General features: G+C 62.8%; 49 protein-coding genes, 11 tRNA genes and 2 riboswitches (1 of these 62 only partly in view). Of the genes, 32 read left to right on the forward strand and 28 right to left on the reverse strand.

The genetic code is table 11. From position 1 onward, the window contains the following. Nucleotides 1–382 precede the first annotated feature (382 nt). From F0Q04_RS15925 to F0Q04_RS15935, 3 genes are all read left to right on the forward strand, one after another. A complete protein-coding gene (locus tag F0Q04_RS15925) occupies nt 383–940 on the forward strand; it encodes a phasin family protein (protein WP_116924472.1) in 558 nt (185 codons plus the stop codon). A gap of 356 nt (nt 941–1,296) precedes the next feature. Further along, nucleotides 1,297–2,340 carry an extracellular solute-binding protein gene (locus F0Q04_RS15930; RefSeq protein WP_116924124.1) on the forward strand — a complete coding sequence of 348 codons (1,044 nt, stop codon included), beginning with the start codon at nt 1,297–1,299 and terminating at the stop codon, nt 2,338–2,340. Between the two features lie 106 nt (nt 2,341–2,446). Further along, a complete protein-coding gene (locus tag F0Q04_RS15935; protein WP_116924125.1) occupies nt 2,447–3,205 on the forward strand; it encodes a 3-hydroxyacyl-CoA dehydrogenase in 759 nt (252 codons plus the stop codon). Nucleotides 3,206–3,345: 140 nt separating this feature from the next. On the opposite strand, the gene F0Q04_RS15940 is transcribed toward F0Q04_RS15935, so the two are convergent. From F0Q04_RS15940 to folC, 17 genes are all read right to left on the reverse strand, one after another. Continuing rightward, nucleotides 3,346–3,422, reverse strand: a tRNA-Asp gene (locus tag F0Q04_RS15940). 48 nt (nt 3,423–3,470) lie between these two features. Beyond that, nucleotides 3,471–3,546 (reverse strand) — tRNA-Glu (locus tag F0Q04_RS15945). Between the two features lie 57 nt (nt 3,547–3,603). After that, a tRNA-Ala gene (locus F0Q04_RS15950) sits at nt 3,604–3,679 on the reverse strand. Between the two features lie 108 nt (nt 3,680–3,787). After that, nucleotides 3,788–3,864 (reverse strand) — tRNA-Asp (locus F0Q04_RS15955). 48 nt (nt 3,865–3,912) lie between these two features. Next, nucleotides 3,913–3,988, reverse strand: a tRNA-Glu gene (locus tag F0Q04_RS15960). 57 nt (nt 3,989–4,045) lie between these two features. Beyond that, nucleotides 4,046–4,121: transfer RNA gene (locus F0Q04_RS15965), tRNA-Ala, on the reverse strand. Nucleotides 4,122–4,229: 108 nt separating this feature from the next. Further along, a tRNA-Asp gene (locus F0Q04_RS15970) sits at nt 4,230–4,306 on the reverse strand. Between the two features lie 48 nt (nt 4,307–4,354). Next, nucleotides 4,355–4,430 (reverse strand) — tRNA-Glu (locus F0Q04_RS15975). 83 nt (nt 4,431–4,513) lie between these two features. Then, nucleotides 4,514–4,590, reverse strand: a tRNA-Asp gene (locus F0Q04_RS15980). A gap of 48 nt (nt 4,591–4,638) precedes the next feature. Further along, nucleotides 4,639–4,714, reverse strand: a tRNA-Glu gene (locus F0Q04_RS15985). Between the two features lie 37 nt (nt 4,715–4,751). After that, nucleotides 4,752–4,827, reverse strand: a tRNA-Ala gene (locus F0Q04_RS15990). A 64-nt stretch (nt 4,828–4,891) separates the two neighbouring features. After that, nucleotides 4,892–6,292 carry a glutamate--tRNA ligase gene (gene gltX / locus F0Q04_RS15995; RefSeq protein WP_116924126.1) on the reverse strand — a complete coding sequence of 467 codons (1,401 nt, stop codon included), beginning with the start codon at nt 6,290–6,292 and terminating at the stop codon, nt 4,892–4,894. Continuing rightward, nucleotides 6,289–7,503, reverse strand: coding sequence for an O-succinylhomoserine sulfhydrylase (locus F0Q04_RS16000; protein WP_182342082.1), 1,215 nt, complete (start codon nt 7,501–7,503; stop codon nt 6,289–6,291). Before F0Q04_RS16000 ends, gltX begins: the two co-directional genes overlap by 4 nt. Nucleotides 7,504–7,533: 30 nt before the next feature. Beyond that, a complete protein-coding gene (gene purF, locus F0Q04_RS16005; protein WP_116924128.1) occupies nt 7,534–9,045 on the reverse strand; it encodes an amidophosphoribosyltransferase in 1,512 nt (503 codons plus the stop codon). Nucleotides 9,046–9,064: 19 nt separating this feature from the next. Beyond that, nucleotides 9,065–9,604 carry a CvpA family protein gene (locus F0Q04_RS16010; RefSeq protein WP_116924129.1) on the reverse strand — a complete coding sequence of 180 codons (540 nt, stop codon included), beginning with the start codon at nt 9,602–9,604 and terminating at the stop codon, nt 9,065–9,067. Nucleotides 9,605–9,731: 127 nt separating this feature from the next. Beyond that, a complete protein-coding gene (locus F0Q04_RS16015; protein ID WP_182342085.1) occupies nt 9,732–10,688 on the reverse strand; it encodes an SPOR domain-containing protein in 957 nt (318 codons plus the stop codon). A 62-nt stretch (nt 10,689–10,750) separates the two neighbouring features. Further along, nucleotides 10,751–12,070 carry a bifunctional tetrahydrofolate synthase/dihydrofolate synthase gene (gene folC, locus F0Q04_RS16020; RefSeq protein WP_182342088.1) on the reverse strand — a complete coding sequence of 440 codons (1,320 nt, stop codon included), beginning with the start codon at nt 12,068–12,070 and terminating at the stop codon, nt 10,751–10,753. Nucleotides 12,071–12,116: 46 nt separating this feature from the next. On the opposite strand from folC, the gene F0Q04_RS16025 reads away from it, so the two are divergent. The 4 genes from F0Q04_RS16025 (at nt 12,117) to argG (ending at nt 15,433) form a co-directional block, all read left to right on the forward strand. Continuing rightward, nucleotides 12,117–12,479 (forward strand): ArsC family reductase, encoded by a 363-nt coding sequence (locus F0Q04_RS16025; protein WP_116924132.1) that lies wholly within the window; start codon nt 12,117–12,119, stop codon nt 12,477–12,479. A 211-nt stretch (nt 12,480–12,690) separates the two neighbouring features. Further along, nucleotides 12,691–13,479 (forward strand): glycine zipper 2TM domain-containing protein, encoded by a 789-nt coding sequence (locus tag F0Q04_RS16030; RefSeq protein ID WP_116924133.1) that lies wholly within the window; start codon nt 12,691–12,693, stop codon nt 13,477–13,479. Between the two features lie 177 nt (nt 13,480–13,656). Then, complete coding sequence (locus F0Q04_RS16035; protein ID WP_021028618.1) at nt 13,657–13,974, forward strand: pyrimidine/purine nucleoside phosphorylase; 318 nt, start codon at nt 13,657–13,659, stop codon at nt 13,972–13,974. Between the two features lie 121 nt (nt 13,975–14,095). Continuing rightward, nucleotides 14,096–15,433, forward strand: coding sequence for an argininosuccinate synthase (gene argG / locus F0Q04_RS16040; RefSeq protein ID WP_021028617.1), 1,338 nt, complete (start codon nt 14,096–14,098; stop codon nt 15,431–15,433). Between the two features lie 410 nt (nt 15,434–15,843). On the opposite strand, the gene F0Q04_RS16045 is transcribed toward argG, so the two are convergent. From F0Q04_RS16045 to F0Q04_RS16055, 3 genes are all read right to left on the reverse strand, one after another. Continuing rightward, complete coding sequence (locus F0Q04_RS16045; protein WP_182342091.1) at nt 15,844–16,248, reverse strand: cupin domain-containing protein; 405 nt, start codon at nt 16,246–16,248, stop codon at nt 15,844–15,846. Nucleotides 16,249–16,424: 176 nt separating this feature from the next. Next, nucleotides 16,425–17,756, reverse strand: a complete 1,332-nt coding sequence (gene aceA / locus F0Q04_RS16050) for an isocitrate lyase (RefSeq protein ID WP_116924135.1) — start codon at nt 17,754–17,756, stop codon at nt 16,425–16,427. Nucleotides 17,757–17,914: 158 nt separating this feature from the next. Beyond that, nucleotides 17,915–18,172: a hypothetical protein gene (locus F0Q04_RS16055; RefSeq protein WP_182342094.1), complete on the reverse strand. Its 258-nt coding sequence runs from the start codon at nt 18,170–18,172 to the stop codon at nt 17,915–17,917. Here F0Q04_RS16055 and F0Q04_RS16060 point away from each other — a divergent pair. The 8 genes from F0Q04_RS16060 (at nt 18,171) to hemP (ending at nt 24,186) form a co-directional block, all read left to right on the forward strand. Further along, complete coding sequence (locus F0Q04_RS16060) at nt 18,171–19,139, forward strand: DMT family transporter (RefSeq protein WP_182342096.1); 969 nt, start codon at nt 18,171–18,173, stop codon at nt 19,137–19,139. The genes F0Q04_RS16055 and F0Q04_RS16060 overlap by 2 nt on opposite strands. Before the next feature lie 250 nt (nt 19,140–19,389). Further along, on the forward strand, nt 19,390–19,677 hold the full coding sequence (locus F0Q04_RS16065) for an SWIB/MDM2 domain-containing protein (RefSeq protein WP_021028612.1): 288 nt from the start codon (nt 19,390–19,392) through the stop codon (nt 19,675–19,677). Nucleotides 19,678–20,187: 510 nt separating this feature from the next. Then, nucleotides 20,188–20,460: a (2Fe-2S)-binding protein gene (locus F0Q04_RS16070; RefSeq protein ID WP_021028611.1), complete on the forward strand. Its 273-nt coding sequence runs from the start codon at nt 20,188–20,190 to the stop codon at nt 20,458–20,460. A 102-nt stretch (nt 20,461–20,562) separates the two neighbouring features. Further along, on the forward strand, nt 20,563–21,291 hold the full coding sequence (locus tag F0Q04_RS16075; protein WP_116924137.1) for an energy transducer TonB: 729 nt from the start codon (nt 20,563–20,565) through the stop codon (nt 21,289–21,291). 23 nt (nt 21,292–21,314) lie between these two features. Continuing rightward, on the forward strand, nt 21,315–22,040 hold the full coding sequence (locus tag F0Q04_RS16080) for a MotA/TolQ/ExbB proton channel family protein (RefSeq protein WP_021028610.1): 726 nt from the start codon (nt 21,315–21,317) through the stop codon (nt 22,038–22,040). 2 nt (nt 22,041–22,042) lie between these two features. Continuing rightward, nucleotides 22,043–22,456 carry an ExbD/TolR family protein gene (locus F0Q04_RS16085; RefSeq protein WP_116924138.1) on the forward strand — a complete coding sequence of 138 codons (414 nt, stop codon included), beginning with the start codon at nt 22,043–22,045 and terminating at the stop codon, nt 22,454–22,456. Between the two features lie 235 nt (nt 22,457–22,691). Continuing rightward, nucleotides 22,692–23,741, forward strand: coding sequence for a Bug family tripartite tricarboxylate transporter substrate binding protein (locus F0Q04_RS16090; RefSeq protein WP_182345738.1), 1,050 nt, complete (start codon nt 22,692–22,694; stop codon nt 23,739–23,741). Between the two features lie 244 nt (nt 23,742–23,985). Continuing rightward, a complete protein-coding gene (gene hemP, locus F0Q04_RS16095; protein WP_021028607.1) occupies nt 23,986–24,186 on the forward strand; it encodes a hemin uptake protein HemP in 201 nt (66 codons plus the stop codon). Between the two features lie 139 nt (nt 24,187–24,325). Here hemP and F0Q04_RS16100 read toward each other — a convergent pair whose 3' ends face one another. Beyond that, a complete protein-coding gene (locus F0Q04_RS16100; protein WP_116924140.1) occupies nt 24,326–24,787 on the reverse strand; it encodes an Lrp/AsnC family transcriptional regulator in 462 nt (153 codons plus the stop codon). Nucleotides 24,788–25,213: 426 nt separating this feature from the next. Here F0Q04_RS16100 and F0Q04_RS16105 point away from each other — a divergent pair, with 426 nt between their 5' ends. The 11 genes from F0Q04_RS16105 to F0Q04_RS16155 all read left to right on the forward strand — a co-directional run bounded on the left by F0Q04_RS16105 (nt 25,214) and on the right by F0Q04_RS16155 (nt 39,661). Beyond that, on the forward strand, nt 25,214–26,161 hold the full coding sequence (locus tag F0Q04_RS16105; protein ID WP_182342099.1) for an IS481 family transposase: 948 nt from the start codon (nt 25,214–25,216) through the stop codon (nt 26,159–26,161). A 222-nt stretch (nt 26,162–26,383) separates the two neighbouring features. Continuing rightward, complete coding sequence (locus tag F0Q04_RS16110) at nt 26,384–27,508, forward strand: sterol desaturase family protein (protein ID WP_116924141.1); 1,125 nt, start codon at nt 26,384–26,386, stop codon at nt 27,506–27,508. A 48-nt stretch (nt 27,509–27,556) separates the two neighbouring features. After that, nucleotides 27,557–28,312, forward strand: coding sequence for a nucleotidyltransferase family protein (locus F0Q04_RS16115; protein WP_182342102.1), 756 nt, complete (start codon nt 27,557–27,559; stop codon nt 28,310–28,312). A 311-nt stretch (nt 28,313–28,623) separates the two neighbouring features. Further along, nucleotides 28,624–29,601: a TRAP transporter substrate-binding protein gene (locus F0Q04_RS16120; protein ID WP_116924143.1), complete on the forward strand. Its 978-nt coding sequence runs from the start codon at nt 28,624–28,626 to the stop codon at nt 29,599–29,601. Between the two features lie 159 nt (nt 29,602–29,760). Next, on the forward strand, nt 29,761–30,255 hold the full coding sequence (locus F0Q04_RS16125) for a TRAP transporter small permease (protein WP_116924473.1): 495 nt from the start codon (nt 29,761–29,763) through the stop codon (nt 30,253–30,255). After that, a complete protein-coding gene (locus tag F0Q04_RS16130; protein WP_116924144.1) occupies nt 30,252–31,526 on the forward strand; it encodes a TRAP transporter large permease in 1,275 nt (424 codons plus the stop codon). Before F0Q04_RS16125 ends, F0Q04_RS16130 begins: the two co-directional genes overlap by 4 nt. 97 nt (nt 31,527–31,623) lie before the next feature. Then, a riboswitch (glycine riboswitch) is annotated at nt 31,624–31,743 on the forward strand. Nucleotides 31,744–31,761: 18 nt separating this feature from the next. Beyond that, nucleotides 31,762–31,873, forward strand: a riboswitch (glycine riboswitch). 51 nt (nt 31,874–31,924) lie between these two features. After that, nucleotides 31,925–33,058, forward strand: a complete 1,134-nt coding sequence (gene gcvT / locus F0Q04_RS16135) for a glycine cleavage system aminomethyltransferase GcvT (RefSeq protein ID WP_182342105.1) — start codon at nt 31,925–31,927, stop codon at nt 33,056–33,058. Nucleotides 33,059–33,128: 70 nt separating this feature from the next. Continuing rightward, nucleotides 33,129–33,503, forward strand: a complete 375-nt coding sequence (gene gcvH, locus F0Q04_RS16140; RefSeq protein ID WP_021028599.1) for a glycine cleavage system protein GcvH — start codon at nt 33,129–33,131, stop codon at nt 33,501–33,503. A 147-nt stretch (nt 33,504–33,650) separates the two neighbouring features. Further along, a complete protein-coding gene (gcvP, locus tag F0Q04_RS16145; RefSeq protein ID WP_182342109.1) occupies nt 33,651–36,551 on the forward strand; it encodes an aminomethyl-transferring glycine dehydrogenase in 2,901 nt (966 codons plus the stop codon). A gap of 118 nt (nt 36,552–36,669) precedes the next feature. Continuing rightward, nucleotides 36,670–37,422: a sulfite exporter TauE/SafE family protein gene (locus F0Q04_RS16150; RefSeq protein ID WP_182342112.1), complete on the forward strand. Its 753-nt coding sequence runs from the start codon at nt 36,670–36,672 to the stop codon at nt 37,420–37,422. Nucleotides 37,423–37,684: 262 nt separating this feature from the next. Further along, on the forward strand, nt 37,685–39,661 hold the full coding sequence (locus F0Q04_RS16155; protein ID WP_182342115.1) for a diguanylate cyclase domain-containing protein: 1,977 nt from the start codon (nt 37,685–37,687) through the stop codon (nt 39,659–39,661). A gap of 89 nt (nt 39,662–39,750) precedes the next feature. Here F0Q04_RS16155 and mltG read toward each other — a convergent pair whose 3' ends face one another. Then, nucleotides 39,751–40,776, reverse strand: coding sequence for an endolytic transglycosylase MltG (gene mltG, locus F0Q04_RS16160; RefSeq protein ID WP_165841091.1), 1,026 nt, complete (start codon nt 40,774–40,776; stop codon nt 39,751–39,753). Between the two features lie 10 nt (nt 40,777–40,786). On the opposite strand from mltG, the gene F0Q04_RS16165 reads away from it, so the two are divergent. Further along, entirely contained in the window at nt 40,787–41,707 is a 921-nt protein-coding gene (locus F0Q04_RS16165) for a YgfZ/GcvT domain-containing protein (protein ID WP_116924149.1), read from the forward strand. 313 nt (nt 41,708–42,020) lie between these two features. Here the strand turns inward: F0Q04_RS16165 and F0Q04_RS16170 are convergent, their stop codons facing one another. From F0Q04_RS16170 to F0Q04_RS16180, 3 genes are all read right to left on the reverse strand, one after another. Further along, nucleotides 42,021–42,932: a YbgC/FadM family acyl-CoA thioesterase gene (locus F0Q04_RS16170; RefSeq protein ID WP_182342118.1), complete on the reverse strand. Its 912-nt coding sequence runs from the start codon at nt 42,930–42,932 to the stop codon at nt 42,021–42,023. Between the two features lie 59 nt (nt 42,933–42,991). Next, nucleotides 42,992–43,942, reverse strand: a complete 951-nt coding sequence (locus tag F0Q04_RS16175; RefSeq protein ID WP_232539368.1) for an alpha/beta hydrolase — start codon at nt 43,940–43,942, stop codon at nt 42,992–42,994. A 374-nt stretch (nt 43,943–44,316) separates the two neighbouring features. Then, complete coding sequence (locus F0Q04_RS16180; RefSeq protein ID WP_232539369.1) at nt 44,317–45,204, reverse strand: 2-keto-4-pentenoate hydratase; 888 nt, start codon at nt 45,202–45,204, stop codon at nt 44,317–44,319. A gap of 317 nt (nt 45,205–45,521) precedes the next feature. On the opposite strand from F0Q04_RS16180, the gene F0Q04_RS16185 reads away from it, so the two are divergent. Together F0Q04_RS16185 and F0Q04_RS16190 are read left to right on the forward strand one after the other, a co-directional pair. After that, nucleotides 45,522–46,079, forward strand: coding sequence for a DUF2007 domain-containing protein (locus F0Q04_RS16185; RefSeq protein WP_182342121.1), 558 nt, complete (start codon nt 45,522–45,524; stop codon nt 46,077–46,079). Nucleotides 46,080–46,325: 246 nt separating this feature from the next. Then, complete coding sequence (locus F0Q04_RS16190; protein ID WP_182342125.1) at nt 46,326–48,182, forward strand: AMP-dependent synthetase/ligase; 1,857 nt, start codon at nt 46,326–46,328, stop codon at nt 48,180–48,182. Between the two features lie 113 nt (nt 48,183–48,295). Here the strand turns inward: F0Q04_RS16190 and F0Q04_RS16195 are convergent, their stop codons facing one another. Both F0Q04_RS16195 and F0Q04_RS16200 read right to left on the reverse strand, forming a co-directional pair. After that, nucleotides 48,296–49,333, reverse strand: a complete 1,038-nt coding sequence (locus tag F0Q04_RS16195) for a TRAP transporter substrate-binding protein (protein WP_116924153.1) — start codon at nt 49,331–49,333, stop codon at nt 48,296–48,298. Nucleotides 49,334–49,841: 508 nt separating this feature from the next. After that, nucleotides 49,842–51,005 (reverse strand): saccharopine dehydrogenase family protein, encoded by a 1,164-nt coding sequence (locus F0Q04_RS16200; RefSeq protein ID WP_116924154.1) that lies wholly within the window; start codon nt 51,003–51,005, stop codon nt 49,842–49,844. A gap of 250 nt (nt 51,006–51,255) precedes the next feature. Between F0Q04_RS16200 and F0Q04_RS16205 the strand changes: the two genes are divergently transcribed. Together F0Q04_RS16205 and F0Q04_RS16210 are read left to right on the forward strand one after the other, a co-directional pair. After that, entirely contained in the window at nt 51,256–51,615 is a 360-nt protein-coding gene (locus F0Q04_RS16205) for a hypothetical protein (protein ID WP_116924155.1), read from the forward strand. A 272-nt stretch (nt 51,616–51,887) separates the two neighbouring features. Continuing rightward, nucleotides 51,888–54,329, forward strand: a complete 2,442-nt coding sequence (locus F0Q04_RS16210; protein ID WP_116924156.1) for a membrane-bound PQQ-dependent dehydrogenase, glucose/quinate/shikimate family — start codon at nt 51,888–51,890, stop codon at nt 54,327–54,329. A gap of 205 nt (nt 54,330–54,534) precedes the next feature. Here the strand turns inward: F0Q04_RS16210 and F0Q04_RS16215 are convergent, their stop codons facing one another. Further along, complete coding sequence (locus tag F0Q04_RS16215; protein WP_116924157.1) at nt 54,535–54,957, reverse strand: acyl-CoA thioesterase; 423 nt, start codon at nt 54,955–54,957, stop codon at nt 54,535–54,537. Between the two features lie 244 nt (nt 54,958–55,201). Between F0Q04_RS16215 and F0Q04_RS16220 the strand changes: the two genes are divergently transcribed. Further along, on the forward strand, nt 55,202–55,735 hold the 5' portion of the coding sequence (locus F0Q04_RS16220) for an electron transfer flavoprotein-ubiquinone oxidoreductase (RefSeq protein WP_116924158.1). Its footprint extends 1,173 nt past the window's final position; only the first 534 of its 1,707 coding nucleotides appear in the window; the start codon lies at nt 55,202–55,204; the stop codon falls past the right edge of the window.

Consider the following 55,735-nt stretch of genomic DNA (forward strand, 5'->3'; position numbering starts at 1 on the left):
GTCACAAAGTTCGCAGGCATTGTAGAAGTGCTGGTGCCGGGCGTCGCTGCACGTCGGAGACAGGCGATGGCAGGCCATCAAAGGCATTGCCATCGTGCTGACACATGGGGCAATTACAACGTCAGAGCAAGCCGATTTCAGCTGATTGCCAAACGATTAATTCGTTACCCTATCAACCAATTAAACAAATGGTAAATGATTGAAATCAAACCAAAAGATTTTTTTGCTGCACTGCACAAAAAAGGCTTGCAAAAGGCGCGCAGATGCCCAACAATAGAGTCATTGTGCAGTGCAGCAAATTCACAGCAATGCACAAACCCCCGGCGCACAGCACGTGCCCGAATTTGTACCTTCAACACTTCTAACGAGACGGAGTATGAACATGGCATTGACCCCTGACCAAATCCTGGCTGCACACAAAGCGAATCTGGAAACCCTGATGGGCCTGACCAACAAGGCCTTCGAAGGCGTGGAAAAGCTGGTGGAACTGAATGTGGCCGCGACCCGCGCTGCATTGTCCGACGTGTCGGCCAACACCTCGGCTGTACTGGATGCCAAGAACGCCCAAGACCTGCTGAGCGTTCAAAGCGGCCTGCTGCAACCCATGGCCGAAAAGACCGCTGCCTACAGCCGTCACCTGTACGAAATCGCTGCTGCTACCAGCCTGGAATTCAGCAAGGCCTTCGAGAACAAGGCCGTCGAAGCCCAGTCCAAGTTCAACGAATTTGTCGACACCGCTGCCAAGAACGCACCGGCTGGCTCCGAAAGCGCTGTGGCCGTGATGAAGACCGCTGTTGCTGCTGCCAACAATGCGTATGACTCCGTGCAAAAGGCGGTCAAGCAAGCCGGTGAAGTGGCTGAAACCAACTTCAACACCATCACCAACAATGCCGTCAAGGCTGCTGGCACCGTCAGCGCCGCCACGGCCCGCAAGCGCTAACTAGCGAGCCTCTTTAGCGCACTGCCGTTGCCCAAGACCTACAGTTTGGTCAAATATTCGCCAGCGCGCTGGACAGACTCAAGGGTAAACCCTATAATTTACCCATGGTGTTGAAAATTTCAACACACCCAGTTGTCTCCTTGGATCTTTTCGAAACCTGGTTTCTGGGATCCTTTTAAAGCCCGGCCTTGCTGGGCTTTTTTTTGTCCGCCCGCTTTGTGCCTGAGCTGGCGCGCCATCCACAGGGCCGCACTTAAGACGATCTGAATAAGCACAAGCAACGCAATGGTTTAAATAGAAACAATTCTTGTTTCAATTAAGATCGCTGCTCCAACTTTACAGAGACGTTTTGCCCTATGCATTCTTTCAAACTCCTTGCACTGGCTTGCGCCATCACGGCAGGTGCCGCAGCACATGCCCAGGAAGTGGTCAACCTGTACTCTGCCCGCCACTACGCCACTGATGAGGCGCTCTATAACAACTTCACAAAAGCGACCGGCATCAAGATCAACCGTGTGGACTCGGACGACGCAGGCATTGTGGCCCGCCTCAAGGCAGAAGGCGCCGCCTCCCCTGCCGATGTGGTGCTGATGGTGGACGCCGCGCGCCTGTACCGCGGCGAGAAGGACAACCTGTTCCTGCCGATCCGCTCGGCCAAACTGGAGGAAGTGATCCCCGCCAACCTGCGCGCCCAGCCCGAAGCGGACGGCGGCATCACCTGGTTCGGCCTCTCGACCCGTGCCCGCGTGATCGCCTACAACAAGGACAAGGTCAAGCTGGAAGATGTCGACAGCTACGAAAAGCTGGCCGATCCCAAGAACAAGGGCAAGATCTGCATCCGCTCGGGCTCGCACCCCTACAACCTGAGCTTGTTTGGCGCGGTGACCGAGCACATCGGCGAGGCCAAGGCCCAGCAATGGTTGCAGGGCGTCAAGGACAACCTGGCACGCCCACCCAAGGGTGGCGACACCGACCAGATCAAGGCCGTGGCCGCCGGTGAATGCGATATCGCCATCACCAACAGCTACTACTTTGCCCGCCTGATGCGTTCGAGCAACCCTGACGATGTCGCGATCACCAACAAGGTGAGCGTGGTGTTTCCCAACCAGAGCAGCTGGGGCACGCACCTGAACATCGCCGGTGGTGCCGTCGCCAAGTACAGCAAGAACAAGGACAATGCCGTCAAGTTCCTGGAGTACCTGGCCAGCCCGGAAGCGCAGACCTACTTTGCCAACGGCAACAACGAGTGGCCTGCTGCCAAGAATGTGCAGACCGACAACCCCGCACTCAAGACGATGACCCAGAACAAGCCGTTCAAGAGCGAGACCATCCCGATCAGCGCCGTGGGCAGCAACATGCCAAAGGTGCAGCAGATGCTGGACCGCGCCGGCTTCCAGTAAGCCCCGCACACTGTCACGAAAAGCCCGTTCGCGGGCTTTTTTTGTGACCGCTCGCCGCCCCGCTCTGGGCTAAGATGCAGCGATCCAACAACCAGGAGACATAGCGATGCACATCGCCAACAAGGTATTTATCGTCACAGGCGGCGCTTCGGGCCTGGGCGAAGGCACGGCCCGCATGCTGACCCGCGAGGGTGCCACGGTCGTCATCGCCGACATGCAGGCAGAAAAAGGCCAGTCCCTGGCCCAGGAGCTGGGCGGCGCCTTTGTGCAATGCGATGTGTCCAATGCAGAGCAAGCCCAGGCGGTGGTTGCCAAGGCGGTATCGCTGGGCAAGCTGTTTGGCCTGGTCAACTGCGCAGGCATTGCACCGGCCGAAAAGACCGTGGGCAAAAAAGGTGCCCATTCGCTCGAGCTGTTCAGCAAGACCATCACGGTCAACCTGATTGGCAGCTTCAACATGATTCGCCTCTGTGCCGAAGCCATGGCCCAGAATGAGCCGGAACTCACGGGCGAGCGCGGCGTGTTGATCTCGACGGCCAGCGTGGCCGCCTATGACGGCCAGATTGGCCAGGCCGCCTATGCCGCCTCCAAAGGCGGTGTCGTCGGCATGACCTTGCCCATCGCCCGCGATCTGGCGCGCAGCGGCATCCGCAACATGACGATTGCGCCCGGCATTTTCGGCACCCCCATGCTGTTTGGCATGCCCCAGGAGGTGCAGGATGCGTTGGCCGCCGGCGTGCCCTTCCCCAGCCGCCTGGGCACCCCTGAGGACTATGCCAAGCTGGTCAAGCACATTGTCGAAAACGACATGCTCAATGGCGAAGTGATTCGCCTCGATGGCGCCATTCGCCTGGCACCCAAGTAATCCCACCGGCCTGCGGGCCTTGGCATGCAAAAAGCCGATCTGCGACGCAACCCGCTGATCGGCTTTTTCTTGGGCGCTGCGCACAGGCCGCCGCCATGAAAAAAGCCTTCTTGCCGCATGACAAGAAGGCTTTTGGAATCTGGCGGAGTGGACGGGACTCGAACCCGCGACCCCCGGCGTGACAGGCCGGTATTCTAACCAACTGAACTACCACTCCTGGCAGGAAGCTTTGCTAGCTATTATATAGCATCAAGCGCTTCAAACTTGGCGACCCTACGGGGATTCGAACCCCGGTACTCACCGTGAAAGGGTGATGTCCTAGGCCTCTAGACGATAGGGTCAATCCTAGAACGTTGCCTGCGCTGCATTGCTGGTGCAATGCCTCAGACAAGTTTAATTGGTGGAGGTAAACGGGATCGAACCGATGACCTCTTGCATGCCATGCAAGCGCTCTCCCAGCTGAGCTATACCCCCCAATTTGCTGATATCGCTCCATGACTTTGTCGCCATCACTCGCTGTACCTGAGTACAGCTTCGCGATGCCTTCGCGTCCTGAAACGATCTCAACAAATTTTAAAACTGTGGCGGAGTGGACGGGACTCGAACCCGCGACCCCCGGCGTGACAGGCCGGTATTCTAACCAACTGAACTACCACTCCTGGCAGGAAGCTTTGCTAGCTATTGTATAGCATCAAGCGCTTCAAACTTGGCGACCCTACGGGGATTCGAACCCCGGTACTCACCGTGAAAGGGTGATGTCCTAGGCCTCTAGACGATAGGGTCAATCCTAGAACGTTGCCTGCGCTGCATTGCTGGTGCAATGCCTCAGACAAGTTTAATTGGTGGAGGTAAACGGGATCGAACCGATGACCTCTTGCATGCCATGCAAGCGCTCTCCCAGCTGAGCTATACCCCCCAATTTGCTGATATCGCTCCATGACTTTGTCGCCATCACTCGCTGTACCTGAGTACAGCTTCGCGATGCCTTCGCGTCCTGAAACGATCTCAACAAATTTTAAAACTGTGGCGGAGTGGACGGGACTCGAACCCGCGACCCCCGGCGTGACAGGCCGGTATTCTAACCAACTGAACTACCACTCCTGGCAGGAAGCTTTGCTAGCTATTGTATAGCATCAAGCGCTTCAAACTTGGCGACCCTACGGGGATTCGAACCCCGGTACTCACCGTGAAAGGGTGATGTCCTAGGCCTCTAGACGATAGGGTCAAAACCTGGACCTGCCTTGCGGCCATCGATTAAAAAAGCGCCCTCTTAATCAAAGGCGCTTCTCATCGAGCGACTGACCAAACTGGCGGAGTGGACGGGACTCGAACCCGCGACCCCCGGCGTGACAGGCCGGTATTCTAACCAACTGAACTACCACTCCTGGCAGGAAGCTTTGCTAGCTATTATATAGCATCAAGCGCTTCAAACTTGGCGACCCTACGGGGATTCGAACCCCGGTACTCACCGTGAAAGGGTGATGTCCTAGGCCTCTAGACGATAGGGTCAAAACCTAAGAACCGATTTCTCGTTTCCGATAATCTTTGGTGGAGGTAAACGGGATCGAACCGATGACCTCTTGCATGCCATGCAAGCGCTCTCCCAGCTGAGCTATACCCCCGTATCGGCAAGTTTTACAATTTACTTGTTGCTGCTCACCGAAGACTCGAATTATAGGGTGTATTTCAGCGCTTTTGCAGTCTTTCGATAATTTTTTCACGACCGAGTAATGCAAGCACCGCGTCCACCGATGGCGTATGGGCTGTGCCGACGGCCAAAACACGCACCGGCATGGCCAGTTGCGGCATCTTGATACCGTGCGTCTTGAGCACCTGCTTGAAGCCGGCGCTGATCGCCTCCTTGCTCCAATCGCCCTCTTGCAGCACCTGCAGCAACTCGTCGATCACCGGGATGATCTCGGGCGTCACATGGGTGCTCAGGTCTTCCGCGCTGGGCTGCACGTCCTGGTAGAAGACGCGGGCCCATTGCGCCAGGTCCGCCAAGGTATCGCAGCGGTCCTTGAACAGCGCGCAGATGCGCGGCAGGCGGCCATCACCCACGGTGATGCTGTCCAGACCCAGGTTCTTCATGAACGGGGTCAGCATGGCAGCGAGCTCATCATCGGGCGTCAGCTTCATGTGCTGGGCATTGACCCAGCGCAGCTTGGCCTCGTCAAACTGGCCCGCGCTGCGGCCCAGGTGGTCCAGGTTGAACCAATCGAGGAACTGCTGGCGCGAGAAAATCTCGTCATCGCCGTGGCTCCAGCCCAGGCGCGCGAGGTAGTTCACCATCGCATCGGGCAGGTAGCCTTCGTCACGGTACTGGGTGACGGCCTTGGCGCCATTGCGCTTGCTCATCTTCTCGCCCTGCTCATTGAGCACGGTGGGCAGGTGGGCAAACACGGGCACATCGGCGCCCAGCGCTTCAAAGATGTGGATCTGGCGCGGCGTGTTGTTGACATGGTCGTCACCACGGATCACGTGGGTAATCGCCATGTCCATGTCATCGACGCAGACGCAGAAGTTGTAGGTCGGCGTGCCATCGGGACGGGCGATGACCAGGTCATCGAGCTCGGAGTTCTGGAACTCGATGCGGCCCTTGCACTTGTCTTCCCAGGCCACGACGCCCGTCAGCGGTGTCTTGAAGCGCAGCACGGGCTTGACGCCTTCGGGCACCGGCGGCAGCACCTTGCCCTCTTCAGGGCGCCAGGTGCCGTCGTAGCGCGGCTTTTCCTTGTTGGCCATCTGCTTTTCACGCAGCGCGTCCAGCTCTTCCATGCTCATGTAGCAGGGGTAGACGGCGCCCTTTTCTTGCAGGGTGGCCAGCACTTCCTTGTAGCGGTCCATGCGCTGCATCTGGTAGAACGGGCCCTCGTTGGGGTCCAGTTGCAGCCAGGCCATGCCTTCCAGAATCACATCAACGGAGGCCTGGTTGGAGCGCTCCAGATCGGTGTCTTCAATGCGCAGGATGAAATCGCCCTGGTTGGCGCGTGCAAAGGCCCAGGGGTAGAGGGCCGAGCGGATATTGCCCAGATGGATAAAGCCGGTAGGCGACGGGGCAAAACGGGTACGTACTTTGGTGCTCATGTCAGGGTATCCAGGCCGCGCAACAGGTCGGCTTTCAAATCATCCAGGTGTTCCAGACCGACGGAAATGCGGATCAGGCCCTGGCCCACGCCAGCGGACTGGCGCTGCTCTTCGGTCAGGCGGCCATGCGAGGTGCTGGCCGGGTGGGTGATCGTGGTCTTCACATCCCCCAGGTTGGCCGTGATCGAGCACAGCAAGGTGCTGTCAACCACATGGAAGGCATTGGCGCGCAGTTGTTCAGCGCCCTGGCCCACCACATCGAAGGCCAGCACAGCGCCGCCCATTCCATTTTGCTGGCGCATCGCCAGCGCATGCTGGGGGTGGCTTTCCAGGCCAGGGTAGTAGACCCGGGCCACCTTAGGGTGCCCTTCCAGCCAGCGTGCCAGCTCCAGCGCGGCGGCGCTTTCGGCCTTGACGCGCAAGGACAGGGTCTCCATGCCCTTCATCACCACCCAGGCGTTGAACGGCGAGAGGTTCAGACCCCCACTGCGCAAGAAGGTGCCCATGACCTTGTCGACCAGCGCGACGGTGCCGCAGACGGCGCCGGCCATCACGCGGCCCTGGCCATCGAGGAACTTGGTGCCCGAATGCACGACCAGATCAGCGCCCAGCTTGGCTGGCTGCTGCAGCACCGGCGTGGCAAAGCTGTTGTCGACGGCCAGCAAGGCGCCATGCGCATGGGCCAGCTCGGCCAGCGCGGCAATGTCGCACAGGTCGGTGAGCGGATTGGTCGGCGTCTCGGCAAACAGCATGCGCGTGTTGGGCCGGATGGCGGCCTTCCAGGCCTCCACATCCGTTTGCGACACAAAGCTGGTTTCCACGCCAAAGCGCGCCATCTCGGTGCCCAGCAGCTTGATCGTCGAGCCGAACATGGACTGCGAGCAGATCACATGGTCGCCAGTCTTCAGCACGGTCAGTGCCACCAGCAAAATGGCAGACATGCCCGTCGAGGTGGCGATGGCGCACTCGGTGCCTTCCATCGCGGCCAGGCGGCGCTCAAAGCTGGTCACCGTCGGGTTGCCGGTGCGGGTGTAGGTATAGCCCTCCTCCAGCGCGGCAAAGCGGCGCGCGGCCGTCTCGGCATTGGGTTGCACAAAGCTGCTGGCCAGGTACAGGGCTTCGCTGTGCTCGCCCCATTGGCTGCGCTCCACCGCCTCACGCACCGCCAAGGTATCGGGATGCAGGCCCGGCGGCAATTTCTTATCAGTCATTCTTCTTCCCAAGCAGTACGCAGACCGCCATCAAGCCGCATCCGTCACATCTGCGTTGCGCAGCGACAGACGCGAGGTATCGAGATCATCCTCTTCAGTGGACACACGGCCTTCGTTGACCTGCGAGATGCCTTCGGGCGTGATGCCGGTGACATAGACACCGTCAAAGCACGAGGCCTCAAAGCCATGCACACCGGTGTTCAATTTGCCCACGGCGTTTTTCATGCCATCGACGTCCTGGTAGATCAGCGCGTCGCAGCCGATGTACTGGCGAATCTCTTCGAGGCTGCGGTCATGGGCCACCAGCTCCTTGGCGGTGGGCATGTCGATGCCGTAGACGTTGGGGAAACGCACCGGTGGCGCAGCGCTGGCCAGGTAGACCTTGTTGGCGCCGGCGTCGCGCGCCATCTGCACGATCTCCTTGGACGTGGTGCCGCGCACGATGGAGTCATCGACCAGCAGCACATTGCGGCCCTGAAACTCGCTACCGATGGCATTGAGCTTCTGGCGCACCGATTTCTTGCGCGCGCCTTGGCCCGGCATGATGAAGGTACGGCCCACATAGCGGTTCTTGACGAAGCCTTCGCGGTAGGGCTTGCCCAGCAGCTGGGCCAGTTGCATCGCGCTGGGGCGGCTCGATTCGGGGATCGGAATCACCGCATCGATTTCGTTGGGCGGCACCATCGAGATCACGCGCGTGGCCAGCGATTCACCCAGGTTCAGGCGCGCCTGGTAGACCGACATGCCATCGAGCACCGAGTCCGGGCGGGCCAGGTAGACAAACTCAAAAATGCAGGGGTGCAGGCTGGGGCTTTCGGCGCATTGCTCAAACGTGAGCGAGCCGTCGTCGCCGATGAACACCGCTTCGCCCGGTGCAATATCGCGCTCGAGCTGCTGCAGCGTGCCTTCGAGCGCCACCGATTCGCTGGCCACCATCACCGTACCATCGGCACCACGGCCAATGCACAGCGGACGGATGCCGTTTGGATCGCGGAATGCCACCACACCGTGGCCGGCGATCAGTGCGATGACCGCGTAGGAGCCCTGCACGCGCTTGTGCACCGCACGGATCGCATTGAAGACATCCTGCTTTTGCAGCGGGATACCGTGCGTGGCGCGTTCCAGCTCATGGGCGAACACGTTGAGCAGCACTTCCGAGTCGCTCTCGGTGTTGGTGTGGCGGTGGTCGGTGGAGAACAGCTCCTTGCGCAGCTGCACGGCATTGGTCAGGTTGCCGTTGTGCACCAGCACGATGCCAAAAGGCGCATTGACGTAGAAAGGCTGGGCTTCCTCTTCACTGTAGGCATTGCCTGCCGTGGGGTAGCGCACCTGGCCCAGGCCGACATTGCCCGGCAAAGCCCGCATATTGCGGGTACGGAACACATCCTTGACCATGCCTTTGGCCTTGTGCATGAAGAACTTGCGACCCTGTTGGGTTGCAATGCCTGCCGCATCCTGTCCACGGTGTTGCAGCAGCAACAGCGCGTCATAGATCAATTGATTGACCGGCGTGCTACTGACGACTCCGACGATTCCACACATATTGAGCGTTCCAAAAACGTTAACGCGGCTCTGCCGCGATGCGTGAACCAGCCTCGGTGAGCTGGTCCACCAGCGAAGACCAATGTCTTCCCATTTCTTGCGGCATCCATGGCCGCAACACTGACACTGCCGACACCAGATGCGGTGCGAAGACTGAAGTGTTCCAGATTTGCGATTCCCGCATCGATGTCAGCATAAAAACCAGAGCGATCAACACAAGTAGTAACACCCCACGCAAGGCGCCAAAAAGCGCGCCCAGCGTGCGGTCAAAAGGCCGCAAACCCACAATCTGAACCAGTTTGCCGATGATGCGAATCACCAGACCCAAGGCAAAGATGGCGACAACAAAGACGATCACAAGGCCTGCGGCGATCCGCACACCCTCGTCCATCTCCTGCATCGGCAACCACATGCCGACCTCAGCGCCCCACAGGCGGGCCGCAAAAAAGGCCAGCACCCAGCTGATCAGCGACAGCACCTCGAACACCAGACCGCGCAAGGCGCCGATCAGCACCGATCCCACCAGGATCACGACAAACACCCAATCCAGCGCCGACATGTCAAAGCTCCGCCCGCAGGGGCCAGGGAGCGCCTGCCAAGGCCCGCGCCCGGCAAGGGGGGCATGGCGATGACAAGGCGCGGTAGATAGGTGTCACAACTTCAGGCACATGGCTGCGGCGTCAGTCCTACATCGGCAGCAGCGCAGCGGGCAGGCCCTGGGCGCGCACCTTGGCTGCGGCACTGTCGGCCTCTTCCTTGCTGTTGAAAGGCCCCACCCGCACACGGATGCGGTTGCCCGAGGCCGTCTTGACCGACTGCGTATAGGCGGGCACACCGGCCATCTGCAACTTGGCACGCACCTCGGCCGCCTTGCTCTCCTCGGCAAACGCACCCACCTGGATCGCATAGCGGCTGGCAGCGGCCGCCGGCTTGGCGGCGGGGGCAGCGGCTGGTGCTGCTGCTGGCGCACTGGCGGTGCGGCCTTCCATCATCGCGCGCACGCGCTCGGCCTCGTCATCGCGCTTGGGCTTGGCCGGTTCTGCCGGCTTGGGCTTGGGCTCTTCCTTGGGCTTGGCTTCCGGTTTGGGCTCGGGTTTGGCCTCAGGCTTGGGTTCAGGTTTGGGGGCCGGCTTGGACTCGGGCTTGGGTTCTGGTTTCGCAGCGGGTTCGGGCTTGGCCGTTGGCTTGTCGGCGGGTTTGCTGGCGGCAGCAGTTGCTGCTGCAGCTGAGGCAGCAGCGCTGGCGCCAGCGGCGACCGGTGCCGTGGCGGCCGGACTGGCTGCATTGCTTCTTGCGCCGACAATCTCTTCGCCCGCATCCAGGCCATTGTCATTGCCCGAACGGCTGCCGTGCGGCGCTGCGGCGTTCGACGCGGGCGGCACGGCCAGGGCGGCCACGCGTTCGCGGTCCGGTATTTCAATCGAGGCATTGACAGGCACCGGGCGCGGCTGGGTGTCGAACAGCATCGGAAAACCGATGATGGCCGCCAGCACCAGCACGGTGGCACCGATCAGGCGGTGGCGCGCGCGGCGGCGCATGGCATCCACGCTCTCGGCGGGATTGCTGCGCGGCGCGCGAATCACGCGCGGGCTCTCCGCTTCCTGTTGCTTTTTACCGGGCCATCGAAGATTGAAAATTGCCATGGACGATTGGAGGTGGAGCTTGAAAACAGGTCGCTTGGAGCGGCCCCATCGGGGGGCTGCTTTTAGTTCAGGTGCTTGGCATCGAGCCGTGGCACACCGTGCTTCAACACCCCGCCCACCGTAAAGAACGAGCCGAAAGCGACGATTCTATCAGCGGGCCCTGCCGCTTCGACGGCCGCCTGGAATGCGGACATCGGGTCCGGGTAACAAGCTGTAGCCACTTCGCGCCGCTGCTCGGACAGCAGGTGCACGGCATTCCATTTGGACTGCAGGTCCACCGCCTTCTCGGCCCGGTCCGTGGGCAGGTCGCAGAAATACCAGCGGTCCACCAAGGGGCCCAGCTTGCGCAGCATCGGCGTCAGGTCCTTGTCGTGCATCGCTCCAAAGACCGCATGGGTGGTTGGAAAGTAGCCCATCGCATCCAGATTGGCCGTCAGCGCGGCAATCGCATGGGGGTTGTGCGCGACATCCAGCACCACCGCAGGCTGGCCGGGCACGATCTGAAAGCGCCCGGGCAGCTCCACCATCGCCAGCCCATTGCGCACGGCCTGGGCCGTGACGGGCAGCACCTGGCGCAGGGCCTCGTAGGCGGCCAGCACGCCAGACGCATTGACCAGCTGGTTGGCACCGCGCAGCGCCGGGTAGGCCATGCCAGCATAGCGCCGGCCGCGCCCCGCCCAACTCCACTGCTGCTTGTCGCCCTCGTAGTTGAAATCGCGGCCAAAGCGCCACAGATCCGCGCCAATGCTCTGCGCGTGGTCGATCACGCTTTGCGGCGGCACCGGGTCGCTGACAACAGCCGGTTTGCCCGGGCGCATGATGCCGGCCTTTTCCCGGCCGATCGATTCACGGTCCGGACCCAGCAGGTCCATATGGTCCAGGTCGATGCTGGTGATGACCGCGCAGTCCGTGTCGATGATGTTGGTGGCATCGAGCCGGCCACCCAGCCCCACTTCCAGGATCGCCACATCCAGCCTGGCCTGGCTCAACAGGCGCAGGATCGCCAGCGTCGTGAACTCGAAATAGCTGAGCGAGACCTCGGGCGCCTGCAGGCGGGCCGCTTCCACCGCTTCGAAATGCGGCAACAGATCGGCGGCAGAGACAATCTCGCCATGCACGCGGCAGCGCTCTTCAAAATGCACCAGGTGGGGCGAGGTGAACACCCCGGGGCGGTAGCCGGCTTCCAGCGCCACGGCCTCCAGCATGGCGCAGGTCGAGCCCTTGCCATTGGTGCCCGCCACCGTGATCACCGGGCAGGCAAAGCGCAACGCCAGGCGCTCGGCCACGGCCTTGACGCGGGTCAGCCCCATGTCAATGGTTTTGGGATGAATCTGCTCGCAGTGGGCGAGCCACTGCTCCAAGGTATCGAAACGGGTTTGCATGGGGCCAGATTGTCGCGTAATTGCGGCTGTGTCATCATTGCTGCCCATGAGTAACCACACCATCGCCGTCTACGGCATCCCCAACTGCAGCACTGTCAAAAAAGCCCGTACCTGGCTGGAGGCGCAGGGCGTCGACCACCAATTCCATGATTTCAAGAAAGCGGGTGTGCCCGCCAGCCATCTGCCCGACTGGATCGCCAAGGCCAGCTGGGAAAAGCTGGTCAACCGCCAAGGCACCACCTGGCGCAAGCTGGACCCCACGGTACAACAAGCCGTGACAGACGCCGACAGCGCCAGTGCGCTGATGATTGCGAACCCCAGCGTGATCAAGCGCCCGGTTGTCGAATGGGCCGATGGCTCCGTCACCGTGGGCTTTGATGAGGCGGTTTGGAGCAGCAAGATCGCCTGAGGGCCCTCCGCGGATTTGGCTGGGCGGTGTTGACCGGCGCTTTATGCTGCGACATGGTGCAGATACACGCCCGGGGCAGCATGGGGGCATGCTGAACTTTATGTCGCCCACACAGTCTTAGATATTTGTGCAGGCGGTGTAAAGCGTGTCGCCCAGACTCGGTACTGGCGCGTTGAGCACCCAGCAACTTATCGCTTTTTTGGAGGCATTCATGCCACATCTGCTCTCAGCCCGCCTGATCGTGCTGGCTGCGCTGTCCACCTTGGCGGCAGCCAGCCCCTCGGTCTGGGCCCAAAATTACTCACCCTCTTCCGATCCCTTTTTGCCGCAGCAGGCCCCCGGCGCGCAGCCGCCCTTGCCTGCGGGCGAGCAGCCCTATGGCCGGGTACTGTCGGTCACACCGGCCTACCGCCAGGTCAACACGCCACAAACCGTCTGCAATGACCAGCAGGTGTATGCCGGCCAGCGCACCTCCGGCGTGGGCGCCATTACTGGCGCCGTTGTCGGTGGCTTGCTGGGCAACGGCATTGGCCATGGGTTTGGCCGCGCAGCAGCCACCGGCGCCGGTGTCATTGCCGGCTCGGCCATCGGCAACCAGCTCGAAGGCGGCACCCCCAGCTACCAGACGGTGCGGCAATGCGCCAACCAGTACACCACGCAAAACCAGCCCGATGGCTATAACGTGGAGTATGAATACGCCGGCCGCCGCTACAGCACGCGCACGGCCACGGCACCGGGCGAATGGCTGCCGCTGAGCGTGCAGCCTGCCGCTTCGGCCTACGACAACTCTCCTCCACAGGACTATGCCCCCGCGGCACCTGAGCCCGGCGTTGTCGTCAGCAGCCAGCCGGTCTACCAACAGCCCGTCTATATGGCGCCGCCCCCGGTCTATGTCGCGCCGGCGCCTGTGTACTATGCGCCGCCGCCCGTCATGCTGCAGCCTTCGGTGCAGATTGGCGTGGGCGGTTACTGGGGCGGCCACCGCGGCCACTGGCGTTAAATCGGAGCGCCAAGCGCCTCCCCATGCCACGCATCCTGGCATAACAGCCAGCAGCAGTGCAGACGCACTGCTGCTTTTTTATGCCTGCCCTGCCGCTCAACTGCCCCACCATGTTTCAGAGACGGGCAAAGGCCTCGCCTACAATGGCGGTTTTCCTCCTTTTACCTGTTGTCTTCCATGATCACTGAGAGCATCGACGGCGTACGCCTCACCACCAAGGCCAATGTTTATTTTGATGGCAAGTGCGTCAGCCACAGCTACCAGCTGGCCGACGGCACCAAGCAATCGGTCGGTGTGGTGCTTGCAGCCACCTTGACCTTTGGCACGGCCGCTGCCGAGATCATGGAATGCGTTGCCGGCGCCTGCGAGTACAAGCTCGACGGCAGCGACGAATGGAAAAAGTCCGGCCCTGGCGACAAGTTCAGCGTTCCGGCCAACAGCAAGTTCGATATCCGCGTGGCCGAGGCCTACCACTACATCTGCCACTACGCCTGATTTTTGGGGCCTGCGCCGGGCCAGCTGGCGCACGCCTCCCGCTGCACGCCGCTTGTCTGGCGCATCACTGAATCCTCAGACAGCATCGCAGCAGCGCCTGTTTTTAGAGAAAAGCCACACCATGGAAACCATCCTGCAACATGTTCCCGTCGGCCAGAAGGTCGGCATCGCCTTCTCCGGCGGCCTCGATACCAGCGCAGCGCTGCGCTGGATGAAGAACAAGGGCGCCCTGCCCTACGCCTATACGGCCAACCTGGGCCAGCCCGATGAGTCCGATTACGACGAGATCCCGCGCAAGGCCATGGAGTACGGTGCCGAGAAGGCCCGCCTGATCGACTGCCGCAGCCAGTTGGCCAACGAAGGTATCGCCGCCATTCAGGCCGGCGCCTTCCACATCTCCACTGGCGGTATCACCTACTTCAACACCACGCCGCTGGGCCGCGCCGTGACCGGCACCATGCTGGTGGCCGCGATGAAGGAAGACGACGTCAACATCTGGGGCGATGGCTCGACCTTCAAGGGCAATGACATCGAGCGTTTCTACCGCTACGGCCTCTTGACCAACCCTGCGCTGAAGATCTACAAGCCCTGGCTGGACCAGACCTTCATCGACGAGCTGGGCGGCCGCGCCGAGATGTCCGCCTTCATGACCAAGGAAGGTTTTGGCTACAAGATGAGCGCGGAGAAGGCCTACTCGACCGACTCCAACATGCTGGGGGCCACCCACGAAGCCAAGGACCTGGAGTTCTTGAACAGCGGCATCCGCATCGTCAACCCCATCATGGGCGTGGCGTTCTGGAAGCCCGAGGTCGACGTCAAGGCCGAGGAAGTCTCCGTCACCTTTGAAGAAGGCCGCCCTGTGGCCCTGAACGGCCAGCGCATCGAAGACCCGGTCGCCTTCTTCCTGGAAGCCAACCGCATCGGCGGCCGCCACGGCCTGGGCATGAGCGACCAGATCGAGAACCGCATCATCGAAGCCAAGAGCCGCGGCATCTACGAAGCCCCCGGCATGGCGCTGCTGCACATCGCCTACGAGCGCCTGGTCACCGGCATCCACAACGAAGACACCATCGAGCAGTACCGCATCAACGGTCTGCGCCTGGGCCGTCTGCTCTACCAAGGCCGCTGGTTTGACCCACAGGCCATCATGCTGCGCGAAACCGCCCAGCGCTGGGTGGCCCGTGCCATCACCGGCACCGTGACGCTGGAACTGCGCCGTGGCAATGACTACTCGCTGTTGAACACCGAATCGGCCAACCTGACCTACAAGCCCGAGCGCCTGTCGATGGAAAAGGTGGAAGACGCGCCATTCAGCCCCGCCGACCGCATTGGCCAGCTGACCATGCGCAACCTGGACCTGATGGACACCCGCGACAAGCTGGCCATCTACACCCAGACCGGCCTGCTGACCGCCAGCGGCAGCCACGCGCTGCCCCAGCTGGGCAACGACAAGAAGTAATTCCCCCAGCGGAATCCTTCCATTCAGCAAAAACCGCTGTGTGCCTGCCCAGGCCACAGCGGTTTTTTATCGTCTGGATGCGGCGCGAGAGCTGCGCTCTTAGAACCTGTTCAAAGTCTCCTCGCGCCGCGACAGTGTCTTTGCGAGATGGGATGCGAGGGGGGCGCCCAGCCGCGCAATACCGCAGCAATAGCCGCGCTATTGCGAGGATTTGCAACGACGCAGACCGCTCCCTAGCCGGGCGCCCCTTCCCGGGCAGCGCAAAGCCACAGTCCCTACGGGTTGGAGTGAAATCGGGCGATTTCTGCGCGCTGGCCCTTGCTTGCACCCCGGTGCAAGCTGCGTTCCATCCCTTCGAACTCATCCCGATTGCACTCCAACGCGGCTGCGTAGAGACTTTGAACAGGTTATTAGGCCTCGGCCACCAGATAGACCTTCTTCACAAAGCTGTCCACCTCCCAGTGGCCGGTCCAGCCCTCGGGCATGATGAAATGGTCGCCCACGCCAAAACGGTGCACGGTGCCATCGGGGTCGACGAGGCGGCAGTCGCCTTCGACAATGACGCAAAACTCGATATAGCCCTGCACATTGGAGCTGAAGTGGCCCGCACTGGACTGCCAGGTGCCCGAACTCACCTTGCCGCCCAGGCCCTCGAACACATTCATGGTCTGGTACTCGGTATCGCCGCTGATCGGGCGGCTGGGCTTGCCGATGACGGGATTGACCAGGGTCTTGGCGGGCCAGTGGATGATGGAGATCTTGGGAGCGGCGGGTTCGGCGGGCGTGGCAGAGGTGGCAGCGGCAGTAGTGGACATGGCAGTGATCGATAAGCGGTGCAAATGCGCAAGCAGCGATTATCTGGCAGTGCTGCTGCGCAGCGCCTCAGCTCTGGGATGAAAAGCCAAAGAAAAGGCGGCACCCCTGGTGCCGCCTTGCTGCATCTGCTGCGCCTGCAGGCCGTCTCGCCTGCAGCGCATGCAGACGTCGCAGATCAGTGGAACTGCTCTTCTTCGGTCGAGCCGGTCAGCGCCTTGACGCTGGACGAGCCGCCCTGGATCACCGTGGTCACATCGTCGAAGTAGCCTGCGCCCACTTCCTGCTGGTGCGAGACAAAGGTGTAGCCTTGCTCGCGGGCAGCGAATTCGGGCTCCTGGATCATCTCCACATAGTGCTTCATGCCTTCGCCACGGGCATAGGCGTGGGCGAACTTGAAGGTGTTGTACCAGTTGCTGTGGATACCAGCCAAGGTGATGAACTGGTACTTGTAGCCCAGCGCTGCCAGCTCGTCCTGGAACTTGGCAATCGTCGCGTCGTCGAGGTTCTTCTTCCAGTTGAACGATGGCGAGCAGTTGTAGCTCAGCAGCTTGCCGGGGCTGGCGGCATGCACGGCCTGGGCAAATTCGCGGGCAAAGCCCAGGTCCGGCGTGCCGGTTTCGCACCACACCAGATCGGCATACGGCGCGTAGGCCACGCCACGGCTGATCGCTTGCTCCAAACCGTTCTTGACGCGGTAAAAACCTTCTTGCGTGCGCTCGCCCACCAGGAAGGGCTTGTCGTTGGCGTCGTGGTCGCTGGTGATCAGGTTGGCCGCTTCGGCATCGGTGCGGGCCAGCACAATCGTGGGCACACCCATCACGTCGGCCGCAAAACGCGCGGCAATCAGCTTCTCGCAGGCTTCATGTGTGGGCACCAGCACCTTGCCGCCCATGTGGCCGCACTTCTTGACGGCAGCGAGCTGGTCTTCAAAGTGCACGCCGGCAGCGCCCGAGGCAATCATGTTCTTCATCAGCTCAAAGGCATTGAGCACGCCGCCAAAGCCCGCTTCGGCATCGGCCACGATCGGCAGGAAGTAGTCGATGAACTCCTTGTCGCCCGGGTTCACGCCCTTGGCCCACTGGATCTCGTCAGCGCGCTTGAAAGTGTTGTTGATGCGGCGCACCATGGTGGGCACCGAGTCATAGGCGTAGAGCGACTGGTCGGGGTACATGGTCTCCGAGGTGTTGCCGTCCGCTGCCACCTGCCAGCCCGAGAGGTACACCGCTTCCAGCCCCGCCTTGGCCTGCTGCATCGCCTGGCCTGCGGTGATGGCGCCGAAGGCATTCACATACCCCTTCTTGGCCCCGCCATTGATCTTGTCCCACAGCACCTGGGCGCCGCGCTGGGCCAAGGTGTACTCCGGCTGCACGCTGCCGCGCAGGCGCACCACGTCAGCAGCCGAGTAGCCGCGCTTGACGCCCTTCCAGCGGGGGTTCTGCGCCCAATCCAATTCAAGGGCGGCAATTTGCTGTTCGCGGCTGAGTTGCTGGTTCAGTTTCTGAGACATGGGGGACTCCTGTGGTCAAGTGGGTGGAACTAACGGATCGAAAACCGGTGGACAGATACCGTCTGTCCATGGCCTTAACTGTACGCCTGCCTCGTCGCATATTTTTGTCTTATGTCTTATATAAGACTTATTTTTAATCGTTAAAAATCAATATCCTATTAATAACATTTCGCATTGAGAAATGCAATTTCTCGTATTGAGAAATATTGACGCACTGCAATATCAGCATATTTCACAATATGAGAATCCGTTTTCAGAACCACTGCTGTCCAGGCTGCAGCAGCGCTGCCTGCCAGAGGCTGGCCAATTGCGGCATGATGCGCATAGCCCATTGTGCAAAGCGGATATGACAGCTTGCTTGCGCCTGGCGCCGCCTGCCCCGATCGCCCCGCTCCCCTTTTAGTCTTTGCAACCATGCGCATCCATAGCAAGCCTCTGGCCTATCTGTATTTGGCACTCAGCATGTCGCTGGTGGGCGCCTATGTCGCGCTCTCCAAGCCGCTGGCCGCCACTTTTCCGGTCTTGCTGCTGGCCTGGCTGCGTTTTGGCATTGGCGGGGTGGCCATGCTGGGCTGGCTCAAACGCCCGGCCAATGAGGCGCCATTGCCCGCCAAGGCCAAGGGGCTGCTGTTTCTCGAATCCTTTTTTGGCAACTTCCTCTTTACGCTGTGCATGATCACTGGCGTGTCGATGACCAGTGCGGTCACCGCCAGTGTCACGATGGCGACGATCCCGGCAGCCATTGCGCTGCTCAGCTGGCTGGTGCTCAAGGAGCGCATCAGCGGGCGGGTGATGATCGCCATCAGCCTGGCCGTGCTGGGCATTGCGCTGCTGGCCTTTGCCAAGCCTGGCGCCAGCGCACACGCGGGCGCGGCTGCAGGCGCTGTCACCGAGACAGACCCGAGCAAGCACTGGCTGGGGCAATGGCTGTTGGTGGGCGCCGTGTTCTGTGAGGCCTGCTATGCGGTCATCGGCAAAAAGCTCACCAGCAGCTTGAGCCCCAAGCGCATTGCGGCGCTCATCAACCTCTGGGGCTTTGTGCTGACCCTGCCTTTTGGCCTGTACCTGGCCTGGCATTTTGAGTTTGCCCAGGTGGGTGGCGCCACCTGGCTGCTGCTGGTCGGCTATGCGTTGGCCGCCTGCATGGTCACTGTCTGGCTGTGGATGACCGGGCTGCAGGTCGTTCCTGCCTCGCAAAGCGCGGTGTTCACGGTGATGCTGCCGCTGTCGACTGCACTGGTGGGCGTGGTGTTTCTGGGCGAAACCCTGAGCGGCTTACAGATGCTGGCCTTTGCCATTGCCGTCTCCAGCCTGGCGCTGACGACCTTGCCGGTGCCCCAGCGTGGCAGAGGGAAGACAGTTTTGCAACGCGACCCCGATTGACACCGCCTTGGGAGCCAGTACCATGCTCCGAGGGGAACAGGCCCCAATCTGACAAGAATCAACGCCCTAAGCTGCTCGTTGATAGCTTTGATCCATCAACAAAGGTTAGCAAAGCTAAAACAAGCAACATTTCGAGGCAAAAAAATGCGCCGCTCCCTTGGAAAGCGGTTTTTTTGCCGTTAGCATGGCCGTAACCAGCGGAGGGAAACTCTGGCTGGCGATAGAGATATTGACACAAGGAAACCAAAACATGGCAACCGCATCTAAGACCGCAGCGCCTGCAAAGAAGCGCACCCCCAACGCAGCCTTCATGAAGCCGCTGACCCCAAGCCCAGAACTGGGCGCCGTTGTGGGCACCGCTCCGCTGCCACGCACGGAAATCATCAGCAAGCTGTGGGTCTACATCAAGGCCCACAACCTGCAAGACGCCGCCAACAAGCGCATGATCAACGCCGATGACAAGCTCAAGAAGGTGTTTGGCAAGCCCCAGGTGTCGATGTTCGAGATGGCTGGCCTGATCGGCAAGCACGTCAAGTAAGTCCTGCCGACTTTCCTCAGCGCACTCCTTTGCGCTGCAGACCAGAAACCAGCATCCGCCATGCTGGTTTTTTTACGCCTTTTCTTCACAGGCAGTGACCTCCCAAGCGCTGCGCCATGGCGCCGTGGCCTTTATGGATGGATGGCAAGGGCCGTGCAAAGCGCGCAAAGGGACATTTCCTCGGGCAGCGATAGGAGCCTTTTCTGCCCGCATTCGCCCTCCTCATGCAGCATTCAACCGCTCTTCGCCCGCTGTCGCGGCCTGGCAGATCTGTGTGAAGCCGCCAAGGCCCGCTATCTTTTGTGTAAGCATGCTTCCAACAGCGGATGGCACAGACTATTGATTCATAACAATAAATACTCACAATCTGGTCCAGATACACAGGCTATCGCCTACCTATGGGCCACAGCACCCCTATTGCGCTCAGGAGTTTATTGCGAATGCGACAAATTCTTATTTATAATCCCCATCAGTTATTCACTAGCCAGCCACCACGCTGCTTATCTGACCATGATCGTTTGTGTTTGCCGCCGAGTCTCGGACAAAGAGATTGCTCGCCACGCGCATGCGGGGATGTCGTTCGATGAGATCCAGTTCGAACTGGGTGTTGGACTGCAATGCGGCTGCTGCGAAGGTTGTGCCCGCGATGTGGTCGAGCAATGCAGCGCGTCCCGTCCGGTTGCCGCCTTGCGCAATGAAGCCGCAGTGCACCCGGTCCAGCTTGCCACCACCATCATGGAAAGCAAAGCATGGAACTCTTCGCCGCTGTCCTCGGTAGCCTGATTCTGGTCGCTGCCTCTCTCTGGTGGGTCTTTCAGAAATAAGCCACCAACGCATTGATATGCCGTGCTGCGGCTTCAGGCTGCAGCATTTTTTATTGCCCTTATGCTCTCACCAGACCCTTACAGCCCCTCCAAAAAAATGGGGCGCAATATCGTGGTTACGGGTTCGGTGCTGGCAGCGCACGTCGCAGGTCTTTGGGCCTTGCAGGCGGGCCTGCTCAAAAGTGCAGCCATCGAGATGCCCAAGCCCGAACCGGTCATGGTGCAGCTGATTGCGCCCGAGCCGATGCCGGTGGTTGCGCCGCCCCCTCCTCCGACCCCCAAGCCGCCGCCGCCCGCACCGAAGCCGCCGCCAAAGCCCACGCCCAAGCCCGTCCCCAAACCTGCGCCCAAGCCCCAGGCGATCAAGGATCCGACGCCTGCACCCAATGCAGTGACCGGCACCACCGAGGCCCAGCCACCGGCACCGCCCATCGAGGCACCGCCGCCCGCTCCGCCGTCTCCTCCACCGGCTCCGCCCGCACCGCCAGCGCCTCCACCGCCACCGGTGATCCAGCTGCCATCGAGCAATGCCGCGTACCTGAACAACCCCGCTCCGCAGTACCCGGCCATCAGCCGCCGTATGGGCGAGACCGGGACCACCATCGTGCGCGCCTACATCGACGAAGAAGGCAAGCCCCAGGAGCTGCAGCTCAAGCAGTCCAGCGGCTATGACCGCCTGGACCAGGCCGCCATGGACACGGTGCGCAAATGGCGCTTCAAGGCAGGCACCTCCAACGGAACTCCCCGGCCCATGTGGGTCAACGTGCCCATCAAGTGGGAACTCAATTAAATCGAACGGAAATAGGATCAGTTATGGACTCGCAATTCGGCATCGCCCACGTCTGGGCTCAGGGAGATTTCGTGACCAAGACGGTCGCCGTCATTCTGGTGGCCATGTCTCTCGCTTCCTGGATCGTGATCGTCATCAAGGCGCTCGATATCATGCGTTTCAAGAAGTACGCCCGCAATGCCCAGGACTTCTGGCACAGCGCTGACTTCGCAGCCGGCCTGAGCAAGCTGGGCGAACAAGGCGACAACCCGTTCCGCCAGTTGGCCATCGAAGGCCGCGAAGCCACCGCCCACCACCGCAAGACGGCCGAGCACCTGCATGACTCGCTGGACGTCAGCGACTGGATCACGCGCTGCCTGCGCAATGGCATCGACGAGTTCACCGCGCGCGCCCAATCGGGTCTGGCCGTGCTCGCATCGGTGGGCTCCACCGCCCCCTTCATCGGCCTGTTCGGCACCGTCTGGGGCATCTACCACGCGCTGGTGGCCATCGGCATGTCGGGCCAGTCCTCGATCGACAAGGTCGCCGGCCCAATCGGTGAAGCGCTGATCATGACCGCACTGGGTCTGGCTGTGGCCATCCCTGCCGTGCTGGGCTACAACGCACTGGTGCGTGGCAACAAGTCGGTGCTCAACCGCCTCAACAGCTTTGCCCATGACCTGCATGCCTTCTTCGTGACCGGCACCCGCCTGAATGTGGACTCCAGCAAGCCCGGCGCCGTGGTCACGCCGCTCAAGAAAGGTGCCTGATCATGGCTTTTGGAACGCAAGACGATGCCGATGAGGTCATGAACGAGATCAACATGACGCCCTTGGTCGACGTCATGTTGGTGCTGCTCATCATCTTCATCATCACCGTGCCGGTGATGAAGCACTCGGTCAACATCGACCTGCCGCGTGCCGTCAACACGCCGGAAGACGCCAAGCCCGACACCATCCAGCTGGCCATCCTGCCCGATGGCACGTACAACTGGAACGGCAAGGCCGTGACCGACGCCGAGCTGGAATCCAATATGCAGGCCGAGGCCCGCAAGGAGCCCCAGCCCGAGCTGCACATCCGCGGTGCCCGTGATGTGAAGTACGAGAAAGTGGCCCAGGCCATGGCCGCTGCCCAGCGCAGCAACTTGAAGAAAATCGGCTTTATCACCGACCAGGTGGGCGAGTAAACTGCCCACCTTCCCGGCAAGGGCTCCAGCAGGAGCCCTTTTTTCATGGCGGATGCAGACCGGATCAGGTTTACCCGCAGTGACGCCCAAGCGACGCCAGCAGCCCGCTTGCCCTGCCTAAACTGGACCGCAGGACAAGCGCCGTGGCGACCTGTACTGGCCGAAGCAGCGGCGGGCAAACCGACCATCACCAGCGCCTCCCCCAACTATCACTAGATTGAGGAGACACCGATTGATGCAGACGTCCCGCACCCAGCCATCCCTGTTCCCAAAACCTTTGCGCCGGCGCCAGATGCTGCGCCTGGCGCTGGCCAGCGCAGCCGCTGCCAGTGGCCTGCCGTTCGCCACGGTCGCGCGCGCAGCCAGCGACAAGGCCAGCTTCCCGACCAAGCCCCTGCGCGTGATCGTGCCGTTTGCCCCAGGTGGCGCCACCGATGTGCTGGCGCGCAGCGTCAGCGACCGGCTGGGCCAGCAATTGGGCCAACCGGCCATCGTCGACAACCGCCCCGGCGCGGCGGGCCTGCTCGCCTGTGATGCCGTGGCCAAGGCAGCGGCCGATGGCCATACGCTGACCCTGGGGACGACCAGCACGATGCTGTCGAACCAGTTCATGTTCAAAAAGATCTCCTACGACCCGCAAAAGGACATGGTGCCGGTGGTGCGCATCTGCTGGGCACCGATTGTGCTGGTGACCAACAGCCAGCTGCCCGTGCGCAATCTGCAAGAGCTCATCGCCTACATCAGCGCCAACAAGGGCAAACTCTCCTACGGCAGCTATGGCATTGGCTCGCAAGGCCATCTGGTGCTGGCGAGTCTGAGCAACATGACGGGCGCCGACATGAGCCACATCGCCTACAAGGGCGAGGCGCCGATGGTGCAAGACCTCGTGGGCGGCCAGCTGATGATGGGCATCGGCAGCATCCTCTCGCTCAAGCAGCATATCGACAGCGGCAAGCTGCGCGCCATCAGCTTCACCGGCCCCAACCGCGTGCCCGCGCTGCCCGATGTGCCCACCTTTGCCGAGCAAGGCCACAAGGAAGACGCGTTCACGATCTCCGGCTGGCTGGGCATTGCGGCCACTGGCGGCACACCGGCGCCCGTGGTCGAACAGTTGGGCGCCCAGGTGCGCAAGGCACTGCAAACGCGCGAGGTCAATGCCCGCGTACTGGTGGCCGGCTTTGTGCCCTTGACCGATGACAGCCCGGCGCGCTTTCAGGACGACTGGCAGCGTGAGCTACCGATCTGGAAAAAGCTGCTGGCCGATGCGGGTGTGCAGCCAACCTGAGCGCCTGTTGACGCATCTTCATGCCTGGCGGCACCCTGATAGGTGCCTCGACAAGCGCCCGGATTCGCGCCGGGATTCGCGCCTCCATCCGCGCCTTCAGGCCGCACAAGCCTGCCCCCGCCACGTCGCCAACGCCGCGACCGTGGCTTTTTGCCTTTTACCATGGCAAATTTCAAATAAACACTGGACTTCACGAATACGAATCGTTATCATTTGCTTCAGTTTTATCCCTGTGAGCACTGCCATGCAAACCATCGCCCTACCCGCCACCCCGCTTGCCGCTGCCAGCAAGAGTGCCAGCGCGTCCCAAGGCCATGCCACGCAATCGGCCGCGCTGGAGAGCAGTGAGCTGCTCCAAGGCGCCAAAGCGGTATCCATCGTGCACAACGGCGCCATCTACCGTTTGCAGACCACCAAGCTGGGCAAGCTGATCCTGACCAAGTAAGCAAGCCCACCAGTTCCAGTTTGCTGCCCTCCCCCTTCCCTATAGGCCGGGGCAAGCACCCCGCTACCTGCCCAGCAAAAAGCCAACTCCTGCAAGTTGGCTTTTTTATGCGCACCGGGTTTGCGATGCAGGAGGCTCGCTACACCCCCAGCGGCAAATCCGCGTGCTTGAGCGTGCGCAGCACAAAGCTTGACTGGCTGTGGCGTATGCCCTTGATCTTGTAGAGCTTCTCGCGCAGCAGGCGCTCATAGTCGCGGGTGTCCTTGACGACCACGCGCAGCAGGTAGTCGTACTCGCCCGAGACCAGGTGCGCCTCCACCACCTCGGGGATGGTGGCCAGCAGCTCGCCAAACTTTTCCAGAGTGTTGTCGCTGTGGCTGTCGAGGGTGACCATCACCAGCACCGTATCGCCCAGGCCCAGCGCCTGGGGCGACAAGCGCACCGAATAGCCCTGGATCACGCCGGCCTCTTCCATCTTCTTGATGCGTCCCCAGCAGGGCGAGGCGCTCAAGCCCACCGCCTGGCCAATGTCTTGCAGGCTGGCGCGGCTGTTGAGTTGCAGCTGGCGAAGAATTTTTCGGTCCAACGTATCGAGAAGCATGATTTTCTGCACCAGCCATAAATTTAGAATATTTTTCTATATTAAGACGAGCAACCCAGAAAAACAAAATATTTTTTGCCTTACCGGCCTGCATACTTTCTGCATCGAAACACTTTTACCGAAGTCTCTTTCTGGCAGAGCCTGCTTACCGGCAGCCCCTCTCTCCACCAGCCCCCAGGCAGTTACCGCTGCCATGGGGGTTGTTGCATTGCGGGGCCCTCACGGACCCTCCGCTCCACTTCCTGCCGTGGCCTAAACGCCGTCTCGGGCGATCCGCTGCGTTGTCGTCCTCGGCAATAGCTGCGGCGCGCCGTCAAACGACGCCTAGCTGTGAAGGTTCAATAGGTTGTATCCGGTGTTCATCCGGGTTGGATTTGAGAGACTGGAAGTCGCCAAACACCCAACCCACTCAGGACAGCCAACCGGATGAACACTCATAAGCATGCCCGACTTACCTTTGCCCGGAGACTGGAGATGGTCAAACAGATGACCTTGCAAGGCCTGGATGCCTCTCAGGCCGGAGCCCTTCAAGGCGTCACCGCACAGACCGCTCGCAAGTGGCTGGGCCGCTACCTCTGGGGCGGCGAAGCAGCCCTGGCCGATGCTTCCTCCAGGCCCATTTGCTCTCCCAAAGCCATCTGCGAGTCCAAGGCCTTACTCATTGTTGAGCTACGCAAACGCCGCATGCTGCAGTCGCGCATTGCCAGCTACGCAGGCGTCTCGGCGTCCACCGTGAGCCGGGTATTGGCCCGTGCGGGCCTGTCTCGACTCAGCGATCTGCAGCCGTCCGAGCCCGTGGTTCGCTATGAGCACGATGCGCCTGGAGACATGCTGCACATCGATACCAAGAAGCTCGGGCGCATCGTTCGGCCCAGCCACCGCGTCACAGGCAATCGGCGCGATTCGGTCGATGGTGCGGGATGGGAGACACTGTTCGTGGCCATTGACGACCACGCACGCATTGCCTTTACCGCTATGCATCCGGACGAGAAAACGCCGCAAGCCGTCGCCTTTCTGCGCAACGCCGTGGCGTACTACGCGGGGCTTGGAGTGAGCATCAAACGCCTGCTGACCGACAACGGTGCGGCATTCCGCTCAAGGGAGTTCGCTGCGGCCTGCAACGCCTTGGGCGTGCAGCACAAGTTCACCAGGCCGTACCGGCCACAGACCAACGGCAAGGCCGAGCGATTCATCCAATCGGCGCTGCGCGAGTGGGCCTATGGTTGGACATACCAGAATTCAGCTGAGCGAACACAAGCCTTACATCGCTGGCAGCATTACTACAACTGGCACAGGCCTCACAGCGGCATTGGTCGAATTACCCCGATGGCCAGGCTCAAATCTGCAAACAACCTCTTGACAGTTCACACCTAGCGGCTCATCCCGATCCGCATCCATGCCGCTTGGCAAGCGGTGATGCAGAGACTCCCTCGCTCGCGTCTTATGTAACAAAACTATTGCATTTGTGCGCCCGTTTCCCTGCGCGCCCGGCGCCTGCGCCATGGCATAGTGGCGCCCTGGAACAACGACAACAGACCGCCCTGGATGCGCCTAAGAGTTTGGAGATCAGCGCATACGACCGGTCAATAAGCACCTATGTTTAAGCGACTCAACGAACTGTCTGAAAGCCATGGCGCCTTGCGCGCGGGCCAGGGCATGGTGGCCGGCGTCATTGCGCTGATCTTGGCGGCCCTGTGCTTTTTGGGTGTGCTGGCCTTTCACTTTCCGCAGTACCTCACCACACCTGAGCTGCGCCGCAGCTACAACGTCGATGTGATGCGCCAGCTGCTGTTTTGGAGCATGGTGATTGCCGGGGGCCTGTCGGTCGCACTGATCGTGCTGGGCCGGGTGCGCTGGCTGGCCGCCTCGGCCTTTGGCCTGGTGGTGCTGTCAGCGCTCTTGGGCGGCCACAAGGTGCCCGTAGGCAGCTTTGCCACCAACACACCCTATATCGGCCTGGACTGGTTCATTCTCGACCTGCTGGGCAGCGCGCTGATCTTCATCTTTATCGAAAAGCTGTTTGCGCTGCGCAAGAACCAACCGGTCTTCCGCCCCGAGTGGCAAACCGACTTTCACCACTTTCTGGTCAACCACATGGTGGTCGGCTTTGTGCTGCTGGCCACCAACCTGATGGTGCACCAGTTCTTTGGCTGGGCCGCCCATGACGGCATCCGGGGCTGGGTCGCCAATCTGAACTTCTGGGTTGCGCTGTTTTTGATCATTCTCGTCGCTGATCTGGTGCAGTACTGGACGCACCGCGCCTACCATGAGGTGCCCTTGCTCTGGCGCATCCACGCGGTGCACCACAGCGTCAAGAGCATGGACTGGCTGGCCGGCTCGCGCCAGCACATTCTGGAGCTGCTGATCACCCGCACCCTGGTGCTCGCGCCCATCTATGTGCTGGGCTTCAGCAAGGAAGTGATCGATGCCTACATCATCATCGTCGGCTTCCAGGCGGTGTTCAACCACGCCAATGTCAGTGTGCGGCTGGGCCCGCTGCGCTATATCATCGTCACGCCCAACTTCCACCACTGGCACCACAGCCAGGATGCCGAGGCGCTGGACAAGAACTACGCCGCCCATTTCGCCTTTCTGGACTATATGTTTGGCACCGCCGTCAAGAGCGATAAAGTCTGGCCCACAGATTACGGCGTGCTCGGCGACTATGTGCCCAATGGCTTTTTCAAACAGCTGAAGTTTCCCTTCACCTGGAAAGGTTGAGCACGGTTCTCTCCACTTGGACGCCCGACCCCTTTGCCTCCATCACCCATGTCATTTCCTCTTGATTTTCGCGCCCAGGCCATGGTGATGGCCGCAGGCCGTGGCGAGCGCATGCGCCCGCTGACCGACCATACGCCCAAGCCCCTGCTCCCCGTACAAGGCAAACCGCTGATGCAGTACAGCATGGAGCAGCTCGCCCGCGCCGGCGTGCAGCGCCTGGTGATCAACACCGGCTGGCTGGGCCAGCAGGTGGCAGATGCCTGGCCCGCGGCGCCCGCCCTTGCCCAGTTGGGCAGCGCGCAGCTGCAGATTGCCTACTCCCGCGAGGACCTGGATTTTGGTGGCGGCATCGAGACCAGCGGCGGCATCAGCCGCGCGCTGCCGCTGCTCGACGATGCCTTCTGGCTGGTCTCGGGCGATGTGTTTATCCCCGGCTTTCCGTTTGACGAGGCCCTGCGCCAGCGCTTTGCGCACAGCGATGACCTGGCCCACCTCTGGCTGGTGCCCAATGCGTCCCACCACCCCAAGGGCGACTTTGTGCTGACGGCCGAGGGCCGGGCCCAGAACCCTGCCGCTGACGACCCGCGCCCGCGCCTGACCTACTGCTCGGTCGCGCTGCTGAAAAAAACCCTGTTCAGCGCGCCCTACTGCGATATCCCTGCGGGCAATCCGCAGGGCACCAAGATGCCGCTGGTGCAGCAGCTGCGCGCTGCGATGCAGGCGGGCCGCTGCAGCGCCAGCCGCTATGACGGGCGCTGGGTGGATGTGGGCACCGCCGAGCGCCTGCAGGCGCTCAACCCTTGAACCCGCACACAGACTGACGGGTGCCCATCTGCCAAACACAATGCCCTGGCAGGGTGGCGGGAGATGGGATGGAGACCCAGCACTCTGTCCACACGGTGACAGAGGCGGCGACATTTGCTTGCAGCCTTACTCATCAACATTATTTATTTATCAAATACTTAGATAGAAAGCTGCAGAAAACAGAAAAGCCCGCCTGCCTGACATCATAAAAACCCCAATACCGAATGGCCCCGTCTTGCCCACAATGCAAAGCGCATGCGGGCATCCGCAGGCGCCTACAAAACCATTCGGCACAGCCGGGGAGACACGTCATGCAGATGAAGAAATTGGCCTGGGGTATGGGGTTAGCAATGGGTCTGATGGCCGCAGGCCCTGTTTTGGCGCAGACAACCATGCGCATCAGCATCTCGGTGGCCCAGAACTCGCACCAGGGCGTGGCCATCGACACCTTTGCCAAAGAGGTGGAGCAGCGCACTGGCGGCCGCTACAAAATCCAGACTTTCTACAACGGCGCGCTGGGTGGCGAGCGCGAGTCGATCGAAGCGGTGCAGCTGGGCACCCAGGAGCTGGCCTTCAGCTCCAGCGGTCCAGTCCCCAACTTTGTGCCGGAGACCAAGATTCTCGATGTGCCCTTCCTGTTCCGCGACAAGGCCCATGCACGCGCGGTGCTCGATGGCCCCATCGGCAACGAGCTGCTGGCCAAGTTCGACAGCAAGGGTTTCAAGGCCCTGGCCTGGGCGGAGAACGGTTTCCGCCACATGACCAACTCCAAGCGCGCCATCAACAGCCCCGATGACACCAAGGGCCTGAAGATGCGCACGATGGAGAACCCGGTCCACATCCAGGCCTACAAGGCGCTGGGCATCATCACCACGCCGATGGCCTTCCCCGAGGTGTTCACCGCGCTGCAGCAGGGCACGGTTGATGGCCAGGAGAACCCGCTGCCCGTCATCACCTCGGCCAAGTTTGACCAGGTGCAAAAGCACCTGAGCCTGACCGGCCACGTCTACTCGCCCTGCATCCTGGTGATGAACAAGGCCGCCTACGACAAGCTCAGCGCAGACGACAAGACCGCTTTTGTGCAGGCCGCCCAGGCTGCCACCAAGGCCAACCGTGCCCGTGTGGACCAGGACGACACCAATGGCGTGGCCGAGCTGCGCGCCAAGGGCATGCAGGTGGTCGAAAACGTCGACAAAGCCAAGTTTGTCGCCACCTTGACCAAGACCAATGCCGACTTCGAAAAGCAGTTCGGCAAGGCCAACCTCGACCGCATCCGCAACTTCCAATAAGCCCTGCGCCAGGAAAGGTGCTTGCACCTTTCCGGCGCAGCTCCTCCTTTGGTACCCCATCGCTGCTGACGCCGGCCAGGCGCCAGCAGTTGCTGTGTCAACTCGCGCAAGGACGGTGGCGCCAGGCGGCTCTTGATGCGCCTGCCCACCCCGGTCACCATGAAAAACGCTTTTCTTGCTTTCGAGCGCTGGACATCGGGCATCGCCATGGCTGGCGCCTGCCTGATGCTGGCCATCGCATCCACGCTGGGCATGTTCCAGATCATCACCCGCTTTGTGCTCGAAGAGCCCGCCGAATGGACCGAGGTGCTGATCCGCTTCAGCCTGATCTGGATGGTGTTTCTCGCGATCCCGATGGCCTTCCGCCAAGGCGCGATGGTCAGTGTGGACGTTTTAAAGCGCTGGGCACCGCCGGCAATGCGCCGCCTCCTGAGTGGTTTTGTCTGCATCGCCACGCTGGCGCTGCTGGCCGTGCTGATCTGGTGGGGCTGGGACTATGCCCGCCGCGGCGGCGTGCAGACCATGGCCGGGCTCGAATCGCTGTCCATGTTCTGGGCCTACCTGGCTGTGCCCGTCGGCGCGCTGTTTGCCGTGCTCGGCGTCATCGGCAACCTGCTTGAACCCCAAAATACCGAACTGGAGAACGCGCAATGACCGCCGTGATGCTTTCCACGATGGTGCTGTGCTTTGCGCTCACTGTCTCCGTCGCCGTGTCGATCGGCCTGGCCTCCGTGCTGGGCATCCAGGCCAGCAATGCCAACATGCTCATCTCGGTCAAGGAGATGTTTGGCGCGATCAACAAATTCCCGCTCGCCGCGATTCCCTTTTTCATTCTGGCTGGCAACCTGATGGAGACCGGTGGCATCTCGCGCCGCCTCGTGGAATTTGCCAAGAGCATTGTCGGCGGCGTCCAGGGTGGCCTGCCGATGACCTGCGTGCTCACCTGCATGATCTTTGCAGCGGTCTCGGGCTCCTCGGTCGCGACCACCTTTGCGATTGGCGCGATCCTGATCCCGGCGCTGATCAAGCACGGCTACCCCAAGAGTTATGCGGCCGCACTGCAGGCCACCAGCGCCGAGCTGGGCGTGATCATCCCGCCCTCCATTCCGATGATTCTCTATGGCGTGAGCGCCGAGGTGTCCATTGGTGAGCTGTTCATCGCCGGCTTTGGCCCGGGCCTGCTGATCAGCGCCGCATTGATGTTCTTTGTCTGGGCCTACTGCAAATATAAGGGCTGGGGCAAGACCGATGGCGAAGGCCGGCTGGGCTTTGGCAAGGCCTTGTTGCAGGCAGGCTGGGCGCTGTTGATGCCGGTGATCATCCTGGGCGGCATCTATGGCGGCGTCTTTACCCCTACCGAGGCGTCGGCTGTGGCCGTGTTTTATGCATTGGTCGTGGGCGTGCTGATCTACCGCGAGATCAAGATCCGGGACCTGTACGCGATTCTTCGCAAATCGGCCATCTCCTCGTCGATCATCATGTTCATCATCGCCAATGCCGGCCTGTTCGCCTTTTTGATCACCCGTGCAGGCGTGCCCGATGCGATTGGCCACTGGCTCGAAGAAGTGCTGCAAAGCCCGGCCATGTTCCTGCTGGGCGTGAACGCGGCGCTGTTCATCATCGGCATGTTCATCGAGACCAGCGCGGCCATCATCGTGCTGGCGCCGATTCTGGCGCCCGTGGCCATGCACTTTGGCATTGATCCGGTGCATTTCGGCCTCATCATGGTCGTCAACCTGGCGCTGGGCATGATCACGCCGCCCTTTGGCGTCAACCTGTTTGCCGCCTGCACCGTAGCCCGCATATCGCTGGACCAGATCATCAAACACCTGCTGCCCTTTGTCGCGGTGATCTTGCTGTGCCTGATGGTGATCACCTATGTGCCGGGCATATCGCTGGGGCTGCGCGATCTGGTCTACCGCTGATCGGGCTTGCTGCCAACGCTGAGCCACCGCCTGCCGGTGGCTTTTTTGTGGGTTGGCGCAGCCTTTTACAGGCACGGGCGGTCAGTTCCCGCTAGAATCGCGGCAGTCAGGAGAGAGTCGCCCCCGTTGGTTCCCAACGCGCAGCGCGGCCGCCGAAGGCGCAGGCTACTGCAGATGCAGCTGCTGAACGCTCAGGCAAAAGGACTGGCGCCCGCCGCGCAGCATGAGCCTGCCGGCGTTCCCAGCTGGAGAGAGATGGCGCCTGGACGCCATCCACCGAAGGAGCAAGCCCCCAGGCCTCAAAGCGGCGGGTGAATCTCTCAGGTAAAGCGGACAGCAGGGCAAACAGCGTGCAACCGGCAACGGCTGCATGCCCTGTTATTTGCCCTGGAGAGTCCATGTCCGCCAACGCATCCGCCCTGCTGTCCACCCCTTTGAACGCCCTGCATATCGAGCTGGGTGCCCGCATGGTGCCCTTTGCCGGCTATTCCATGCCCGTGCAGTACCCGCAAGGCCTGATCGCCGAGCACAAGCACACCCGCGCGGCAGCGGGCCTGTTTGATGTCTCGCACATGGGCCAGCTGCGCCTGATCGGCCCCGACGCGGCCGCTGCCTTCGAGACCCTGGTGCCTGTCGATGTGATCGACCTGGCCATTGGCAAGCAGCGCTACGGCCTGCTGCTCAATGACGAAGGCGGCATTGTCGATGACCTGATGTTCTTTCGTGTCTCGGAGCAAGAGCTGTTCGTCATCGTCAACGGCGCCTGCAAGGTGGCAGATATGGCGCTGATCCGCGAACGCATCGGCCAGCGCTGCCAGGTGCTGCCACTGCCCGACCAGGGCCTGCTGGCGCTGCAAGGCCCCCAGGCGGCCACGGCCCTCGCCCGTCTGGCGCCCGGCGTCGAGCAACCGGTGTTCATGACCGGTGGCGACTTCGACGTGGACGGCATTGCCTGCTTTATCACCCGCAGCGGCTACACCGGCGAGGACGGTTTCGAGATTTCGGTGGCCGGCCATGAGGCCGAGGCGCTGGCGCGCAAGCTGCTGGCCCAGCCCGAGGTGCAGCCCATTGGCCTGGGCGCGCGCAACTCGCTGCGCCTGGAAGCGGGCCTGTGCCTCTACGGCAGCGACCTCGATGCCACCACCACCCCACCCGAAGCCGGCCTCAACTGGGCGATCCAGAAAGTGCGCCGCACGGGCGGTGCCCGCGCAGGCGGCTTTCCCGGTGCTGACAAGGTGCTCGCCCAGATCGACAACCCGGCCACCTTGACGCGCAAGCGCGTCGGCCTGGTCGCGCAAGAACGCATCCCCGTGCGCGAGCAGGTCGAGATTCGCAGCCTGGCTGGCCAGGTCGTGGGTGTGACCACCAGCGGCCTGCTGGCCCCGACCATCGACAAGCCCATTGCGATGGCCTATGTGGAGCCAGCCCTCGCAGCCATCGGCACCCAGCTGCATGCGATGGTGCGCGGCAAACCCGTCCCGGTCGAGGTGGCAGCCATGCCTTTTGTCCCTCCCCGCTATTTCCGCGGCTAAAGTAGCTGCTGGGTGCGGCTTTCTGCACCCGCCCGAGCACAATTCACGCCTACAAAACTGGAGTATTCCTATGACGATCAAGTTCTCCCGCGACCACGAATGGATCAACAGCGCCGACACCAACGCCGCCATCGTCGGCATCACCGTCCATGCGCAAGACGCGCTGGGCGATGTGGTGTTTGTCGACCTGCCGGAAGTCGGCGCCTCGTTCAACCAGGGCGATGTGGCCGGTGTGGTCGAGTCCGTCAAGGCCGCTGCCGACGTCTTCATGCCCGTGACCGGCGAGATCGTCGAAGTCAACGAAGCACTGCGCAATGACCCTTCGCTTGCCAACTCCGACCCGCTCAACAGCGGCTGGTTCTTCAAGGTCAAGCTGAGCGATGTGTCCCAGCTCGACGCGCTGCTCGACGAGACCGCCTACAACGACTTCGCCGCCAACGCCTGACGACCTGGCCATGCTGCTGGTCTGCCACTGAACATTTTGCAGGCCACCAGCAGGCCAGCCCTCGGGCTGACCCACTTTTTTCCTCGCTGCCCGCGCTCTTTGATACGGCGCCAGCCATCACCCTCTCCCACTACACCGCTTCGGACCATGCTGATGCCCTCCAAAGAGCCCCTCGCCGCGCTGGAAAACGCCAGTGAATTCATCGCCCGCCACATTGGCCCCGGCAGCGCCGACGAGGCCAGCATGCTGGCAGCACTGGGCCTGCCCTCGCTCGATGCGCTGATCGACAAGGTGTTGCCCGCCTCCATCGTGCGCAGCAAGCCCATGGAGCTGCCCGAGCCCGTGACCGAAGCGGACGCGCTGGCCGAGCTCAAGGCCCTGGCCAGCAAGAACCAGGTGCTCAAGAGCTTTATCGGCCAGGGCTACTACGGCACCTTCACGCCGGGCGTGATTTTGCGCAACATCCTGGAGAACCCCGCCTGGTACACCGCCTACACGCCCTACCAGGCCGAAATCTCGCAAGGTCGCATGGAAGCACTGGTCAACTTCCAGACCATGGTCTGCGACCTGACCGGCATGCCCATCGCCAACGCCTCGATGCTCGACGAAGCCACGGCCGCTGCCGAGGCCATGACCCTGGCCAAGCGCTCGGTCAAGTCCAAGAGCAACCGCATCGTGCTGGCAGGCGATCTGCATCCCCAGACCATCGAGGTCATCCAGACCCGTGCCGCGCCGCTGGGCCTGGAGGTGCTGGTGGCCAACAGCAAGGACGAATGGGAATCTGCGCTGGCCGGTGAGCTGTTTGCCGCCGTCATCCAGTACCCGGCCTCGAGCGGCTGGATCGTCGACTGGAAGGCCGACGTTGATGCCATCCACGCCAAGCAGGCTGCCGCGATTGTGGCCACCGACCTGCTGGCGCTGACGCTGATCACCCCGCCCGGTGAATGGGGTGCCGACATCGTCGTGGGCAACAGCCAGCGCTTTGGCATGCCCATGGGCGCCGGCGGCCCGCACGCCGCCTTCATGGCCTGCCGCGACGACTACAAGCGCTCGCTGCCAGGCCGCCTGGTCGGCGTCAGCGTCGATGTGCATGGCAACCCGGCCTACCGCCTGGCGCTGCAAACGCGCGAGCAGCACATCCGCCGCGAAAAAGCCACCTCCAACATCTGCACCGCCCAGGTGCTGCCGGCGGTGATCGCCAGCATGTACGCGGTCTACCACGGCCCGGCCGGCCTCAAGCGCATTGCCCAGCGCGTGGCACGCCTCACCGCCATCTTGAGCCGTGGCCTGGCGGCGCTGGGCTTCAGCGCCCGGCACCATGACAGCGCTTTCGACACCCTGTCGCTGCACACCAAGGACGCCACCGACGCCATCCTGGCGCGCGCGCTGGCCCAGGGCGCCAACCTGCGCAAGGCCTGGGGCGAGTACCTGTGCATCAGCCTGGATGAAACCTCCAGCCGCGCCGATGTGGAACTGATCTGGAGCATCTTCGCCCAGCCCGGCCAGGCCCTGCCCAATATCGAGGCGATGGACGAAGGCAGCACCTCGCTGATCCCCGAAGGCCTGCAGCGCACAAGCGCCTACCTGACCCACCCGGTCTTCAACACCCACCACTCCGAGACCGCGATGCTGCGCTACATCCGCAGCCTGTCGGACAAGGACCTGGCGCTCGACCGCAGCATGATTCCGCTGGGCAGCTGCACGATGAAGCTCAACGCGACCAGCGAGATGATCCCCATCACCTGGCCCGAGTTTGCCAACATGCACCCGTTTGCACCGGCCGAGCAACTGCAAGGCTATGCGCTGCTCGATGCCCAGCTGCGCGAATGGCTGTGCCAGGCCACCGGCTACGCCGGCATCAGCCTGCAGCCCAATGCCGGCTCGCAAGGCGAGTATGCCGGCCTGCTGGCCATCAAGGCCTACCACGCCTCCAAGGGCCAGGCGCACCGCAATATCTGCCTGATCCCCAGCAGCGCCCACGGCACCAACCCGGCCAGCGCGCAGATGGTGGGCCTGCAGGTGGTGGTCACCAAGTGCGATGAGAACGGCAATGTGGACATGGCAGACCTGCAACTGGCCTGCGAAAAGCACAGCGCCAACCTGGCCTGCATCATGATCACCTACCCCAGCACGCACGGCGTGTTCGAGACCCAGGTGAAGGAGCTGTGCCAGCTGGTGCACAGCCATGGCGGCCGCGTCTATGTGGATGGCGCCAACATGAACGCCCAGGTCGGCCTGGCCGCACCGGGCGAGTTCGGCGGCGATGTCAGCCACCTGAACCTGCACAAGACCTTCTGCATCCCCCACGGCGGTGGCGGCCCCGGCGTCGGCCCCGTCTGCGTGGTCGAAGACCTGGTGCCCTTCCTGCCCGGCCATGCCACGGCGGGCGTGCCCGGCAAGGTGGGGGCCGTGAGCGCCGCGCCGCTGGGCAATGCCGCCGTGCTGCCGATCAGCTGGATGTACATCCGCATGATGGGCGAGCCCGGCCTCAAGCGCGCCACCGAGACGGCGATTCTGAACGCCAACTACATCAGCAAGCGCCTCGAAGCCCACTTCCCAACGCTGTACGCCGGTGAGCACGGCCATGTGGCCCATGAATGCATTCTGGATCTGCGCCACTTCAAGGACAGCTGCGGCGTGATGGCCGAGGACGTCGCCAAGCGCCTGATCGACTACGGCTTCCACGCGCCGACCCTGTCGTTCCCGGTGCCCAACACCTTGATGGTCGAGCCCACCGAGAGCGAGAGCCTGTACGAGCTGGACCGTTTCATCGCAGCGATGATCGCCATCCGTGGCGAGATCGCCGACATTGAAGCGGGCCGTGCCGCGCAGGATGACAACCTGCTCAAGAACGCGCCCCACACCGCCGAGACCTTGCTGGCGAGCGAATGGAGCCACAGCTACAGCCGTGAAGCCGCCGCCTACCCCGTGCCTGCGCTGCGCCGCGCCAAGTACTGGAGCCCCGTGGGCCGCGTCGACAACGTCTATGGCGACCGCAACCTGTTTTGCAGCTGCGTGCCGCTGGACAGCTACGGCACCTCGGCTTAAGTCTTAAGATAGCCCTCGGGCTTCTTCCGAAGCGACCCACCGGGTCGCTTTTTTACGCCTCTTCCTCCATCAGCAAAAATCAGCCCGGGACTGCACCCGAGCGCGGAGACTTCTCGGCATGGACAGCATCCTCGTCATCGCCATGGGCGCAGCGCTCGCCGGCTTTGTGCAGGGCCTCTCGGGCTTTGGCTACAGCATGACGGCCATGGCCCTGTGGGCCTGGACCCTGGAGCCCGCGCTCGCGGCGGTGCTGGCGGTGTTTGGCGGCCTGTGCGGGCAGATCATCCAGGCGCTCAAGGTGCGGCGCGGCTTTGACGGGCGCATGCTGTGGCCGTTTGTGCTGGGTGGGCTGTGCGGCCTGCCGCTGGGATTGAAGCTATTGCCCATGCTCGATGCCCAGCTGTTCAAGACCGTGCTGGGCGCGCTGCTGGTCATCTTCTGCCCGCTGATGGCCTTCTCCCACCGGCTGGGCGGCATCGCATCGGGGCGGCTCAGCCGAGGCCCTGGGCGTGCGCTGGCCAATGGGCTGGCGGGGCTGGCCGGTGGGGCCATGGCGGCGCTGGGTGGTTTTTCGGGCGTGGTGCCCACCCTGTGGTGCCAGATCACCGGCATGGCGCGCGACACCCAGCGCCAGGTGATCCAGAACTTCAACCTCACGATGCTGGCCGTCACCTTTGCCAGCTATGTGGCCACCGGGCTGGTGAGCCAGCGCATGCTGCCGCAGCTGGCGGTGGCGCTGCCGGCCATGGTGCTGCCCTCGCTGTGGGGAGCGCGCCTGTATGAACGCATCAGCGATGTGGCCTTCAAGCGCGTGGTGCTGGGCCTGCTGACCCTGGCGGGCTTGGCCATGCTGGCCTCCAACTGGGCTTGACTTGGCTTGGACCGTTGTGAATAAGTGACAGACCCGGCATCGCCCTCGTGAGGCTGCTGAGGCAGAGGCAAACCACTCCTATAACAATTGTCAGAGTCACTCGCTGTCGCTGAAAAAGCCCCGGACCACTCCCGATAATCCAGTCGGCCTCTTTCCAGCCCCCAGCTGCACCCGTGTCCGCCTCCGGCCCAGCGCCGTGGGAAAGGGTCCAGCCCCACCCATGCCCGCATCATCTGCCCAGACCCTTTTGCCCGCTGAAGGAATGGACACCAATGGCCCTGCCTTGGAGCCCATTGTGGCCGGTGCGCGCTCGCTGAGCACCTACCTGGTGCTGCTGATGCTGGCAGCAGCGCTGCCCATCTTGGCCGCGGGCATCTACACGGTGCAGCATGTGGCCCAGTCCTACCGAGACAGCAGCCTCAACCGCATGCTGGACATCACCAGCAACCTGGGCCAGGCGGCCGAGTCTGATCTGCTCAACCGCGCCGGCATGCTGCAGTCCTTTGTGGCGGACGGCGACTTCTCATCGCCCCGCACGCTGGACCGCTGGCTGCGGCTGACCGGCATGGCCGCGCCCAGCAGCCTGGTGCTGCTGCGCCCCGGCCAGACCCAAGCGGACATGGCCTCGACGGCAGCGCCTGCGTTGCTGCCCGTGCAGCTGGCACTGGCCCAGGAGGCGCTGCGCAGCAGTGCGCCGGCTTTTTCACAGCTTTTTTTCCAGGACGGCCAGGCCGCAGTGGCGATGGCCGTGCGCCTGGGCGCTGCATCGCCCCAGGTGCTGGTGCTGACCACACCACCGGCTGAGATGGTGAGCATCGCGCCCAGCCAGGCCAGCGACAGTGTGCTGATAGCCATCACCGATGGCGAGGGCCGGATACTGGCGCGCTCGGCCCAGGCCGAACGCTTTATCGGCACCACCGTGCCCGACTGGGCCAGGCTGCAGGCCGTGGGTGCCAACCGGGGCAGCTTCGAGGCCCTGCGGGCCGATGGCGGCCAGGTGATCTTCAGCTTCTACCAGCTGCCCAAGACGCCCGGCTGGGTGGTGGTGGCCGGTGAGCCACTGGAAGCCTTCAACGCCCGCTGGCAAACACCGGTCACCCATATCGTGCTGGCCAGCCTTTTTGCGCTGGCCATTGCGGGCCTGCTGTGCGCCTGGGTCTCACGCCAGTTGCTGCGCCCCATCCGCCAGCTGACCATCAGCACGCGCACCGGCGCCTCCTATGCCGCGGCCACCGGTGGCGGCCAAGTGCTGGTGGTGCAGGAGTACGAGATCCTGCGCCAGAGCCTCAGCCGCGCACGCGCGCGCATCGAGTCGACCTTGGCTGCGCAAAAGCAGGCAGCCGCTGCGCTGGCCGCCAGCGAGCAGCGCGCGCGCACCCTGGCCCATGCCGGTGCGTCGGTGCAGTGGAGCCTCGATGCCAAAGGCCGCGCGCTGTCCATCGTCGGTTGGCAGGCCCTGGGTGGCACGCCAGATGCGCAGGCGCTGCAGCTGGGCTGGCTGCGCCATGTGCACCCCGAGGACGCCGCGCAGCTGCAAAACCAGGCGGTGCCGCTGTTGACGGACCCCCGCCACACCTTGGATGTGGAGTTGCGCCTGCGCACCCAGGACGGCGCCTGGCGCTGGATGCGCGCCCGGGGCGCCGCCATTGTGGACGAGCAGCAGCGCATCAGCGAATGGCTGGGCGTGCTCGAAGATGTGGATGACCGCAAGCGTGCGCAGGCCGAGGTCGCCTACCTGGCGCTGCATGACCCGCTCACCGGCCTGCCCAACCGCAGTCTGCTGCAAAAGCCGATCTGCTCGCCGGGCGGCACCGCAGGCGCCTTGCTGTATCTGGACCTGGACCGCTTCAAACAGGTCAATGACACCCTCGGCCACGCCACTGGCGACGCGCTGTTGTGCGCGGTGGCCGAGCGCTTGCGTGAGCTGCTGCGCGACACCGACCTGGTGGTGCGCATGGGCGGTGACGAATTTTGCATCGTGCAAAACGCCTCCTCGGCGCAAGCCGCTGCCAGCCTGGCCCAGCGGGTGATCGACAAGCTCAGCGCCGACTATGTGATCGAAGGCCAGCGCGTCAGCATCGGCGTGTCCGTGGGTATTGCCCTGTTGACCCAGCCCTCTGACACGCAAGACCCGGACGGCCTGCTGCGCAAGGCCGACAGGGCGCTCTACCAGGCCAAGCAGCAGGGCCGGGGGCGCTACGCGTTCTACACCGAGGCGTTGGGCAGCGGCAGCCCATAACACGCCGGCCCCCCTGCCCGCGCTGAAACGAAAAAGCCAGCGCTATGGCTGGCTTTGCTCAACAGTCCGGCTTTCGCCAGTGCCCGCGACTACTTGCCGCGGATATAGGTGTTTACCGCACGGTTGTGCTCGTCCAGGCTCTGGCTGAAATGGCTGCTGCCATCGCCCTTGGCGACAAAGTACAGCGCCTTGGTGTTCTCAGGCTGGATGGCGGCCATCAGCGAGGCCTTGCCGGGCATGGCGATCGGTGTGGGTGGCAAGCCAGCGCGGGTATAGGTGTTCCAGGGCGTATCGGTCTGCAGGTCGCGCTTGCGCAGATTGCCATCGAATTTTTCACCCAGGCCGTAGATGACGGTCGGGTCCGTCTGCAGCAGCATGCCGATGCGCAGGCGGTTGATGAAAACCCCCGCCACCATCGCCCGGTCCTCTGCCTTACCGGTTTCCTTCTCAACAATGCTGGCCAGCGTCAGCAAATCCTGCGGGCTCTTGAGCGGGCTGTCCGAGGGGTTGAGCGACCAGACCGCTTCGAGCCGCTTGTCCATCGCCAGCATCGCGCGGCGCATCAAGGCCAGGTCGCTGCTGCCCTTGGAAAATGCATAGGTGTCGGGGAAAAACCGGCCTTCGGCCGGCATATCGGGCCGGCCCAGCGCTGCCATGATCTCTTCGGGCGTCATCGCTGCCGTGTCGTGGCGCAGGTGCTCTTCCCTGGCCATGGCCGCACGCATCTGGCGCAGGTTCCAGCCTTCGACAATGGTCAGCACGCGCTGGCTGTCTTCACCGCGCACCAGGCGCGCCAGCAGGCTGCGCGGCGACGTGCCGGCGGGTATCTCGTAGTTGCCCGCGCGGATCTTGCGGTCCTGGCCCGAGAGGCGGAACCACCAGTACAGCAGATCGGGGTTCACCTCGATGCCCACGGCCCGCACCGCCTGGGCGACGGCACGCGGCGAGGTGCCCGGCTCAATCTCCAGCTCCACGGTGGCGCCGCCTTTGCCCAGGACCAGTGGCTGGTTCAGCCAGACATAGCCCGCACCGGCAGCGGCCAGTGCCAGCACAACAATCAACTTGAATAAACGCTTCACAACCCTACCGCCTCCGTGCAATGGAGCGAGCATCATAATTCACCCCATGACTCAAGCATTACAGGGACACCTTTCGCTCCAGCATTTGGGCGTGATCCGCGCCGAGGGCGCCGATGCCGCCAGCTTCTTGCAGGGCCAGCTCAGCCATGATGTGCAGTTGCTGCCCGTGGGCCAGGCACGGCTGGCGGCTTTTCTGTCGGCCAAGGGCCGCATGCAGGCCAGCTTTATCGTGATCAAACGCAGCGCAGACGAGTTCTGGCTCATCACCAGCCGCGATGTGCTGCCCGCCACGCTCAAGCGTCTGTCGATGTTTGTGCTGCGCGCCAAGTGCAAGCTGAGCGACGCGACCGAGGCCGTGCAACTGCTGGGCCTGGCCGGTGATGCTGTGCCCGCCGAGGCCCGCAGCCTGGCGCCCTGGCAGGTGCTGGCGCTGGGCGATGCGTCGATGGTGCGCCTCTATGCCGCCGAAGGCGAGAGCCGCGCACTGCTCGCCGCCCCCGCCGCCAGCGCCCTGCCCACGCAAATCTCAGGCAGCCCGGCCATTGCGCCGCAGGCTTGGCAGCTGTCGATGGTGCAGGCGGGCGTGCCGCTGATCACCACGCCGGTGGTCGATGCCTTTGTGCCCCAGATGCTGAACTTTGAATCGGTCGATGGCGTGAGCTTCAAAAAAGGCTGCTACCCCGGCCAGGAGGTCGTCGCACGCAGCCAGTTCCGCGGCACGCTCAAGCGCCGCATGTACCGGCTCGCCTCGGCCGCGCAGCCCCAGCCGGGCCAGGAGGTCTTTGCCGCCAGCGACGACAGCCAGCCGGTGGGCACCGTGGTGCAGGCCGCTGCCAGCGCATCGGGCTTTGAGGCCCTGGTATCGATGCAGATTACGGCCGCCAGCGAGCCGTTGCACCTGGGCAGCAGCACCGGCGCGGCCTTGCAGCTACTGAGCCTGCCCTATACGCTCAAGGAAGACATCTGATCGCCTATTTGTGATGTCCCACGACAGTGGTAACTGTCTGCTTCATCACAAATACGACAATTTCTCAGTCAAAAAAGGCCCCCCGGCAGCCGTTACAGAATTTTTATGGCATTTGCGCTGCAATTTGCTAAAATTGCGGGACTTTGCAAGCAGGAGCCGTTCAAGCAGCCCCTGCAAGCATGACGGAACAACTACTCAAGCGCATCTTGACCATCACACTTGCCGGGTCTGGGAAACCAGACCCGGCTTTTTATTGGTCAAGTTATCAAACCGCTGCATAGCCCCATTGGTAAGACAAGCGGCCCGCCATTGATCAGCGCAGCGTTTTTTGCATCGAGATATGGGCAATGCCTGCTTCCTCATAGGGCTCGCCCACAACGCTGAAGCCAGCGCGGCGGTAGAAGTTCTCCGCTGTGCGCTGCGCATGCAGCTCCACCTGCCGCTTGCCCTGGCGCGCAGCGGCATCGACCAAGGCATCGAGCACCTGGCGGCCCAGACTGCCACCGCGCAGCGGCTTGGCGACGGCCATGCGGCCAATGCGCATCGCATCGGCCCGGTTTTCTTCCTGCGCGCTGGGCAGCATGCGGCCGGTGGCCACGCACATGCCCAGGCCGTTGAGCGCGACCGCATGCAGCGCACTCACATCAAAGGCATCGGCCTCGATCTCGGCAGGAATGCCCTGCTCGCGCACAAAGACCTGCATGCGCAGGCGCATCGCCTCCTGGCCCAGTACATTCCAGCTGCCGGTCTTCAGTTCCACCATCTCTTCGCCCGCTTCAAAGCGCTGCACCATGCGGCGGTAGGCCTCGGGCAGCGGCTGGGGCTGCTGGGCGCTGTCGGCAAACACATAGACCATGGTGGCCGTGGCCAGCAAAGTGCCAGCGCAGTAGATCGCCGCCTCGTACTGCACCGAGGTATTGCCCAGCTTGGCCACGCGCAGGCCGATGTCGATCACATCGTCCAGGCGTGCCGAGGCATGGAACTCCAGCTGCGAGGCGCGCAGGAACAGCTCGCCGCCCAGGCGCTGCATGCCCTCCTCGTAAGGCACGGCCAGCTGGCGCCAGTATTCGGACATGGCAATATCCACATAGCTCAGGTAATGGGCGTTGAAGACCACTTTCTGCAGATCGACCTCGGACCAGCGCACGCGCTGGCGGCTGCGGCAGCGGAAATCGGCCAGGCTGCGGGCGGGGGTGTCAAACAGGGTCTGGGAAGAGGTGCTCATGGTCTTTTCTGTACTCACAATATGGTCAATCTAGAGGCGGTTCGGCAGCAGGGCCGCGCTCAGTCAAAGGCCGCACGCAGCGCCTGGGTCATCTGCGCATGGCAGGCCCGCGCTTCCTTGAGCGCGCGGCCCATCTTGACAAATTCATGCGCCACGCCGGCATAGGTGTGCAGGTCCACGTCGACACCGGCAGCACGCAGGCGCTCGGCATACATCACGCCCTCATCGACCAGTGAATCGCATTGCGCCAGATGGATGCTGGCAGGCGCGAGGCCGCGCAGATCCGGCGCCAGCAAGGGCGCAAAGCGCCAGTCGTCGCGGTCGGTCAGCGTGCGCAGGTAGTTGCTGAACATCCAGCTGATCATCGGCTTGGTCAGAATGGGCCCCTGGCTGTAGCGCGCATGCGAGGGCGTATCCTGGTGCGCCGCGCAACCGGGGTAGATCAGCAGCTGCAAGGCCAGGTCGATACCGGCGTCGCGCGCGAGAATCGCGTTGACCGCTGCCAAGGTGCCGCCTGCGCTGTCGCCACCCACGGCCAGGCGGCCGGTATCGGCCCCCAGCGCCATGCCTTCGGCCGCCAGCCACTGCAAGGCATCCCAGGCATCATTGCTGGCAGTCGGAAAGCGGTGCTCGGGCGCCAGGCGGTAGTCCACCGAGACGACCATGCAGCCAGCCAGGTGGGCCAGCTCGCGGCACAGCGTGTCATGCGTGTCCACGCTGCCGATCGTAAAGCCCCCGCCATGGGTAAAGAGTAACACCGGCTGCAGCGGGTCCCAGCTGGCGGCGTAGAGCCGCGCCGGGATCTGAAAACCATCGCGCGCCGGGATGTGCAAGTCCTCAACGCGTGCGAGTGCGGGCTTGGCAATCTCCAGCACCCCGGCGCCAATGCCGTAGGCCTGGCGCGCCTCTTGCACCGTCATCTCCCACATGGGGGTGTGCTGGGCGCGGGCCATGCGCTCAACCACGCTGCGCATCGTGGGAGTCAGCTCGGCGATCACATCGGCAGGCATGGACAATTCGGCGGGGAGATGGGCTTTGGAGCGGGGTGAGGCGTCAGACATACATCGTTGCCCAGCCAGCCGGCATGGGCGCAATTGGGGAACAGGGCCGGCTGATTATCAGCCATTGCCCATTCACAACGGGGCATGTCGGTCACCTAGGGACCCTCTGCAAAACTCCCTGCCGTGGTCTGAACGCGGGCTCGGGCGATCCGCTACGTTGTCCTCCTTGTCAATAGCTCGCTATTGACTGCAAAAGACGCCTTGCTGCTCATCCCGATCCGCGTCCATCCCGCTTGGCGAGGGTTTTGCAGAGCATCCCGAGGAAAAAAGGCCCTGCCCACTTGGCAGAGCCTTCCTTCGCATAGGCCTGATGCCGAGCTTGGTTACTCAAAGCGCAACTCTACCGGCTGCGCCCCGACCAGGCCCTTGTAATCCACCCGGATCTGCTGCCCGGGTTGGGGCGGCATCAAGGCCGAGTACGAACCCAGGCTGATCCAGTCGCCCACCTTGAGGCGCTGGCCTTCGGCCTGCAGGGCTTGCGCGAGCCAGACCACGGCATTGAGCGGCTGGCCCATCAGGTCGCCGCCGCGCCCGCCACCCAGCCGCGCGCCGCTCTGGTCGGTGATATCGACCTGCATGCTCTGCAGTGCATTCAACAGCGCATAGCGCTCGGCGCGGAACTGTGGCACGGGCATGGCGTTGCCCATCACGCCCATGCGCGCGCCTACATTCATCGCCTCGACGGCCGCGCCATCGAGCTGTGCGGGGTTCTCCACGACCAGGTCGGGCAACTCGATAAAGGGGACGATGCGGTCGATGTTGTTAAGCACCTGCAGCGGCGTAGTCGCGCGGTTGATGGCACTGCTGGAGACGCGCACCAGCATATCCGCCTCAAACATCGGGCGTGCGCCAAAGGCGGCAGGCACGGTGCTGCGGTTGGGCAGCAGCGCGCCCTCGTAGAGCACACCCCATACCGGCTTGTCGGTTTGAAAGCGCTTTTGCATCGCCGCGCTGGTCAGCCCCGCCTTGTAGCCAATGGGCTTTTTGCCCTGGGCCAGCCAGGCGGCGTTGAGCTTGTTGCGGCTGCATTTGCCATCGGCCTCGGTCATCGCGGCGGCCGAAGGCACGGGCTGCTTGGCCTCATAGGCCTGCAGCCACTGCGCGACCTGGGCGTCATCGAGGCAAGCGGCCTGGGCCATGCCACTGCCAGCAGCCAGGCCAGCGGCCAGCCAGAGGGGGGAGAGACGAAAACGCCAAGCAGGGTGCATCATCCAAAGTCTCCTGTTCCAAAAACGGGTTCTGAATGCGGCCAAAAAAACCGCCCCAGGCACCAACATACCACCCGCTTTGCCCACCCTGACTAGGGAAAGCGCGCAGCCCACCAGGCCGGTTGCCGATCGGCCTACTTTTGCTTGATGCAGGTCATGCCGCCATAGCCACAAAGCAACAGACGCTATAGTATTTGCATGACCAAGAGACCCTCTGCAAAACTCCCTGCCGTGGTGTAGACGCGGACTCGGGCGATCCGCGTCCATCCCATTGGGCGAGGATTTTGCAGAGGATCCCTAGCCGCAACAGGAGACCCAAGATGCGCACTGTTTATGAACCGGCCAGTGCCGTACAAGCCCATGTTCTGCAAGACGTGCTGCGCCAGCACGGCATCACCAGCTTTGTCAGTGGCGAGCATTTGCAAGGCGCGATCGGCGAGCTGCCCGCCGGCAGCCTGGTGCGTCTGCTGGTGGACGATGCCGACTGGGCCGCCGCACGCCGCGCGCTGGAGCAATGGGAGCGCGCGCCACTGATCGACGATGCCGAGCTGGCCCGGGCCGACCCCAGCCTGCCCGAGCAGCCGCAGCCTGGGCCCGCCCATGACCCGCGCTTTGACCTGGCCTGCGATCCACGCGAAGGCGCCAACGCCCGCCGGGATAGCAACCCCGACGGCTACAGCGACGCCGCGCGCTGGTACCCCTGCTGGTGGGCCGCTGGCGCAGCACTGCTGGCCCTGTGCCTGCACTACCTGCTCGGTGGCGTGCCCCAGGCCGATTCTGCGGGCAGTACCGGCGCTGCAGACCAGTCACAGCAGGCGCCGGATGCCGCATCTGCCAGCAGCGAAGGCCAGCGGGCAGCGCCATCCAGCAGCCGCTGAACGGCGACCGCTGCACCGTGCCTGTACGAGCGCATTCCAAGCTCTGCACGCGATAGAAGTATCAAATATTGATACCCCTGAGGTATAAAAATCGCATACGCTTCCAAATTTCGGCGTCTGCCGCCGCGCGCTGCAGACAATCGCCTCGTTGCAAATCGCAGCAAGCCCGCAGGCCATCCGGCCCGCACATGGCCCAAACCACGGCGCGCCAATGCGATGATGACACCCGAGGAGAACGACAGAGATATGAACGCCCAACTTCCAGCGCCGCTGGCCCCTGAGCTCAGCGCCCTGACCACCCTGCCCGCGCTGTTTGCCTACCGCTGCAACCACAGCCCCGAGCGCGAAGCCTACCGCTGGTTTGATAGCGCAACGGATGCCTGGCAATCGTTCAGTTGGGCCGATATGCAGGCCCAGGTCGCACGCTGGGGCCAGGCGCTGCAAGGCCTGCAGCTGGCGCGCGGCGCACGCATTGCCACCTTGCTGACGCACAGTGTCCACGCCATCTGTATCGACCAGGCCGGCATGGCCCAGGCCTGCGCCACCGTGCCGCTGCATGCCAATGACAACCCCGGCAATATCGCCTTTATCCTGGCCGATGCGGCCGCCTCGCTGCTGCTCATCAACCGCCTGGAGACCTGGGAGCAGATCGTGGCGACTGGCACGCCGCTGCCCGCGCTGCGCTGCGTGGTGATCGATGACCCGCAGCAAGCAGCGATCCCGGTATTGGCCAGCAGCGAAGGTCTGCCACGCCTGGTCCGTCTGCAGGACTGGCTGGCCGAGGCCGATGGCAACAGCACCCCATCACAGACCCACCAGGCGCCAGAAGCGCAGGATATGGCCGCCATCGTCTACACCAGCGGCACCACCGGCAAGCCCAAGGGCGTGATGCTGAGCCACCACAATGTGCTGAGCGACGTCAAGGCGGTGCTCGGCCGTGTCGTGCCAACGCAGGACGATGTCTTTCTGTCCTTTCTGCCGGTATCGCACACCTTTGAGCGCAGCTGCGGCTACTACCTGCCGATGGCAGTCGCCAGCACGGTGGTCTATGCCCGCTCGGTCGCGCTGCTGGCCGAGGACATGCTCAGCATCCGCCCCACCATCCTGGTGTCCGTGCCCCGCATCTACGAGCGCATCTACGCCAAGATCCAGGAAAAGCTCACCAGGTCGGCCCTCAAGCGCGCGCTCTTTGCCGCAGCCGTCTCCAAAGGCTGGGCGCGCCACTGCCAGGCCCATGGCCTGGCCAATACCGATGCACCGCAAGGCGGCTGGGCGCGCTGGCTGCCCTGGTCGCTGCTGCAGAAAAAAGTGGCCCAGCCCATTTTGGATTTGTTTGGCGGCCGGCTGCGCATTGCCGTGACCGGCGGCGCGGCCATTCCCTCGGTGGTGTCGCACAGCTTTCTGGGCCTGGGCCTGAATGTGCTGCAGGGCTTTGGCATGACCGAGACTTCGCCGGTGCTGAGCGCCAACTCGCTGCAGCACAACGACCCATCCACGGTGGGCAAGCCCCTCGATGGCATGGAAGTGCGCATTGGCGAGAACAAGGAACTGCAGGCACGCGGCCCCAATATCATGATGGGTTACTGGGGCCGCCCGGAAGACACGCGCCAGGCCTTTACTGACGACGGCTGGCTGCGCACCGGCGACCAGGCCGAGCTGGTAGGTGGCGAAGTGCGCATCGTGGGCCGCATCAAGGAGATCATCGTCACCGCCACCGGCGAGAAGGTGCCGCCCTCGGATATCGAGCAGGCGCTCTGCGCCGATCCGCTGTTCGAGCAAAGCTTTGTCGTCGGTGAGCACCAGCCCTTTATCGCCTGCGTCACCGTCGTCAACCGCGAAGAATGGAAGCAGCTGGCCACCAGCCTGGGTCTGGACCCGGACAACAGCGTCAGCCTGCAGGCCAGCGCCGTGCGCAAGATCGCGCTGGAGCGCATCGCCGCGCAGTGCCAGGGCCTTGCCAAGTATGCGGTGCCGCGCGCCGTCTACCTGGTCACCGAACCCTGGACCATCGACAACGGCTTGATGACGCCTACGCTCAAGCTGCGCCGCCCGCAGCTCATGCAGAAGTTCGCCACCGAGATTGCGCATATCTACGCCAAGTAAATCGCAGCGCCAGCATGCAAAAACCGCCGCTGCCCTTGACAGGCGCATCGGCGGTTTTTTGATCTCTGGTGCACCGGGGCAGGCATGCAGGCCCGCAGGCACATGCCAAGGGTTTACTTCTTGGGGAAGTAGTAGTTCAGCAAGGCGGCAGCACCATCGACACCGGCCTTGGACGACCACTCGCGGGCGAACTTCTCGCCCATCAAGTCCAGCGCACGGCGCAGCTCGTAGGACGGCTGGCTGATCTTGGTGCCATGCTCGACCAGCACCTTCTGCGCGGCATCGTCGGCATCCTTGGCCAACTGCCAGCCGCGCGCCTCGGCCTGCTTGGCGGCAGTGTCCAGCGCCGTCTTGGCGCCGTCGGTCAGGCCCGACCAGCTCTTCTCGCTCATCAGGATCAGGTTCTTCGGAATCCAGGCGCGCATGTCGATGAAGATGCCCATCGCGTTCCAGGACTGGCTGTCCACGCCGGTGGTGCTCGATGTCAGCATCACATCAACCTTGCCCGCCTGGATAGCCTTGGCCAGGTCATTGGCCGGGGTGTCGACCGGGGTCGCACCGGCGACCTCGGCAATGTACTTGGAGGCGACGTTGTTGACGCGGAATTTCTGGCCCTTGACGTCGTCGAGCTTGTTCACCGCCGTGCGCGAGAACAGGCCCTGACCCGGCCAAGGTGCGGTGTAGAGCAGGCGAATGCCTTGCTTTTTCAGCAGCGCCTCGATCGGCTCGCGCGTGGCCGCCCACAGGCGCTTGGCATCGTCAAAGCTGCGCACGATAAAGGGCAGCGAGTCGATGGCAAAGGCGGGGTACTGGTCGCTGAAGTTCGACATGAAGATCTCGCCGATCGCCAGATCACCCTTGCTGAGCGCAGGCATGACCTGGTTCATCGGCATCAGCTTGGCATTGGAGACCACCTCGATCTGCAGACCACCCTGGCTCAGGCCATTGGCTTCACGCGCAAACTGCGTCAGATTGCGGGTGTGGAACAGCGTGTCGGTATAGGCGCCGGCGCACTTGAGCGGCGTCGCTGCCGCGCTGGCGATATGCGGCAGCGACAAGACCATCCCCGAGCCTGCCGCCAGGCCCATGCGGGCCAGCACTTTGCGCCGGGACGGACTGGCAAGCGTTTCGTTGGAGTTGTGATCTGCCATATGACGATTCCTTGGTATCTGAGCCAGGCATTCCCATTCCCCAGGGTACTGCAGGCCGCATGTGTACTGAAAAGCCCCACAAAGAGCAAAACGCTGCCCGCAGCCGCATGACAAACCATGCGGCGCTTTCAGCAACCGTGCCATTCGATTTATTTGGTCACTAACGTCACAACTTGTGTGAGGAGCCGACGCAATCTATCTTGGCTTGCGCAACAAAGCAATCGCTATCGATCACCGCAGAGACATTGCTTGATACAAGTCATCTATCGCGCAGTACAGAAGTGGGCGATGACTAGCATTTAGTCACAGCACATACTTTCTGAAACTACAAAAATAATAGCTGCTTTCGTCCCCTTGCAGCGACGAAAGCAGCCATTTTTTAGCGGATAGATGTATGCACCCCACACCGGAGAGCGCCCGGTCGCCGGGCCTGTCGCCAGGCCTTTGCGCAGGAGTTGGCAGCCGCTCGCCGGGCGAGCTGCGAGGGGCGCGGCCCTGCCCTCAGTGCTCAGGCTGCCAGCGATGCATTCAGATCCTGCACGCGGTAGTACTGGCCAAAGCGGTTGGCCATGAAGTCCGCCAGCTCGATCGACTCTTGCGCGATAAAGCCCTTTTGCGGCAGCACACCGCTGGCCACCAGGTCCAGCGCGCAGCAGATGCCAGCAGCGGTGGTCAGCTGGATGGCAGTGAGTGCATGGCCAGCGACGGTGGTGCCCACGATTCGGGCCGAGTAGGACTCCTGCATCAGGCGCTCACCCTTGTAGCCGGTGGCGCTGGCAAAGACCACGATCACATCCTGGCGCGTGGCGGCAATGGCGTTGTCGAAGATCTCGTTGAGCAGCTCGCGCTTGTCACGCAGCTTGAGCTCGTTGAGCAAGATCTTCAAGATGGCGCAGTGGCCGGGGTAGCGGATGGACTTGTAGTCCACATTGCGCGCCTTGCCCGCCCAGGTCTCTGTCAAGGTGCCCAGACCGCCGCTGGTGTTGAAGGCCTCGTACTCGATGCCGTCCAGCGCAAAGGTCTCCAGACCTTCGAGCGCATGCACCGTCAGCGGCTGGCCATCCACCAGCGCTTCGCAGGGGTTGATGTACTCGTTGATCAGGCCTTCGGTGCTCCAGGTCAGGTTGTAGCGCAGGCTGCCCTGCGGGTAGCGGGGCAGCGCACCCACGCGCATCTTGAGGTCGTGCAAGGTGTCGAAATGCTTGGCCACGTCGTTGCCGACAATGCCGATAAAGCCGGGAGCCAGGCCGCACTGGGGCATCAGCACGCTGCCGGCCTTGGCGGCGATTTTGCGGATTGCGTGGGTGGACTGCACATCCTCGGTCAAGTCGAAGTAATGCACGCCATGGGCGGCAGCGATGCCGGCCACCTCGGTGGCCATGTGGAAAGGCAGCGCATTGAGCACGGCAAACTGACCCTGCACCGCAGGCAACAGGTCACCACCCTTGCCGATATGCACGGTCTCCAGGCCCAGCGCCGCAGCGGCCTTGAGCTGCGCCTTGGACTGGTCGGCAATGCGCAGCTGGTAGCCGCCGGCGGCCTGCAGCAGCACGGCCATCGCAAAGCCGATTTTGCCGGCACCCAAAATCGTGACTTTCTTGTCGCCGGCACCGGCCTTGGCGGCGCTGGAGGAGGAGGTTTGGGCGGTCTTTTTGCTGGATTTGTCGCTCATGTCAGGCTCTCTGATCAGGGTGGATGATGGACAAATGTTACAACCAAGCATTGTCAAAATGAATATATTAAAGCGTCATATTATTCCTTTTAACTAGTCATTTAGTCATATATTACATATCTATTGACGAAATATATGGTTTACCCTAGGTTCAAGCCCGCTTTATCCAGGGCTTCGCCAAGGCAGGCACAATGGGCGGCCTGCGCCTGCGCGCGCTCTACGCTCCTTCCTGCTGTTTTCTCCTCACACCATGGCCGATTCCGCATCCAACAAATTTCTTCGTTTTCTGCTGGCACGCGACATCCTCAAAGGCAAGTCGCGCGAAGACTTGTTGGCCAAGCTGGATGCGGCGGGCTTTAGCGGCGAGCACGCCGAGCTGTTCATTGCGCAGGCCGAGAAACGGGTGCTGGCACGCAACCGGCGTTGCGCGGTGATTTCGGCCGTGGTCGTGGCTGTGCTGCTGGGCCGGGTCATCTGGGGGCCCTATGCCCACAACCCCGACATGCAGCTGCTGCTGGGCGTGATGGCGGCCATCTTTGCAGCAGCGGGCTTTTATTTCTGGTTTATCGCGCGCTGGCAGGCGCCGCTGCCCAAGGCCGACGCTTCTTGAGCCTAATCGGGCCGACCGGATACCGGTCGCTGGGTCACACCACGCTGCACTGGTGTTTGCTTGCAAGTGCTGGGACTTAGCTCGCCGGCAAAAATTGCACCTACCGCCCTCCCCGGCTTTGCTCCGCGCCGATAATGCGCTGTCGCGGACATGACATAGATCAAGCCGCGCCTCTCTCCAGCCCATGCGATGGGCCTGCGAGGCTTTGCGGCCCAGGCCCGCCATCCGCCTACCCACGGCGATGCGGCGATTCGCATAACCTAATAGTGACAATGGATAAACATAACAAGCGACCCAGCCTGGCTTCCAAGGCCTGGCTGCTTTTCCTGGGCCTGTGCCTGCTGGCCTCAGGCCTGTTCTTTGCTATCTATGGCTACCAGTTGGTGGCACTGCAGGGTAGTTGGTACTTTTTGATCAGCGGTATTGCACTGATCCTCTCGGGCCTGCTGATTGCCGCTGCGCGCCCCGGCGGCGCCTGGCTCTATGCGCTGACCTTGCTGGCCACCGCCGTCTGGGCGCTGGCCGATGTGGGCCTGGATTTCTGGCCCCTGGTCTCGCGCCTGCTGCTGCTCGCCGGTATCGGCATTCTGGTGGCACTGTCCTTCCCGTTGCTGCGCCGCGCGCGCGGCCAGGCGCCCGGCAAGTCTGGCTCCACCGTGGTCGCAGGCCTGCTGCTGCTGACCTGCCTCGCTACCGTGGGCGGCATGTTCCTGCCCCACGCCTCGGTGTCGGCCAAATCGGATGCGACCGTGCTCCAACCGGTGGCCAAGGGCCAGGCAGCTGCCGACTGGGCGCACTATGGCAGCACGCCAGGGGGCACCCGCTTTGCGGCGCTGGACCAGATCACGCGCAGCAATGTCAAGGATCTGCAAGAGGCCTGGCGCTACCAGACCGGCGATGTGCCGGTGAGCCCTGGCGGCGGCGGCGCTGAAGACCAGCTGACCCCGCTGCAGATTGGCAACCAGGTCTTTGTCTGCACCCCGCACAACAATGTGATTGCGCTGGACGCCACCACCGGCAAAGAGCTATGGAAGACCGAGATCAATGCCAAGCAGAAAAAGTGGATGCGCTGCCGTGGCCTGGCCTATTTTGATGCGGCCCAGCCGCTCGGCCAGCCCAGCATGGCCGGCGCAACGCCAGTGCAGGCCGTGAGTGTGGCGCCCGGCGCCGCTTGCCAGCGCCGCATTCTGATGAACAGCGTCGCGCCCGAGCTGATCGCGCTTGACGCCGACACCGGCGCCTTCTGCGAAGACTTTGGCACCCATGGCCGCGTGGACTTGCGCAACGGCATGGGCAAGGGCGCCGACAAGGGCGAGTACTACCCCACCTCCGCCCCGACCCTGGCGGGCACCACCATCGTGATTGGTGGCCGCGTGGCCGACAACGTCAGCACCGACATGCCTGGTGGCGTGGTGCGTGGCTTTGACGTGGTGACGGGCGCGCTGCGCTGGGCCTTTGACCCGGGCAACCCCGAGGACCAGGCCGCCCCTGCCGACGGCAAGACCTATGTGCGCTCGACCCCCAATGTCTGGGCACCGATGTCCTACGACCCGCAGTCCAACACCGTGTTCATGCCCGTGGGCAGCGCAGCAGTCGACCTCTGGGGTGTGAAGCACACCGCGCTGGACCGCAAGTACGGCGCATCGATGCTGGCCGTCGATGCCAGCACCGGCAAGGAAAAATGGGTCTACCAGACCGTGCACGATGACCTCTGGGACTTCGATGTGCCGATGCAGCCCTCGTTTGTGGACTTCCCCGGTGCTGGCGGCAAGACCACGCCCGCGCTGGTGTTCGGCACCAAGGCCGGCCAGATCTTTGTGCTGGACCGCGCGACCGGCCAACCCCTGACCGCCGTTGAAGAGCGCCGCGTGCCCGCTGGCAAGATCGACGGCGAGACCTACTCGCCCACGCAGCCCTTCTCGGTGGGCATGCCCAATATCGGTGCCGATGACATGCGCGAATCCGACATGTGGGGTGCGACCCCGTTTGACCAGCTGCTATGCCGCCTGAAGTTCAAGTCCAAGCGCTACACCGGCCTGTTCACGCCACCGGGCACCGATGCCTCGCTGAACCTGCCCGGCTCGCTGGGCGGCATGAACTGGGGGGGCATCTCGGTCGACCCGACCAACAACTACCTGTTCATCAATGACATGCGCGTGGGCCTGGAAGTGCAGCTGATCAAGGCCGACCCGGCCGACGCCGGCGCCAAGTCCGACGGCAACGAGGCCGCTGCGATCACCAAGCCGGTGCCGCTCGATGGCACGCCCTACGCGATCAACGCCAAGGTGCGCTTCATGTCGCCGCTGGAGATCCCTTGCCAGAAGCCGCCTTTTGGCACGCTGACCGCCGTGGACCTCAAGACCCAGCAGATCGCCTGGCAAGTGCCGGTGGGCACCGTCAAGGACACGGGGCCCTTTGGCATCAAGATGGGCCTGCCCATCCCCATTGGCATGCCCACCATCGGTGGCACCATGGCCACGCAAGGCGGCCTGGTCTTTATCGCTGCCACGCAGGATTACTACCTGCGCGCGTATGAAACCGGCACCGGCCAGGAAGTGTGGAAAGCCCGCCTGCCCGTGGGCAGCCAGGGCACGCCCATCAGCTACCAGTCGCCGGTGACGGGCCAGCAGTTTGTGCTGGTCTCGGCCGGTGGCGCACGCAACTCGCCCGACCGGGGCGACTATGTGATCGCCTACGCGCTGCCGCGCCACTGATCTGCGCTGACCCGCGCGGATTCGCCCTGAGGTGTTCAGCCCGGTGCAAGACTTCCCGCCAGGGAAGGCTTTCACCGGGCTTTTTCATGTCTGCGCGCGATGCATCGCATGACGCCAGGTACCGGCCAACCTCAAAACTGCCACAGGTCTTGATTTGCTATATATTGCATAGCAAACCAGCGAAACGCAGCAAAATCCGGTGTTATCAGCCTTCCACCATGCCGCGCATCCAGCCGGGCAGATCCACCGCCTTCTGGCGCGCAAAATCCACCCACAGCACGGTGGCGCCGCCGCTGGCGTAGACCTCGCCGGGCGCATCCTGCCTTTCGATGTGGTACCAGGTCTCAAAGGCGGTGCGCGCCGCATCGCTGACATACATCTTGACGACGAGCTGGGCCGGGTACTCGATCTGCCGCAGGTAGTTGCAAAAGCAGTTGACGACCACCGGGCCCTGCCCCTCGCCATGGGGCGTGTCGCGCGAAGAGCGCAGCCACTCCACGCGCGCGCTTTCCATGTAGCGAAAATACACGGTGTTGTTGACATGGCCCAGACTGTCCATATCCCCCCAGCGAACGTCCATCACCGAGTCATGAACCCAGCGTTTGTGGTCAGGCAGCAAGATTTTCATAGACTGTCATCTTACGGTGAGGTGGCAGGCGTCCGCGCCCCAGCCTTGTCGCCGACTTTCACAGGCACAAAGCCCCTGTCTCAGAAATCAGAGCGGAGAAGCGCCCAAATCTAGGGCTAACCCTAGGATCAGGGCGGTTACCGCACTGCAACATCCTCATAAAATCCATGGCACTGCATGCAACCCAGGCTCAGATCTGCCGCATGCCTGCCACCCGCTTGAAAAGAATTTGTACGGAGCCCCGATGACCAACGAAGAAATACTGGCCCAATATGGTCCCCGCGAGTCGATGGAGTACGACGTTGTCATCGTCGGCGGCGGCCCAGGCGGCCTGGCCACAGCCATCCGTTTGAAGCAGCTGGCAGCGGAAAAAGGCAGCGATGTCTCCGTCGTCGTGCTGGAAAAAGGTTCGGAGCCTGGCGCGCACACCTTGTCGGGCGCCATCATGGATCCGCGCGCGCTGACCGAGCTGATCCCCGACTGGAAAGCCAAGGGCGCGCCTTTGACCCAGCCGGTGACCGAAGACGCGATGATTTTCCTCAGCGAAAAATCCGGTCTGCGCACCCCCAACTGGCTGCTGCCCCCTTGCTTTCACAACGAAGGCAACTACATCGTCCAGCTGGGCTTTGTCGTCAAATGGCTGGCCGAGCAGGCCGAGGCCCTGGGCGTCGAGATTTTCCCCGGCTTTGCCGCCGCTGAAGTGGTCTATAACGACGACGGCTCGGTCAAGGGCGTGGCCACCGGCAACATGGGCGTCGGCAAGAACGGCGAGCCCACC

The organism is Comamonas koreensis, assembly GCF_014076495.1.
Taxonomy (GTDB): Bacteria; Pseudomonadota; Gammaproteobacteria; order Burkholderiales; family Burkholderiaceae_C; genus Comamonas; species Comamonas squillarum.

Excerpts from the sequence above, each read along its gene's own strand:
- gcvH (WP_021028599.1), top strand. The coding sequence starts at position 33,129 with ATGACGATCAAGTTCTCCCGCGACCACGAATGGATCAACAGCGCCGAC.
- F0Q04_RS16125 (WP_116924473.1), top strand. The coding sequence starts at position 29,761 with ATGAAAAACGCTTTTCTTGCTTTCGAGCGCTGGACATCGGGCATCGCC.
- purF (WP_116924128.1), bottom strand. The coding sequence starts at position 9,045 with ATGTGTGGAATCGTCGGAGTCGTCAGTAGCACGCCGGTCAATCAATTG.
- F0Q04_RS16080 (WP_021028610.1), top strand. The coding sequence starts at position 21,315 with ATGGACTCGCAATTCGGCATCGCCCACGTCTGGGCTCAGGGAGATTTC.
- F0Q04_RS16210 (WP_116924156.1), top strand. The coding sequence starts at position 51,888 with ATGGATAAACATAACAAGCGACCCAGCCTGGCTTCCAAGGCCTGGCTG.
- F0Q04_RS16010 (WP_116924129.1), bottom strand. The coding sequence starts at position 9,604 with ATGTCGGCGCTGGATTGGGTGTTTGTCGTGATCCTGGTGGGATCGGTG.
- F0Q04_RS16200 (WP_116924154.1), bottom strand. The coding sequence starts at position 51,005 with ATGAGCGACAAATCCAGCAAAAAGACCGCCCAAACCTCCTCCTCCAGC.
- F0Q04_RS16100 (WP_116924140.1), bottom strand. The coding sequence starts at position 24,787 with ATGCTTCTCGATACGTTGGACCGAAAAATTCTTCGCCAGCTGCAACTC.
- F0Q04_RS16025 (WP_116924132.1), top strand. The coding sequence starts at position 12,117 with ATGAGTAACCACACCATCGCCGTCTACGGCATCCCCAACTGCAGCACT.
- gltX (WP_116924126.1), bottom strand. The coding sequence starts at position 6,292 with ATGAGCACCAAAGTACGTACCCGTTTTGCCCCGTCGCCTACCGGCTTT.
- F0Q04_RS15930 (WP_116924124.1), top strand. The coding sequence starts at position 1,297 with ATGCATTCTTTCAAACTCCTTGCACTGGCTTGCGCCATCACGGCAGGT.
- F0Q04_RS16015 (WP_182342085.1), bottom strand. The coding sequence starts at position 10,688 with ATGGCAATTTTCAATCTTCGATGGCCCGGTAAAAAGCAACAGGAAGCG.
- F0Q04_RS16180 (WP_232539369.1), bottom strand. The coding sequence starts at position 45,204 with ATGATGCACCCTGCTTGGCGTTTTCGTCTCTCCCCCCTCTGGCTGGCC.
- F0Q04_RS16060 (WP_182342096.1), top strand. The coding sequence starts at position 18,171 with ATGCGCATCCATAGCAAGCCTCTGGCCTATCTGTATTTGGCACTCAGC.
- F0Q04_RS16115 (WP_182342102.1), top strand. The coding sequence starts at position 27,557 with ATGTCATTTCCTCTTGATTTTCGCGCCCAGGCCATGGTGATGGCCGCA.
- F0Q04_RS16215 (WP_116924157.1), bottom strand. The coding sequence starts at position 54,957 with ATGAAAATCTTGCTGCCTGACCACAAACGCTGGGTTCATGACTCGGTG.
- F0Q04_RS16155 (WP_182342115.1), top strand. The coding sequence starts at position 37,685 with ATGGACACCAATGGCCCTGCCTTGGAGCCCATTGTGGCCGGTGCGCGC.
- F0Q04_RS16130 (WP_116924144.1), top strand. The coding sequence starts at position 30,252 with ATGACCGCCGTGATGCTTTCCACGATGGTGCTGTGCTTTGCGCTCACT.
- F0Q04_RS16000 (WP_182342082.1), bottom strand. The coding sequence starts at position 7,503 with ATGACTGATAAGAAATTGCCGCCGGGCCTGCATCCCGATACCTTGGCG.
- hemP (WP_021028607.1), top strand. The coding sequence starts at position 23,986 with ATGCAAACCATCGCCCTACCCGCCACCCCGCTTGCCGCTGCCAGCAAG.
- F0Q04_RS16165 (WP_116924149.1), top strand. The coding sequence starts at position 40,787 with ATGACTCAAGCATTACAGGGACACCTTTCGCTCCAGCATTTGGGCGTG.
- F0Q04_RS16110 (WP_116924141.1), top strand. The coding sequence starts at position 26,384 with ATGTTTAAGCGACTCAACGAACTGTCTGAAAGCCATGGCGCCTTGCGC.
- F0Q04_RS16105 (WP_182342099.1), top strand. The coding sequence starts at position 25,214 with ATGAACACTCATAAGCATGCCCGACTTACCTTTGCCCGGAGACTGGAG.
- F0Q04_RS16175 (WP_232539368.1), bottom strand. The coding sequence starts at position 43,942 with ATGCCTGCCGATGTGATCGCCGAGCTGACTCCCACGATGCGCAGCGTG.
- F0Q04_RS16045 (WP_182342091.1), bottom strand. The coding sequence starts at position 16,248 with ATGTCCACTACTGCCGCTGCCACCTCTGCCACGCCCGCCGAACCCGCC.
- F0Q04_RS16170 (WP_182342118.1), bottom strand. The coding sequence starts at position 42,932 with ATGAGCACCTCTTCCCAGACCCTGTTTGACACCCCCGCCCGCAGCCTG.
- F0Q04_RS16055 (WP_182342094.1), bottom strand. The coding sequence starts at position 18,172 with ATGGTTGCAAAGACTAAAAGGGGAGCGGGGCGATCGGGGCAGGCGGCG.
- F0Q04_RS16205 (WP_116924155.1), top strand. The coding sequence starts at position 51,256 with ATGGCCGATTCCGCATCCAACAAATTTCTTCGTTTTCTGCTGGCACGC.
- F0Q04_RS16035 (WP_021028618.1), top strand. The coding sequence starts at position 13,657 with ATGATCACTGAGAGCATCGACGGCGTACGCCTCACCACCAAGGCCAAT.
- F0Q04_RS16085 (WP_116924138.1), top strand. The coding sequence starts at position 22,043 with ATGGCTTTTGGAACGCAAGACGATGCCGATGAGGTCATGAACGAGATC.
- F0Q04_RS15935 (WP_116924125.1), top strand. The coding sequence starts at position 2,447 with ATGCACATCGCCAACAAGGTATTTATCGTCACAGGCGGCGCTTCGGGC.
- F0Q04_RS16190 (WP_182342125.1), top strand. The coding sequence starts at position 46,326 with ATGAACGCCCAACTTCCAGCGCCGCTGGCCCCTGAGCTCAGCGCCCTG.
- F0Q04_RS16090 (WP_182345738.1), top strand. The coding sequence starts at position 22,692 with ATGCAGACGTCCCGCACCCAGCCATCCCTGTTCCCAAAACCTTTGCGC.
- F0Q04_RS16195 (WP_116924153.1), bottom strand. The coding sequence starts at position 49,333 with ATGGCAGATCACAACTCCAACGAAACGCTTGCCAGTCCGTCCCGGCGC.
- F0Q04_RS16120 (WP_116924143.1), top strand. The coding sequence starts at position 28,624 with ATGCAGATGAAGAAATTGGCCTGGGGTATGGGGTTAGCAATGGGTCTG.
- F0Q04_RS16070 (WP_021028611.1), top strand. The coding sequence starts at position 20,188 with ATGATCGTTTGTGTTTGCCGCCGAGTCTCGGACAAAGAGATTGCTCGC.
- F0Q04_RS15925 (WP_116924472.1), top strand. The coding sequence starts at position 383 with ATGGCATTGACCCCTGACCAAATCCTGGCTGCACACAAAGCGAATCTG.
- F0Q04_RS16075 (WP_116924137.1), top strand. The coding sequence starts at position 20,563 with ATGCTCTCACCAGACCCTTACAGCCCCTCCAAAAAAATGGGGCGCAAT.
- mltG (WP_165841091.1), bottom strand. The coding sequence starts at position 40,776 with ATGATGCTCGCTCCATTGCACGGAGGCGGTAGGGTTGTGAAGCGTTTA.
- F0Q04_RS16185 (WP_182342121.1), top strand. The coding sequence starts at position 45,522 with ATGCGCACTGTTTATGAACCGGCCAGTGCCGTACAAGCCCATGTTCTG.
- F0Q04_RS16030 (WP_116924133.1), top strand. The coding sequence starts at position 12,691 with ATGCCACATCTGCTCTCAGCCCGCCTGATCGTGCTGGCTGCGCTGTCC.
- folC (WP_182342088.1), bottom strand. The coding sequence starts at position 12,070 with ATGCAAACCCGTTTCGATACCTTGGAGCAGTGGCTCGCCCACTGCGAG.
- aceA (WP_116924135.1), bottom strand. The coding sequence starts at position 17,756 with ATGTCTCAGAAACTGAACCAGCAACTCAGCCGCGAACAGCAAATTGCC.
- F0Q04_RS16150 (WP_182342112.1), top strand. The coding sequence starts at position 36,670 with ATGGACAGCATCCTCGTCATCGCCATGGGCGCAGCGCTCGCCGGCTTT.
- gcvT (WP_182342105.1), top strand. The coding sequence starts at position 31,925 with ATGTCCGCCAACGCATCCGCCCTGCTGTCCACCCCTTTGAACGCCCTG.
- argG (WP_021028617.1), top strand. The coding sequence starts at position 14,096 with ATGGAAACCATCCTGCAACATGTTCCCGTCGGCCAGAAGGTCGGCATC.
- gcvP (WP_182342109.1), top strand. The coding sequence starts at position 33,651 with ATGCTGATGCCCTCCAAAGAGCCCCTCGCCGCGCTGGAAAACGCCAGT.
- F0Q04_RS16065 (WP_021028612.1), top strand. The coding sequence starts at position 19,390 with ATGGCAACCGCATCTAAGACCGCAGCGCCTGCAAAGAAGCGCACCCCC.